The following is a 57671-nucleotide window of genomic DNA, read 5'->3' as shown; positions in this document are numbered from 1 at the left end:
GGCTCGATGTGCCTGCTCGACGAGGTCGTCGAGTGGGACGCCGAACGCATCCGCTGCACCGCGACGAGCCATCTCGACGTGCACAATCCGCTGCGTGCGCGCGGACGGCTCGCGGCGGTGTGCGGCGTCGAATACGCAGCCCAGGCGATGGCGGTGCATGGTGCGCTGCTAGGCGCGGGTGAGGAGCGTCCTCGCGCGGGGTTTCTTGCCAGCGTGCGGGATGTCGAGGCCCAGGTTGCCAGGCTGGATACGCTGGAGGGACCATTGAACATCGAAGCCGAGCGCGTGAGCGGCAATGGCAATCATATTCTGTACTGCTTTACATTACGCTGCGGCGCGCGCGTGCTGCTGACGGGCCGTGCCGCCGTCATGCTCGACGCCAGTGGCGCTACCCTAACAGCCGGCCTCGCGTTGAGCGCCGGCGCTACCTCAGGACCTGTCTTATGAAGAAGTTCAGACCATTGCTCATCGCGGTTACCGCACTCACCTTCGCTGCGCTCACGCCGCTGGCGCATGCCGACCTCTCCGAAGGCGCGCATCAGTTCAAGAGCGACGTGAAGACCGCCGGCAAGGAAACCGGACACGCAATCGGTCACGCCGGTCATGCGGTCGCAAATGGCGCGAAGACGGCCGGTCATGCGGTGGCGCATGGCGCGAAAAGCGCCGGCCACGCGGTTGCCCGCACCACCAAGCATGGGTACCACGCGACCAAGCAGTGGGTGAAGGACAAGACGTAACGAGCAGCGCTGCGCTCGCGCGGCGTCAAGCGGCGCGCCGCCCCCGCTCAATGCCTGACCAGCTCCTGCCCCACCGCATAGACCTCGCAGCGCGTTCCGCATCGCCGTGCGCGTCGCGCCCCTGGCTTGCCGCATCAGCGCATGTTGCCCGTATGGCCAAGCGAATAGCGTCCCGGCTGCGGCCACACCGTCAAGCCGTGCGGTTCCATGCCAACCGGAATCGACTGCACGTTGCCCGTCGTCGTATCGATCGCGTACACCACGTCGTCGAAGCGGCCGGAGAGCCACAGCATCTTGCCGTCGGCGCTGACATTGCCCATGTCGGGACTGCCGCCGCCGGGAATCGGCCACGTGACCAGCACCTTGCGGGTGGCGAAGTCGAGCACGGACACGCTGCCCTTGCCATGCTTCGGCCCGTGCACGAGGTTCGAGCCGCGGTTCGAGATATACAGCCGGGTGCCGTCGCGGCTCGGATACAGCCCGTGCGTGCCGACGCCGGTGTGAATGAAGCCGATTTTCGTGAAGCTGTCGCCGTCGACGAGGAACACGCCATCGGCCATCATGTCCGCGATATAGAACACCTTGCCGTCCGGCGAAATGCGGATGTCCTGCGGCATGCCCTTCGCCTCGAGTTGCAGATAGCCCACTACCTTGCGGTTCACCAGATCGATCTTGGCCAGCTTGCCGCCGAATTCGCAGGTGAACAGCGCATATTTGCCGTCAATCGAAAAATCCGCGTGGTTGATTCCCTTGCACTGCGGCACGTCGAGGCTCGACTTCAGCGCCATCGTGTGGGCGTCGCGAAAGTCGAGCCGGGCGCGCGCCTCGGCGACCACGATCGCTTCCTTGCCGTCCGGCGTGAAATACATGTTGTACGGATCGTCGACGCTCACCTCCTTGCCCGGCTTGCCGGTCTTCGGGTCGACCGGCGTCAGGCTGCCGTCGGGCCGACCCTCGGCGTTGTTCGCTACCCACAGCGTCTGCAAGTCCCAGGACGGCACCACGTGCTGCGGGCTGTAGCCGACCTTGAACTTGTCCACCACCTTGAGGGTGGCCGGGTCGATCACATACACGTCGTTCGAGCGCAGGTTGGGCACATAGACCCGCGGCAACGCTCCCGCGACCGCTGGGCTCAGACGATTGACGCCCGCCTCGCTGTACAGGTTGGCGGCATTGACCACCGGCGGCATGCCGGCGACGGTCGCCACGCTGGAAGCAGCCGCGGCGAGATTCGCCATCCATAGACCCGAAAGAACAATGCCGGCCGACGATGCAAGCCGCGCCCAGCGACTGGAACGAAAAACCATAGCGATCGACTCCACGAATGAACAAGGCGGAACGGATAACGAAAACGTGCAATGCGGAGAGCGCCTGCCGACGGTTGCTGAAAGTTGCCGAGGCACAACGCTACGTCCATCCTGTGCCGCGCGGGCAGCGCTTCGATGCGGCGCCCGCGCCGGCGTCACGGCAAGCTTCGGCCTTAGCGCCCGGCCGTCTCTCGCTTGATCGCCTCGACGGTGCGCGACACGATCGCGTCGACGCCTAGCTGACCCAGCTCGGCGCTCGCCCGGCGCGGATCGCCACCGTAGACGCCGTCGGCCGGGCCGAGTTTCGGCCCACTGCGCAACTGTTCGAGACGCACCATCTGCGGCGCGACCGCAAGCAGCAGCGAGGTGTCGGCGAGGCCCGCATGGGTGCCGATCTCGTCGTCGTGAAAGCCGTGCTCGCGCAGGATCGCGCTGTAGCCGTCCGAACTCGTGCCGTAGTACTCCGGCGGCACGAAAGCCCGCGCCGGCGTGCCGGCCCATGACTTGTTCAGTTGCGCGACAGCCCGCTTGATGTCGTTCTGGTAGCCGCCGTGGTCGCCGAGAAACACGATGTTCCTGAAGCCGTGCACGGCAAAGCTGTTGGCGGCGGACTCGAGCATCTTCTCGAAGACGTCGTCCGGAATCGTGATGGTGCCGGGAAAGCGCATGTGGGAAGTCGGCGGCGCATAGCCGCCCTCCGGCACATAGGCGATGATCGGCGCGACCAGCGCATTGCCGAGCCCCTGCGCGATACGCTGCGACAGTACCGCGACGCGCGCGTTGTGCTTGCCGAGCGCGACATCGGGCCCGCTTTGCTCGGTGCCGCCGATCGGAATGATGATGGTGGTTTTGCCCGCCTGAACTTCGTCGCGCACCTCGGTCCAGGTCAGATTTTCGAGGAACACGGTTTTCGGCGCCTGCGCGCCGGCGGTCTGTATAACGGCCTGTGAAGCGATCAGCAGAACAACCGACGCGAAGGTTCGCCGCAGTGACAAGCGCATGAGGAGTCCCATCCCGGAGATTTGACGACGCCTGTGAGTATATCCGCCGCTACTGCTCGCGCAGGGGCCCTTGCTGCGCGTTTGTCGGCAAATGTTGACGGGCGATAAGGCGTCGCGCCGCGGGTTATCCCTGATCTCTACTTAGCCACAAAACCTTTCTTTTTTCTTTCAATATTCTTTCTGTTGCTGTCAAATACGATCTTCGTTAAACGCCAGGAGACCTTTTCATGTCGCATTTCATGCAAGGCGCGGTGACGCTGGGCGGCTGTATCGGCGTGTTCACGCTGGTCGTCGCGGTGATCGAGATGTTCGGGGGATAAGCCGCACAAGAGCCGTGTGCACGGCTCTTGTGCCTTAAACCGGCGCCGGATTGCGTTCGGCAAACCCTTCCTGATGCCAGTACGGATATGCGGGCCGCACCGCGCTCGCGGCGTCGAGCTTCGCCATCTGCTCAGGGCTCAGGTTCCAGCCCACTGCGCCGAGGTTCTGCCGCAACTGTTCCTCGTTGCGCGCGCCGATCAGCACGGTCGACACCGTGGGCCGTTGCAACAGCCAGTTCAAGGCAATCTGCGGCACGGTCTTGCCGGTTTCGGCCGCCACTTCGCCGATCGCGTCGAGTACGCGGAACAGATAATCTTCCGGCACCGGCGGCCCCATGTCGGAGGTCTTATGCAGGCGGCTCGTTTCCGGCAGCGGCTGACCGCGTTTGAGCTTGCCGGTCAGCCTGCCCCAGCCGAGCGGACTCCACACCACCGCACCCACGCCCTGGTCGAGGCCAAGCGGCATCAGTTCCCACTCGTAGTCGCGTCCCACCAGCGAGTAATACGCCTGATTGGCGACGTAACGCGGATAGCCATAACGGTCCGCGACATCCTGCGATTTCATCAGGTGCCAGCCGGAGAAATTCGACACGCCGGTGTAGCGGATCTTGCCTGCGCGTACCAGATCGTCGAGTGTCGACAGGACTTCGGCGACCGGTGTTCTGGCGTCGAAACCGTGCAACTGGAACAGGTCGATATAGTCGGTTTGCAGCCGCTTCAAGGCGGCGTCGACGGCCTGAATCAGGTGAAAGCGCGATGAGCCGACGCTGTTCGGTGCATCATCGAAGCGGAAGGTCGCCTTGGTCGAGAGGATGACCTTGTCGCGCTTGCCCTTGATGGCTTCGCCGAGCACCGCTTCGGAGGCGCCGCTCGAATAGATGTCGGCGCTATCGAACATCGACACGCCCGCATCGAGACAGATATCGATCAGGCGACGTGCTTCGGCCACATCGGTTGCGCCCCACGCCTCGAAGAATTCGCCCTTGCCGCCAAACGTGCCGGTGCCGAAACTGAGTACCGGGACCTTGAAACCGGATGCGCCCAAATGTCTGTATTCCATCGAAGCCCTCTATCTGGTTGCCATGGGTTGCCATTGCGTGGCCAACGGGTTGCGCTCGGCCAACGGAGGGTTAGTCTACGCGTGTCGTACGAATCGCGCCGGTGAGCCGGCAACCGGCAGGGTTTGGAACGCGCTGGCCGCCCGTCGCTACGCGCAGGTCACCAGCGCATGCAGTTCGTCGATATTGAAGGGCTTGGCCAGAATCGCGACACCGATATGTTTGGCCCGTTCCAGCTCGTCGGCATAGCCCGTCATCAAGGCGATCTTCTGTGCCGGCCACTCGCTGCGCACCCGTTCGGCGAGGTCGACGCCGTTCAGCTTGCCGGGCATCTGGATGTCGGAGAGCACCAGTTCGAACCGTTCGCCGGCGCTGAGCACATCGAGCGCCCGGTCGGCGGTGACCTCGTGATGCACCGCGCAGCCGAACGTTTGCAGCACGGCAGCGATGCCCGCCGCCACGTCCTCGTTGTCTTCCACGAGCAGCACCATGCCTTGCGAGCCGGCGTGCTCGTCGAGCGATGCTTCGTGGGCCGCCGTCGCGGCCGCGCGGGCTTCGCGCAGCCGCGGCAAATACAGCCGCACGGTCGTGCCGCTGCCGACCACGCTGTCGATCTTCGCGGTGCCGCCCGACTGCTCGCACATGGCGAGGACCTGGACCAGCCCGAGGCCCGTGCCAGTCCCCGTCAGCTTGGTGGTGAACAACGGTTCGAAGGCGCGGTGCGCGACCGATTCGATCATGCCCTCGCCGTCGTCGGAGCAGGAAATCAGCACATACTCGCCGTCCGGCAACAGCGTGTCGCTCGAGACCAGCCGGACGTTCTGGCAGCGAATCACAAAACGCCCGCCGTGCGGCATCGCATCGCGCGAGTTGACCGCGAGATTCATGAGCGCGAATTCGAGTTCGGTCGGGTCGGCCAGCACCCGCCAGATACCCACCACCAGGCTGACGCTCACCTGGACCTTGTCGCCCACTGCCGAATCGATCAGCGGGGCGGCGCCCGGCAGCCATTTTGCCAGGTCGATCGGCTCCTGCTTGAGCGGCTGTTTGCGCGCCACGCTCAGGAGCCGTCGCGTTAGCGCCTCGGCCCTGGCGATGGCGCTCTCCACCGCCCCGACCTCGTTTTCCAGGTTCCTGAAGCCCTTGTAGCGCGCCATTTGCATGTTCGACGACACCACCATCAGCAGGTTGTTGAAGTCGTGTGCGACATTGGCGACCAGATTGCCGAGCGCACCCATGCGCTGCAACTGGCGAGTCGAGGCTTCGGCCGAAAGGCGCATGGCCACTTCGCCTTGCCAGCGCTCCCACGCCAGCCGCTCGGTGTCGAGCTGACGCAGCGAGAAGAACACCAGCAGCCAGATGGCGAGGCACGGCACCGCCGTGATGGCGCCGATCAGCAGGAAGTGCTGCCACCACTGCTGGAAAATCGCGGCCGTGGTGTAAGCGCTCATCACATACAGCGGATAGTCGCCGACCCGTCTGAAGGCCAGCAGCCGCTCGATGCCGTCGACGCTCGAAGTCATGCGCACGTGACCGAACAGCTCCTTGTCGCGCAGCGCATCGGTAAACGGCGTATGGGCCGATGGCGAAGCGCCCGGCGGCCAGCCGGGATAGCGCACCAGCAACTGGCCGTCCTGGCGGTACAGGCCGAGCGCGAGCGAAGGGTCGCCGCCCGTCAGGTCCTGGTAAAAACGCGAGAAGTAAGCGCTGCGCAAGGCGATCGACACCGCACCGAGAAACCGGCCGTCGGCCGACGAGCGCCCCAGCGTCATGATCAGCACACCGGTCTGCGAGACCGGGCCGTACATCGGCAGCGAGAAGTAAGGTTCGGGGCGAATCGCCCGCGCCGCAACGAAATCGTCGCGCGTGCCGATCGACAGTGCAGGCGCCGGATAGGTACGGCTATTGACCAGCAGCTTGCCGTCGGCACCGAAGATCGCAATCGTCGCCACCTGCGGGAAGCCGCCGCCAATCAGGCGCAGGCGCTGATGCAGCTCGCTTTCGTGGGCGCGAATCGCGGCATCGTCTTCATCGTCGAGCAGTTCGAGAATGCGGGCGCTGATCTGCTGGTTGAGGTCGAGCACCTTGACGGCCTGCTCTTCAGTTACACGCGCAAGGCGGTCAATCATGTTGTCCAGGTCGGCCACCCGGCGCTGATAATCGAGGTAGCCGTAACCCGCCAGACAGGCAAGCGGAAACACGATTGAGACGACGAGCACCACGAGCAGGACGCGCCGCGTCGCAGCAAAGTTGCGTAACGGCAGCGGTAAGTCCGCGACGGCGCGCTCCGCGTGTTGCACGTGACGATCTCCTGCGAAGGAAGATTGATCCAGTGTAGGCTGCACTGCCCGGTTCGGCTTGGCCTGACTGTACGACAGCCCGCGCGGCAATACAAACATCTGGCGTGATCGGCAGGTTCAATGGCGTCGGCTTGCGAGCCGTAGCGCTTGCGTGCTGTCTTGCGGGATCTTTTGTGGACTCGGCGCCGTGAAAGACGCGCAGGAGCGGCCCCTTTGATTGCGGCACCCAATACACACGTTTAGATCAGCCGTTTGGCTCACAACGCTTGAGGAATGCTTACCGTTCTTCGCAGCGGCGCTATTAGGGTTTTCCTTTTTCGTTGGCGTTGGTACGCGCCCCTGCTTCGATGCGCGCCAGCTTTCCCATAAGAGCCCGCTCATTTCGTTGTTCTGACAATATGCGTCGTCATTGCCCTGCTGGGTGCGGCCGAACTCGTCGCCGGTGAGGGTCATCGGCCTGCCTTGCTCTTTCCGGGGAACCTCAGCGCCGTGCCGTCGCCGCTTCGAGCACGCGCAGCAGACGCTGCGGCGAAAGCGGCTTCGCGCAATGCGCATCGAACCCCACGGCTTTCGCGCGGGCCCGGTCGTCCGCTGAAGAGAATGCCGTGCATGCCACCAGCAGCATATGCGAAGTAGAAGGATCGGCGCGCAGCCGTCTTGCCAGTTCGAAACCGTCGAGTCCCGGCATCTTGATGTCGAGCACTACCGCGAACGGTTGCCATTCGCCGGCCACGCCGCAGACCGTCAGCGGATCGTCCAGCGCGCGACACTCGAAGCCGTCCGCGGTAAGCAGCAGTTGCAATGCGTCGGCGGCCTCGCGATAGTCGTCGACCACCAGCACACGGCGATGCGACACGCTCGCGTGGGCGATCGAGCGCCACACCACCACATCATCGTTATCGTTCATCCCGTAGTTTGCGGTCACTGTTTTCTCCTCGGCACCAGGAGCAGGCACCTCGGATCATAGCTGCAAGATTCGCTCCTGATAGCGACGCGGCAGGCCTCACATCCAGGTGTTCTGCTCGAACACCGAGGCTGCATGGCCCTGGCCGATGCAGGTGGCATAACCGGCGGCGTCGATGGCTATGCGGCACACCGTAACGCCTGCGTCGAAGGTGCAAGAAGTATCAAAACGCCCCTGGCCTGACCACCCTCGGAAAACCCTTGTGGGCGCAACCACAGGCACCTGGTCACGGATTCTGCATAAGGATCAGGGAAAGTCCCGATTCGCCGTGTATCAGGCACAGCGCGTGCATCAAAAGAAAAAAGCATTCGGCCGGCTCGCCACGGCGAGGCCGGCCTGAATGCTTTCGCAGCGATCGTGCCTGAACTACTTGCGCTGCACGCTTGCAATCTGCTGCTTCGCGGCGTCGTAGACATGCTCCGGCGTAAAGCCGAACTTGCGCTTCAGATCGGCCAGCGGCGCGGACGCACCGAACGTATGCATCACCACTTTCGCCCCGAGACGTCCCACATAGCGGTCCCAGCCGAGTTCCGCCGCTTGCTCGACGCAGACCCGCGCTTCCACCTCCGGCGGCAGCACCGCATCCTTATACGCCGCATCCTGGGCCTCGAAGATGTCCCACGACGGCATCGACACCACCCGTGCGGCGATGCCCTCGCCCTTCAGCCTTTCGTAGACATCCACGCAAATCGACACCTCGCTGCCGGTTGCGAGCAGCAGCACTTGCGGCTTCGTGCCCGCCGCGGCATCGGCCAGCACGTAGGCGCCTTTGCGCACCCCTTCGGCCGACGCGTACTGGCTGCGATCGAAGGTGGGCAACGGCTGGCGCGTCAGCACGATGCACGACGGATGACGCGGTTTCGACAAGGCCACGCGCCAGGCTTGCGCAACCTCGTTGGCATCCGCGGGACGCAGCACAGTGAGCCCCGGCACGCCGCGCAGCGACGCCAGTTGTTCGATCGGCTGGTGAGTCGGACCGTCCTCGCCCACGCCGATCGAATCGTGTGTGAACACGTAGATCGCCGGTACTTCCATGATGGCCGACAAGCGGATCGGCGGCTTCATGTAGTCGCTGAAAATCAGGAACGTCGAACCATAGGCGCGCAGGTTCGAGAGCGCGAGGCCGTTGACGACCGCTCCCATGCCGTGCTCGCGAATCCCGAAGTGCAGATTGCGGCCGCCGTAGCTGTCATGTTCGAAGCTGCCCGCGCCTTCGAACTTCAGATTGGTCTTGGTGGACGGCGAGAGGTCGGCCGCGCCGCCGAGCAGCCACGGCACGCGTGCGGCGATCGCGTTGAGCACCTTGCCGGATGCATCGCGCGAGGCGACGCCTTTGGGGTCTGCATCGAAGGTAGGGATATCGGCGTCCCAGCCGTCCGGCAACTCATGCGCTTCGATCTGTGCGAACTCGCGCGCGAGGTCCGGATACTTTTGCCGGTAGGTGTCCAACTTCGCCAGCCACGCGTGGCGCGCTGCCTTGCCGCGTGCGCCGATGCCCTCGGCAAAGCGCGCCATGACGCCGTCCGGCACATAGAACTTCTTGTCCTCCGGCCAGCCGTAAAAGCGCTTGGCCGCAGCCACTTCTGCGTCGCCGAGCGGCTCGCCGTGCGCAGCCGAGGTGTCCTGCTTGTTGGGCGCGCCCCAGCCGATAATGCTGTTGACCACGATCAGCGTCGGCTTGCCGGTGACGCTTTTTGCTTCGGTAAACGCGGCTTCCAGGGCGGCGGCGTCGTTCGCGTCGCTGACGTGGATGGTATGCCAGCGGTAGCCGTGAAAGCGCGCCTCCACGTCGTCGCTGTAGGCGAGATCCGTGTGCCCTTCGATCGTCACGCGGTTGCTGTCGTAGATCCAGGTCAGGTTCGATAACTGCAGATGGCCCGCCAGCGAGGCTGCCTCGTGCGAGATGCCTTCCATCATGTCGCCGTCGCCACATAGCGCGTAGACGTGGTAATCGAACAGCGGCGCATCGCTGCGGTTAAAACGCGTTTCGTACCAGCGTGCCGCCATCGCCATGCCGACGCTATTGCCGAGGCCCTGGCCGAGCGGGCCGGTGGTGGTCTCGACACCGCTAGTCAGGCGGTATTCGGGGTGCCCCGGTGTGTTGCTGTCGAGCTGGCGAAACTGCTTGATGTCGTCCAGCGACACGGCGGGTGCGCCGGTCGGCTTGCCGTGTTCGTCAAGCGCCTTGACGCCCGCCAGATGCAACAGCGAATACAGCAGCATCGACGCATGCCCCACCGACAGCACGAAGCGGTCGCGATTGGGCCACAGCGGCTCGTCGGGGTCGTAGCGCAGATGGTTCTGCCACAGATGGTAGGCCACCGGCGCCAGCGCCATCGGCGTGCCGGGGTGGCCGGAATTCGCCTTTTGCACGGCATCCATCGAGAGCGTACGGATCGTATTGATGCATAGCTGATCGAGGGAAGGATCGTTTTGCATGGGAAGCTCCTGTTCGACGGGTAACGACGTCACGCTGCAGCGACAGGCGCCGCAGTGAAACGCGCTGCAATGAACATTCCTTGCGGGAACGGACCGCCAAAACAGCTCGTGTGGAACAACCCGTGCGGGACGGTACGCCGGCGGCCAACCGTCCGATCATGCGCCGATACGCGGCAATCGCCAACTGGATGGCGCGCAACGATTAGGGCCTGTTCACGCGAATAACGGGCTTGCGCCGGCCGCCAGAAGGGCCGAGCGCAAGGATTGCGACGAAGCGAATACCCAACGTATTCGCAAGGAGCATGACGCAGCAATCGGCCCTTCTGGCGGCCACCCACATTGCCGTCGCGCAGCTTTCAAAGCTTGCGGCGATGCGGGCACCTTTAGCCGAACGCGCCCACCACAATGCGCGCCGCCGCCGCGACCACGTCGTCGCGCGCCTTCGCATCCTGCTGCGCTTGCGTGTGATAGATGCCGAGAACGATCGGCGGACGGGACGGCGGCCAGATCAGTCCGAGATCGTCGGCGGTGCCGTAGTCGCCGGTGCCGGTCTTGTCGCCGCTGGTCCAGTCCGCGGGAAGCGCCGCGCCGATCCGTTTCGAACCCATCTTGTTGCCGCGCAGCCAGTCGAGCAATTGCGTGCGCTGCGCGAGCGGCAGCGCCTCGCCGAGCGTCAGCGCCTGCAGACTGCGAACCATCGCCGCGGGCGTGGCGGTGTCGCGCGGATCGCCGGGCACCGCATCGTTCAGCGAGGTCTCCAGCCGGTCCAGCCGGAACGAGGCATTGCCGATCGAGCGCGCATACCCGGTGACGGCATCCGGGCCGCCTAGCAACCCGATCAACAGATTGGCGGCCGTGTTGTCGCTGCGCTGGATCGCCGCGGCGCACAGTTCGGCCACCGTCATGCCGTCGCCGACGTGCTCGGCCGTCACGGCCGAGTAACGCACCACGTCGCTTTGCGCGTAGTGAATGCGTTGCTGCATGAACCCCGCCACTTGCGTGCTGCGCGCGAGAATCGCGCCGATCAGGATCACCTTGAAGGTGCTGCAGAACGGAAAGCGCTCGTCGGCGCGGTAGCCGATCTGCGCAGCGTTGGCGGTATTCAGCGCAAACACGCCCAGCCGTCCGCCGGCGGCCTGTTCGAGCTGGGCGAGCCGCGCTTCGGGCGAATCGGCATCGGCCGCGGGCGTTTGCGCCGCGCGGGCGCCGATCGCGAGCGTGAGCGTGAGCGGAACCGTAGCGGCAATGCGCAACCATGAACGGCGGTGTTGAAAGCAGGTCATCAGATCAGGATAGTCTCGTGGCGACGGGTCCCGGCAATTAATCCTGGTGACTAATCCGGGTAACCCATCGCGGCAATTGAAGGATGGACGCAAGCGCCCCATGAACACGCGACTATCGTCCCTTTGCGCGCCGCCCGCAAACGAGGATAATTTGGCTCAGGGTAAAGAAAATCTTTTGGCTGGTCTTCCATGCGTCCACATCTGCCGCTCAATGCGCTACGCGCCTTCGAATCGTCGGCGCGCCACCTGAGCTTTACGCGCGCCGCGCTCGAACTGAACGTGACGCAGGCGGCCGTCAGCCAGCAGGTTCGCATGCTCGAAGAGCGGCTCGGCGCCGCGCTGTTCAAGCGGCTGCCCCGCGGGCTGGGCATGACCGACGAAGGCCGTGCGCTGCTGCCGGTCCTGAGCGACGCGTTCGGCCGCATCGAGAGCGTGCTCAAGCAGTTCGAAGGGGGACATTTTCACGAGGTGCTGACGGTGGGCGTGGTCGGCACTTTCGCGGTCGGCTGGCTGATGCCGCGGCTCAAAGCGTTTCGCGAGGCGCATCCATTCGTGGAGTTGCGCCTCCTGACCCATAACAATCTCGTGGATCTCGCGGCGGAAGGACTGGACTTCGCGATCCGCTTCGGCAAAGGCATCTGGCCGGGTACTCACAACGAGTTGCTGCTCGACGCGCCGCTCAGCGTGCTATGTGCGCCGGAGATCGCGCGCAGGCTGGCGGCGCCGGGCGAGCTCGCGCGGGAAACCCTGCTGCGCTCGTATCGCGCCGACGAATGGAGCCTCTGGCTCGCCGCCGCCGGGCTCGAACCGTGGAGCGTCAACGGTCCGGTGTTCGATTCGTCGCGCCTGATGGTGGAGGCCGCGGTGCAAGGCGCCGGGGTCGCGCTGGCGCCGCCGCGCATGTTCGAGCGCGAGTTGCAAAGCGGCGCGCTGGTGTGCCCGTTCGAAACCGAAGTGAAAACCGGCAGCTACTGGCTGACGCGCCTGAAGTCGCGCCGCATGGCGCCCGCGATGGAGGTGTTTCGTAACTGGATACTGACGCAGGCCAACGCGATGGAGTTGGCCGATTGATTCGTGATTGATGCAGCCGTGCTTGACGCAGCGCATCGGCATAACATCGACAACCAGGCTTCCCGTCAAGCTACTCGCCGATCCACGACCCGCGCAGATCGCTGTCGTGCAGCAGTTGCAGCAAGGTGCCCGCCGGACGGCTGAGCCGTTTCGCGGCGAGCGCGATGAATTCGACCGCCGGCAAGACGGGCAGACTGGCATTGTTGACCGGCGGCGCGAGGCCGCGCGCGGCCAGATACTGCGGCCGCACGGTGATGCCCAGGCCGCCGCGCGCCGCGGCAATGCAGCCCGCGTGGCTGCTGCTCGTACACACCACCTGCCAGCTAAAGCCCGCTTCGGCGAGCGCATCCAGCACCACGGCACGCGTCACGCTCGGCTCGGCCACGAGGATCAGCGGTAGCGGCTGCGTCATATCCACCAGCGTGCCGGTGCGCGCCAGCCACTCGAGCCGCCCCGTGAAGAGCGGCACGCCGCGCCGGTCGCCCAGACGCCGTTTGCCGACCAGCAGGTCGATCGAGCCGGCATCCAGCAGTTCGTAAAGCTTGCCGGTCATGCCGATGGTGATCTCCAGCTCCACGTCCGGATGCGCGTTGCGAAACGCCGCGAGCACGGTGGGCAGCGGCCCGAGCGCGACGTCATCCGAGGATCCGAGGCGCACCCGGCCTCGCAGGCGCGGCGCGCGAAACTGCGATTCGGCGCGCCTGATGGCCTGCAGGATCACGCTGGCATGGGCGAGCATCGCCTCGCCGTCGGGTGTCATGGCGAGCGAATGGGTGTCGCGCACGAACACGCGCCGGCCGATCTCGTGTTCCAGACGGCGTATGTGCTCGCTCACGCTCGACTGCGTGAGGCCGAGCTGGCGCCCCGCCTCCGTGAAGCTATGGCACGCGGCGACGGTGGCGAACGTCTTGAGCCAGACTGGATTGAGCATGCGCCATTGTTATCGGCAAAGGCGATAACAGTCAACGCCCCTAGTGGGGTTCCCGATTGACCTGCATGTCAATATGATGTCGCCATACCCAACCACTGCCCTGCATATCCCCTGCCCCGCCACGCTGCGGTGCAAGACGCCTGAGGCGGCCCCGCTTGCCGAGAAGTTCACATGAGTAAGGATTCAAGCCAGACTGCGCTGCTCTGGATCGTCGCTGCCGGTTTTTTCATGCAGTCGCTCGATACCACGATCGTCAACACCGCGCTGCCTTCCATCGCCCATAGCCTGCACGAACGGCCGCTGGCGATGCAGCCGGTGATCGTCGCCTACACGCTCACCATGGCGATGCTCACGCCCGCCTCGGGCTGGCTCGCCGATCGCTTCGGCACGCGCCGGGTCTACTTCGCGGCGATCCTGATCTTCGTGCTCGGCTCGCTCTGCTGCTCGAGTGCTCACACGCTGGGGCAACTGGTGATCGCCCGGGTGCTGCAAGGCATCGGCGGTTCGATGCTGCTGCCCATCGGGCGCCTTGCCGTGCTGCGCAGCGTCTCCGGCGAGCAGTATGTGTCGGCGCTGGCGTTTATCTCGGTGGCCGGACAGGTTGGGCCGATCGTCGGGCCGACCCTCGGCGGCTGGTTCGTCGAAGCCATCTCCTGGCACTGGATTTTCCTGATCAACCTGCCGATCGGCGCCATCGGCCTGTTCGCCGTGCATCGCTATCTGCCGCGCAGCACCACGTCGGCCGCGCCGCCCTTCGATCTGGCCGGCTGCGCACTGCTCTCGCTGTGCATGATCGCCTTCTCGCTCGCCGTGGATACGCCGGTGCAGGCGCATCGCGCCGCCTGGGCCACGGGGCTGTTCGTCCTCGGCCTCGTCGCCGCCCTCGCCTATGTGCCCTACGCGAAGCGCCGCGCCAATCCGCTGTTCAAGCTCAAACTGTTTAGCGAACCTAACTTCAGTGTCGGGCTGATCGGCAATCTGGTGTGCCGGATCGGTTCAAGCGCGGTGCCGTTTCTGCTGCCTTTGCTGATGCAATTGCAGCTCGGGTATACGCCGCTGCACTCCGGCATGATGATGTTGCCGGCGGCGCTTGCCGGCACCGTCGCCAAGCGCTGGATCGCGCCGCTGATCCGGCGCTACGGCTACGACACGTTCCTGCTGGTCAACACGGTGGTGGTGGGCTCGGCGATCGTCGCGTTCGCGCTGATCTCGCGCGGCACGCCGCTGGTGGTCGAAATTGCCGTGCTCGTGGTGTTCGGCGCGGCCAATTCGATGCAGTTCGCGGCCATGAACAGCGTCACCCTGAAGGGGCTCTCGCACGAGGACGCCGGCAGCGGCAACAGCCTGTTCTCGATGGTGCAGATGCTGGCCATGGGGCTGGGCGTGTCGATCGGCGGTGGACTCGTCAACCTGTTCTCGGCGCAACTCGGCTCGGCGGCGCTCGGCTTCCGGTTCAGCTTTGTGTGCGTCGGCGTGATTACGCTGGTGTCCGCGCTGGTGTTTCGCCGCCTAGAAGAAACGCCGCCGGCGCCGGCTCGCGTGGGACGCGCAGCGCCTAGCGCGGGGCGCTGAGTCCGGTGTGACGACGACTCGGCTCGCGGCTGGACGCCGGGCGGCGTCCAGCGTCCACATGGCTTAACGGATGTGATCGCCGAACAGACCGAGCAAGCCAATCACGATCAGATACAGGGCCACGATGTAGTTGAGCAGGCGCGGCACTGCGAGGATCAGAATGCCGGCAATCAGCGCCGCGAGCGGGCCCACGTTTGTCACGATATGCATGGTTTTTTCTCCTGGGTCATCAACAGCGGAAAATGCTGTTCGTTCGGCTCAGCGGCCGGACAGCGGCGCACTATGCCGTAGATGCAGCGGGTTCGCTCGCACTGCAGCGAACCCGGCTTCGGCGGCTCGTGGAGCCGATAGCTGTGGAGTAGCAATCCGGGTGCCCGGCCCGCCAGGGCGGTCGCAATGCGGCGCAGCGCCTGGTAGCCGAGTGCTGCGTTCCGGATGAGCGCATTGAAGCGGCCGGGCCGATTGACCGCACCGGCCAAGGCCCGGACCGTCGCCTGATCGAGCGAGCGCAGTGCGCGAACGCCGCCTATCTGCTAACCTGATTGTCTCCGAACTACAGCGTCCTCAGGCGCGTTTCTCATGCCCATTCGGCCCACAACTGCTGCGCGCAAGCTTGCCACCGGTGCCACGCTTGCCGCACTACTCTCGCTTCCCTGCGTCGCCTTCTCTCAAGTGCAGGCGGTCACCAACGAACCTGTCAACCTGCTGGCCGGACCGGGCGACGATTATCCGGTGGTGGCCGGACTCGCGCCCAATCAGCCCGTCGAAGTGATGGGCTGCGTGAGCACCTACGAATGGTGCGACGTAGTGCTCGACGACCTGCGCGGCTGGGTCTACGGCGGCGCCCTCACGTATCCGTATCAAGGCAGCTATGTGCCGTTGCTCAGCTACGGCTCGGTAATCGGCTTGCCGGTGGTGGTGTTCTCGTTCGACACGTACTGGGACCGCTACTATCGGGGCCGGCCGTGGTACGGCGATCGTGACCGCTGGCGCCATGTCGGGCCACCCGGCAATCCTGGTCGTCCATATCAGCAGCCGCCGGGCCAGCCGCATCCGAACGGCGGCCCGCCGATGCAGGGGCAAGGCCAGCCGGTGTACCGCCCGAATGCCGGGCCGATACCGCACGGCGAACAGCCGCAGCCGCAAGGACAGCCACAGCAGTTTGGCCGTCCCCCGGCTCAGGTGCAGCAGCAACCTCGCCCGCAGATGCAGCAGCCACAGCAGCAGCCGCAACAGTTCGGCCACCCGCCGGCTCAAGTGCAGCAGCAGCCTCGCCCGCAGATGCAGCAGCCACAGCAACAGCCGCAACAGTTCGGCCGCCCGCCGGCTCAGGAGCGTCCGCAGCAGCAACCGCAGGGACGCGGACAGCAGAACGAGGGACACCGCGAGCCGCAGCAGTAGCCTCGATCGCGCGCTGCGGCCCAGACACCCGCGGCCGGGAGGCAATTCCGGCTTGCGGGCTGCTGTGAGCCCCGGCGCGCGCCGTGAAGATTCGGTATGCTCGCTGATGTAGCGTGGCTGACACGGCCATGCGCCTCATGCGTCTTACGCGACCGATCTCACTGCACGGAGTCCATCTTGTCCGACGAACCCAACCCCTCCCCGGCGCGCGCCCAGGCCGACATCGATCCGGACCTGCTCGAAGTCGCGCGCGAAGTCTTCGAAGTGGCCCGGCGCGGCGATTCGGCGACGCTCGCTGCGATCATCCAGAAAGGCGTGCCGCCTAACCTGCGCAACGAAAAAGGCGACAGCCTGCTGATGCTGGCGAGCTATCACGGTCACGCCGACGCGGTGCGCACACTGATCGAACACGGTGCGGACCCGGATCTGCGCAACGACAACGGTCAGAGCCCGATTGCCGGTGCCGCCTTCAAAGGCTTCAAGGAAGTCGTCGCAGCGCTGCTCGCGGCAGGCGCCGATGTCGAAGGGGCATCGCCCGATGGCCGCACTGCACTGATGATTGCGGCGATGTTCAATCGCACGGAGATCGTCGAGCTGCTGATCGCTCACGGCGCCGATCCGCAGGCGCGCGACGCGTCGGGTACCACGCCGCTCGATGCCGCGAGGCGGATGGGCGCGCCCGACACGCCGGCGCAGCTCACTCCCGGTCGAGGGCATTAGGGCAATGGCCGTCGTCATCGAGATCTGCGATCCTGGTGCGACGAAGCTGCGTGACGACCAGATCGCCACGGCGGCGCTCATGCGCCTTGCGTGGGATGCCTGGGTGCCGCGCGACGCGTTCGAGGTCACGGTGCACGAGGGGTGGCTGACGCTGGCGGGTCAGGTCGAGCGGGATCAGCAGAAAGTAGCCGCACTGGAGGATGTCAGGCGGCTGTTCGGGGTGGCAGGCGTATCCGACCGGACGACCGTCAAGCCTCAGCGCGCCTAAGACGTCGTCTGTTGCAGCAACGCCCGGCCGTGACGCGCAATCTGCCGCTCTTCCTCCGTGTGCAGGACGCGTACCTTGCCGCCAGGATCATCGGCGTTCAGGCCGAGAAACGCGAGGCCCGCGCAGACCCGCCGCCGCACCTCGGCGCTATGCTCGCCGATACCGCCGGCGAACACCAGCAGATCGATTCCGCCCAGCAACGCAGCATACGCACCCACATATTTGCGCACCGCCGTGGCGAACACGTCGATCGCCAGTTCGGCATCCTGATCGCCGGCCGCGCTGCGTCGCTCCAGTGCCTGCATATCGCCCTCGCCTGCCGTGAAACCGGCAAGGCCGCTCTCGCGGTTCAGCAGCGTTTCGAGCCGGTCGGCGTCGAGCTGTTCGGTGCGCATCAGATACAGCAGCACGCCGGGGTCGAGATCGCCGCAGCGCGTGCCCATCGGCATGCCGCCGGTCGGCGTCAGGCCCATCGAGGTATCGACGGAGACACCGTCGCGCAGCGCGCAGACGCTGGAGCCATTGCCCAGATGCGCAAACACCGCCCGTGGCGGCAAGCCGGAGCCGAGCCGCCGCACGAGCGATTCGTACGACAAGCCATGAAAACCGTAGCGAATCACGCCGGCCTGCGCATAGCGGCGCGGCAGCGCCAACTGCGACGCCGGCGCGGGCAGGCTGCGATGAAAAGCCGTATCGAAGCAGACGTAATGCCGCGCGTCGCCGAAAATCCGCGTGGCTTGATCGATCAACGCCAGCGCCGGCGGAATATGCAGCGGCGCGAAATGCACCGCGTCCTGCAACTGCTGCCTGAGCGCGGAAGTGAGAAGCTGATGCTCGCGCAGATGAGGACCGCCGTGCACCACCCGGTGACCCACCGCCACCGGGCGCGTATGGCCATGCTCCGTCAACGCGCCGGCGAGTTTCTGCAAGGCGTCGGTCTGCGACTGCAGCACATGCGTCGCTTGCAGCAGGACACTGCCGTCCGCAGCTTTCATAGTCAGACTGCCGTCGGCGCGGCCAATGCCCTCGGCGCTTCCCTCCAGCAGCAGTGCTTCGTCATCCTGAGCGGTGTCGAAGAGCCCGAACTTCAGCGACGACGAGCCGCTGTTGAGCACCAGAATAGCCGGCGGCGCACCCAGCGGGTCGATCCGGTTCTGCGCCATGGCCCTAACCCGTCCATGTCCAGTTGCGGATCTCTTCGCGGTCGATCCCTTCGGCATGCGCATACGCAATATGTCCGATGATCTGGCCGCGCAGCCATTCCTTGACGTGATCGCCGACGCCTCGCAGAGCCGGCACGCGATCGATCACGTCGATCGCCAGCGAGAAGCGGTCCACCTGGTTGATGATGGCCAGTTCGAGCGGCGTATTGATGTTGCCCTTCTCGTGATAGCCGTGCACGTGCAGGTTCTCGTGATTGGTGCGGCGGTAGGTGAGCTTGTGCACCAGCGACGAATACGAGTGGAAGTTGAAGATGACCGGTTTGCTGGTGGTGAACAGCGAGTCGAAATCGCGGTCCGGCAAGCCGTGTGGATGCTCGGTATCGGGCATCAGTCTGAACAGGTCGACCACGTTCACGAAGCGGATTTTCAGGGTGGGAAACTGCTCCTTCAGGATCTGTACGGCCGCGAGCGACTCCATGGTGGGGATGTCGCCCGCGCAGGCCATCACCACGTCCGGTTCGGCGCCCTGATCGGTCGACGCCCAGTCCCAGATGCCGATGCCTTTCGTGCAGTGCGTGACGGCGTCTGCCATATCGAGGTACTGCAGATGCGGCTGCTTGTCGGCGACGATCACGTTGACGTAGTCGCGCGAGCGCAGGCAATGGTCGGCCACGCTCAGCAGGCAATTGGCATCGGGCGGCAGATAGATGCGCACCACGTTCGGACTCTTGTTGGTGACGACGTCGAGAAAACCGGGATCCTGATGGGTGAAGCCGTTGTGGTCCTGACGCCAGACCAGCGACGTAATCAGCAGATTGATGGACGGCACCGGCCGCCGCCATCTGAGCTCTAGCTTCGATTTCTCGAGCCACTTGGCATGCTGGTTGAACATCGAATCGATCACGTGCACGAACGCTTCGTAGGTGGCGAAGAGTCCATGGCGGCCGGTCAGGACGTAACCCTCGAACCAGCCTTCGAGCGTGTGTTCGCTGAGCATCTCCATGACCCGGCCGTCGGCCGAAAGCTCGCCGCCATCGGCGTCGCTCGCCAGCGTATTGGCCAGCCAGGTTTTCGCGGAGGCCTCGTAGATCGCGGTCAACCGGTTGCTGGCGGTCTCGTCGGGGCCGAACACGCGGAAGTCGCTCATATTGCGGCGCATGACTTCGCAGAGAAACTTGCCGAGCACGTCGGTGGGTGGAACATAGCTCGCGGCCGGCGCCTTGACCTCGACGCCGTACTCGCGAAAGTCCGGCATCTCGAGCGCCTTGCATAGCAGACCGCCGTTCGCATGCGGATTGGCGCTGATGCGGCGCGCACCAGTGGGCGCGAGTTCGCGCAATTCCCCGACGAGCCGGCCCGTCTCATCGAACAGTTCTTCCGGGCGATAGCGTCGCATCCAGCTTTCGACGAGTTTCAGGCTCGCGTCGTTGGTGGCCGGATCGAGAATCGGCACCTGGTGCGCACGCCACGATCCTTCGACCTGATGCCCATCCACCTCCTTCGGTCCAGTCCAGCCCTTGGGCGAGCGCAGCACGATCATCGGCCAGCGTGGCCGCTCGGCACGGCCGCTCGCGCGCGCCTGCTGCTGGATCGAGCGGATTTCGCCGATGCAGTGCTCAAGCGTGGCGGCCATCTTCTGATGCATGGCCTCGGGCTCGTCGCCCTCGACGAAGTACGGCTTGTGTCCGTAGCCGGTCAGCAAGGCTTCCAGTTCTTCACGTGGAATGCGGGCGAGAATGGTCGGATTGGCGATCTTGTAGCCGTTCAGATGCAGCACCGGCAACACGGCGCCGTCGCGGACCGGATTGAGGAATTTGTTCGAATGCCATGAAGTGGCGAGCGGCCCGGTTTCCGCCTCGCCGTCGCCGACCATCACGGCGACGATCAGGTCCGGGTTGTCGAACGCAGCGCCATAGCCGTGCGACAGGCTGTAGCCGAGCTCACCGCCTTCGTGAATCGAACCTGGCGTTTCCGGGGTGCAATGCGAACCGATGCCGCCGGGAAACGAGAACTGCCGGAAAAAGCGCCGCATGCCGGCTTCGTCTTCGCTGCGATCCGGGTAGATCTCCGAGTAGTAGCCTTCGAGGTAGCTGCTCGCCAGCGTGGCCGGCGCGCCATGGCCGGGACCGGCGACGTAGATGACGTTCAGATCGAGCTTTTTGATGAGACGGTTCAGATGCACCAGCAGAAAGCTCTGCCCGGGATCGGAGCCCCAGTGGCCGAGCAGGCGCCGCTTGATGTGTTCGGGCTTGAGCGGCTCGCGCAGCAACGGATTGTCGCGCAGGTAGATCATCCCGGCTGCGAGGTAGTTGCACGCGCTCCAGTACCGGTCCATCTTGCGCAACGTTTCGGCATCAAGGACAGGGGGATTCGTGTTGATCTCGGCCATCGGGTTGCTCCATGAAGTGGTCCCGCAATTGGCGCTGCGGCGGGTCTCGCCGCAGTCGAACTCGAAGTCGAATGCGCGGCCCGGCGCGCGGCTTGTACCCGGTTAGCACCCAGTTAGCGCGCAACCGGCGTCGGTTGGCCGCTAGGCGCGCGCAGGACGCGCCTTCTCGAATACCGCAACCCACTTTCGGTACTGCCCGGCAATCTGCTGTGCGGCCTCCGCGCGGCTGACCTTGCCGGCTTCATAGGCGGCGACGGCGTCGAAAAAACTGGTCCGGCCGACTGCGAAGCCGATGAAACCGTCTATCTGTGCCGCCGTTTCGAGCCAGTCGATCACCTTCTGCTCATCCGCACCGCGCCCCAGCACAATGCAACTGACGTGCCCCCGGCCGCCGCGCCGTGTGGTCGCGACCACACGCTCGCAATCCTCGCGGCGATCGAGCCCCTCGATTTTCCACACCGCCGGTTCGACGCCGGCATCCTGCAGCGCGATGATGGCGTCGCACATCAACTGCGGACGCAATTGCAGGTCGTAGGCCGCGCCGTCGCCTTTGACGCTTTTCAGTTGCTCGTCGGTAGCAGGCACCAGTAACTCGAACATCAGCAGCCGCCCCTTGTCGAGGCAATAGTCCGACAAACGCTGCAGCCGCTCGGCCTGACGGCGGTTCATCTCCGAGTCGTCAGCCGGGTTGTAGCGGACCAGCACCTTGACGAAGGTCGCATCAACCGCCTCGATATGCGCGGCGAATGCTTCGCCGTATTCGAAGTGGAATTCGTGCGAACCGCTCTGCTCGACCGACGCCGCGGTGACGTAGCCGCGCTCGCGCGCGTCGCGCAAGATCCGTGCCCCGAACGCCTCATCCACCAGCACGCCGGCGCTTTGCTTCGGTATGCCTTGCGCCGCGGCGACGAGAAAGCCTTCGTAGATCAGTTGCTTGCTGTCTTCCACCTTGGCCTGTTGTTCGGCGTCGAGCGGGAACGTGAAGTGGAACATGCTGCTCACGTAGGAATTGCGATGATCGAACGGCAGCAGATAGAGTGGTTGATCGTAACCCGATGGCATGACGAGATCCTCCGTTGCGCGCTCACGCACTGGTTGCGTGGGCGCCAGAAAGCGGCTGAATCGGTCCGCATGACGATGCGGTGCTGCGGATGGCCGCCCCACCCCAATTCATCATAGTGCGCAGCGGTTGTGCCAGCTAGATGACAGTGGCCGCTGCCCCGTGCCAATCCGCCAGGCTCACATGCTGAACGCCGCCAGATCCATGCCGGCGAGCTCGCCGATATGCTCGATCGTCACGTCCGCCGGCGGGTAGGCCGCAATCGCGGCCGGGTCGTGCGCATAGTGCCCCTGGCGCGGAAAGACCGTCGTCAGACGCTCCTGCCAGATCTGCTTCATTGCAGCGAGAATGCGCAGCTTGTCGTCGATCATCACATAGCGCCGCGCCGGGTAGCGCTGCGCCACCTCGTCGAGCATCTGCTCCTTGTGAATGTAGATCAGCACGCGCCCCTCCACCGCGTCCCAGAGTCCAGCCTGTTTGATCTTGCGGGGCTGGAACACCACGTCGCCATCGGAAAGGATCACGGTGGGGCCGAGCGTGCGCAAACGCGTGAGCGCCTCGAGCGCGCCGGGATACAGGCGGGTGGCGAACGGATAGTCGATCAGGAACGACGACATCAGCATCAGCCGCGTGTCGCACTGCCGCTCCGCGCGGTAGCGTTGCAGCGCGCCGAGATAGTCGGCGTAGCCCAGTTCGCTGCGCAGTGTTTCGAAGATTTCCCAGTACCGGTTGCTGCTCGTGCTGCCGAATTGTGCGCTCAGATGGGCACGCAAATCGGTCACCACCTGATCGTTGTCCAATAACGTGTTGTCGCAGTCGAGCAGGAATACGACTTCTTCAGATGCGCTCATACGATGGGTTCCTCCGCAACAAAGGTGGCTTGCAGCCTTCAGCCGCTATCGATCATACTCGCGCTCACCTCACGGCGTCGTTCAGGTGGGCAATGGCGGGCGACCGGCTGCATGGTGAGACGCCGCGCCGGGCACTTGAAGCCTTAACCTATTGATAGGCAATGCGAATAAATCATCGAACGCAAGAAGACAGGCCGACGCAATTCCTGCACACAAGGCGTGCACGACTCGCACTCGACACACACGGGGAAGACGGCAAAAAGATGCGCGCTCCCGGGACCAAGCTAGGCGCGCGCATTGACTTGCTACACGGCGGCATCAAAAGGACCGGGGAATCCATGGTTCGACGCCTCCGCAACTCCAGATTACTCGTCTGCGCCGGATACCGAAAGAGGTAAAGCCAGCAACAGGAGAGCCGCCGCGGCAGCATGGAAGATCGGCGTTCTCGCCTTCGCTGAAGGTTGACAGCGAAGGCGTTCTCACAAAAAATCCGCGGAATCAATGCGCGTCTGATATCAAGCTAACGCTCGAACGAATTCCTGTCAGCAAATTGTAGGCTTGCATTTCGATCATATCGAAGTCGATATCGATAATTCCGGGTCGATACCGTTTCATCTTCGAGCCGTACGATCCAACGTTGGCCCAGGCCTGCCTCCGTATTCGCACGCATTGCGCCCTATCAGCCTGCCGTGCGAAATTGCCACGAGCCAATCACGCGCTCAGCCGTCAACCCAACAAAACTTTTAAAACAAGAGGCGCTCATGTCCACACAGAAGGCGGCGGAAATCGCCGCCCGGTTCGACCGGTTGCCCCCCTCGCGCACCGTCTGGACCATGGTGATCCTGATCTCACTAGGCGGCGTGTTCGAGTTCTACGATCTGTTCTTCACTGGGTACGTCGCGCCCGGCATGGTCGAATCGGGGCTGTTCAAGCCGGAATCGCTCGGTTTCTTCGCCGCGCTCCAGCCGCTCGCGGTAGCCGGTTTCGGCACCTTCGTGTTTGCCACCTTTGCGGGCCTGTGGATCGGCACGGTGGCGTTCGGCTTCGTGGCGGACCGCTTCGGGCGCCGCGTGGTGTTCACGTGGTCGCTGATCTGGTACATGGTCTGCACGATCATCATGGCGTTTCAGACCTCGGGCTTCGCGCTCGATATCTGGCGTCTGATTGCCGGCATCGGCATCGGCGTGGAACTGGTCACCATCGACACCTACATCTCCGAGCTGATCCCCGGCGGCGAGCGCGGCCGCGCCTATGCGGTCAACCAGTTCATTACCTTCTCGGTCGTGCCGGTGGTGGCGTTCCTCGCCTATATTCTGAAGGGCACCCAGCCGCTCGGCCTCGAATACTGGCGGGTGGTGATCCTGATCGGCTCGGTCGGCGCGGTGATCGTCTGGATCCTGCGCCGCAAGATTCCCGAAAGCCCGCGCTGGCTCGCCCGCCACGGACGGATCGAGGAAGCCGAGCGCATCGTCGCCGGGATCGAGCGCCGCGTCGAGGCCGAGAAAGGCGTGGTCCTGCCCGCACCCCAGCCGGTGGCGCCCGAGCAGGCCGGCACCGGTTCATACGGGGAAATTTTCGGGCCGGCCTACCGGACCCGCACGCTGATCCTGTCCATCTTCAACATGGCTCAGGTGATCGGCTTCTATGGTTTCGCCGCCTGGGTGCCGACGCTGCTGATGCATCGCGGCATTCATGTGACGGCAAGCCTCGGCTACGCTTTCGTGATCGCCATCGCCAATCCGTTCGGGCCGCTGCTGGGCGTGTGGTTTGCCGACAAGCTCGAGCGCAAGACGCAGATTTGCGGCGGGCTGATTACGATGGCGGTGGTAATCGCGGTGTTCTCGCAAGCCTCCGAGCCGTGGCTGTTGATCGTCCTCGGCGTGCTCTTCACGCTCGCGGCCAACATCATGTCCTATGCGTACCATGGCTACCAGGCCGAGCTGTTTCCGACGCGCGTTCGCGCCCGCGCGATCGGCTTCGTGTATTCGTGGAGCCGCATTTCCGCCGCGTTTGCGGGGCTGGCCATCGGCATCCTGTTGCATGGCTACGGGGTGCCGGGCGTGGCGGTATTCATCGGCGTTTCAATGCTGGTCGGGATCAGCATGATCCTGCTCGGACCGTCGACGCGCGGCCGCTCGCTGGAATCGATCAGTCACTGACGCTTGCGCTCTCGAGGAAACGCCGGGCCGCCTCAAGTTTCCCGCCCCGAAGGAAGTCCCCCGCCCTGAAAGAAGTCCCCTTGGGGGATTGGGGGATTGGCCTCCCTCGGGGGGCCTGACGCGTAAGCGGCAGATCTGGGGGCGCTCAAAAAAAAGAAAGGCCCGGCGATCTGCCGGGCCTGCAAAGGTCGCCCGCTGCGAGCGGCAAGGGGCAACTGGACGTGGCTGTTGAAGCAATCAGACCTCAATGTATTCACTTCAGCTTAAAGCTAGCTTAAGCGCACATAGCATCTAAGCGCCGCTTCGCTATTTCACCCGCGGCATCGCGTTCAGGTTCCATGTCGCCGGTTTAAGCGATGTTTAAGCCTGACTTCCTACGCTGCACATGTCCCGGCGCGGCACCGCGAGGCGCCACGCGAACAACGCGGCTTGAACCAGCGAGGCGCGCACGGGTTGGGTAAGGCGCCCTCGGCGCCTGCCCTGCTCTCATGAACTGTGCGAAGGAGATCATCATGAACAGAAACGCGATGTGGCGGCTCACGGCAGGCGCGCTGATAACGGCCTGCAGCCTGCAATTTGCCTGGGCCGCTCAGCCCGGCTTGCCGCCGGCCCAGCATGCCGGCCCAATTACGTATCTATCGGGCGGCATCGGCAGCGATCAGTCAGCGGCGATCAAGGATGCGATGCATAATTACCCGCTCGTGCTCGAGTTTGTCGGCACGACGCATGACGGCAATGAATACCTCGCGGACATCCCCGTGCGAATTGCCGACATGCACGGCAACGACGTCCTGAACGCCAGCGCGCACGGCCCCTTTATGCTGCTGTCGCTGCCGGATGGACGCTACACGATTACCGCCACTCACGATGGCAAGACCGAACGGCGCGCGGTGAACATTGCGTCGACGACGCATGCCCATGAGATGTTTGCATGGCCGATGTAGACGGGACCACTACGCGTCCCGGCCGTTGCCCACGGGCTCTCGCAGGCCGGCGCGGCAACGGCGTGAACCAGCGGACGCGCGAGTCATGACCGAACCTGAGAATTCCAGCACCATCGCCGCGGGCGAAACCCAGGCGTCCGCCACCGCCGCAGGCCGCGCGTCGGCGGCGCGGCGCCCCGCGGGATCGATGCGCATGCTGTGGGTCGTATTGCTGACCCTGCCCGTGACGATCGCGTGCCTCGCGATCGCCATCGAGCTGTTCGGACTTCTGCTGCGCCTCTCCGGCCACTGACGGATCTCGCGCCCCTGACGCGCCGCGGCGTGCCCCGAGGCGCCGCCCTCAGAAAATAAAGCCTGTATTAATGAATTTCGACGTGTGGTCCGAGACGATCGCATCGAGCAGCGCCTTGCTGCTGTCGGTCTGTTTGGCCGCAACCATCGAGCGGATCGAAAAGGCCCGCAGCGCATCGGTGACCGACAAGGTGCCCTCCGCCGAATCCTTGCGGCCGGCGAACGGAAACACATCGGGTCCGCGCTGGCACTGGCAATTGATGTTCACGCGGCACACCTGGTTGACGAGCGGGTCGACCAGTTCGCCGATCACGACCGGATCCGAGCCGAAGATGCTGACCTGCTGGCCGTGCTCGGAGGTGATCACATAGTCGAGCGCGGTTTCAAGGTCGTCGAACGGCATCACCGGAATGATCGGACCGAACTGCTCCTCGCGGTACAGCATCATGCCTTCCGTCACCGGATAGACCACCGCCGGGTAGAACAGCGTCTTGCAGAACACCCCGCCGTCCTCGTTGACGACGCGAGCGCCTTTCGCTTTCGCATCGTCGATCGCCTCGGTCATGTAAGCGGTGCGGTGCAAGCCCGGCAGCGGCGTGATCGACACGCCCGGCTCCCACGGCATGCCCACTTTCAGCTTCGCGAGTTCCGCCGAAAAGCGTTCGAGGAACGCATCGACGATCGAGCGGTGCACGATCAGCATCTTCAGTGCGGTACACCGTTGCCCGTTAAACGACAGCGCGCCCAGCAGACATTCCTTGACGGCGAGGTCGAGGTCCGCATCGGCCAGCACGATGGCCGCATTCTTCGCGTCGAGCCCGAGCACGGCGCGCAGCCGATGCGACTTCGGATGCTGCTTCTTCAGATGGTCGGCCACCTTGCTGGAGCCGATCAGCGCCAGCACGTTGATCTTGCCGGAGGCGAGCATATGCGGCACCACCACGGCGCCCGGGGCGTAGATCGTGTTGATCACGCCCTTCGGGAAGGCGTCGCGAAACGCTTCGAGCAGCGGATAGAACAGCAGCGTGCCGTACTGCGGCGGCTTGAACACCACGGTGTTGCCCATCAGCAGCGCCGGGATCAGCGTGGCAAAGGTCTCGTTGAGCGGGTAATTGTACGGCCCCATGCACAGCACGACGCCTAAGGGCGTGCGGCGAATCTGTCCGATGGTGCCCTCGGCGATCACAAAACGCGAATTGCCGTTGTCGAGTTCCTTGAGGGCGTCGATGGTGGCCAGCATGTAGGTGACCGTGCGGTCGAACTCCTTTTGCGAATCCGCCAGGCTCTTGCCGATCTCCCACATGATCAGGTTCACGATCAGACTGCGCTGCGCCACCATGCGCTTGATGAAATCGTGCATGCAGGCAATGCGCTGCGCGACCGTCATGGTCGGCCATTCGCCGCGGCCCGAATCGTAGGCGCGCACGGCCGCATCGAGGGCGGCGTCGCTCTCCACCTCGCCCATCACCGGGTAGCTGCCGATCTCCATCTGCGCGACGCCACCATCGGCCTGCTGCACGCATACCGGCGACAGCACGGTCTTGCAGGCGCCGTCCCAACTGCGCAGCTCGCCGCTTACGAGCGAGACGCGCTGGTGAATCGGCGCGGTGAGGCGCGCCGATTCGGGAATCGCGTCGGCGGCGGGAAACAGGTGCTGGAGGCTTTCAACAGAGATCGTCGACATGGGCTGGCCTTCGGTGGTTAAGCGTCACGGCATGACGGGATACATCGGATGGGGCATCGGGGCCGCAGCTTGAACGCCGCGGCCCTCTCAGTCTAGCCAAACACCAGGACATTTGTCGCGGCGCTGGAACCGGCGGCGCCGTGCTCTTGCCTGACGGCAACCGCTCATAGGCCGCTCATGGACCACTCGTAGGCCGCTCATAGGCCAGTCACGGGCCGGCCCCGAAACCGACACTGACGCGCCGCAGCGCTAGTCGAAAGCGAGTTCGGCGTCGACCTGCTGGCCAGGCGCCAGCGCCGAGCCGAAGCCCGCCACGACGATTGCATTCTGTCCGAAGGTCAACGCGCCGCCGACCCGCGCATCGGCACGGTAGGCGCTCATGGTGTCGAGCGGCTCGTTCGGCCACCCGGGATCGGGCCTGCCGCTCGCCTGGTCGAGCGTGGGAATCGGGCAGCGCGCGCACGGCTTGACGAGCTGAAGCTGCACCGTTTCGGCGCCGGCCCGGATCGTCAGATTCCCGACGTAGTCTTCCTCATAGGCTTCGAGCCCCGCCACCACCAGGTTGGGCCGGAAGCGGTTCATCGGCACCGGCGGCGCGCCCTTGGCGGTGAGGCGCCGGTTCAGGTCGGCAAGCGACGCCTCGCCGGTCACCAGCAGCGGAAAGCCGTCGGCGAACTGAGTAATGGCGGACGTGCGGCCGGTCCAGCTCGGGTCCACCACACGCCGCCCGGCCGGATCGAAGCGGACCAGCCGCGCGGGCTCGCCGAGGAAGGCGGAAAACCAGGCTGCGGTGTGCTCGCCCGTGTCCCAGGCCGCCATCGTGTCGTTCCAGACCGTGGCCATGAGCGGCGCCGGCTGTTCGAGCGCCGTCACGGCGAGCGGCGTGCGCAACTCGGCCATGCCGGGCGCCGCGATCACCAGCTCGTCCTCGCCCAGCGCCACGCGGATCAAGGCAAGCCGCCCGTGGCTGCGTTGCGTCAGCATCTGTCCGCCCGGGTCGGTCACCATCCAGTTGCGGTCGTACTCGAGGCCCGTGGGCGTGAGCCGGGCTTCGTTCAGCGCGATCCCGGCGCAGGATTTGATCGGATACACATAAAGGCTGCTGACGGCTGGCATGGTAGGGATGAGGATATCGTTGTACCCGACGATTGTAATGCGCGGGTCCGCACTGCGCTGCTGGCCAAACGGCTTATTGCACCGCGGCCGCTTTCCCTTCACGATGACCAGCACCGACCTTGAGCCCGGGCTTCGCAATATATTCCCCGGCTGAGGGCCGGGCGTTTGTTTCCGCCGTTTCGTCTGCCGGCGCTTGGACGTAAAATTCCCGGGCGCGGCCTCGCCGCGCAGCCACGGCGGGTACAGCGGCATGCCCGCGGGCTACTGATATCTGCTTGCACGGACCCGGCCACGCCCATAAGGCGCTGCGGGTCGGCGCATTGGCACGCGTTTCTGGCGGAAATCCTCGCTTCTGAATCACTCGACGCACTCGAAGCGCTGCCGGCCCATGCGGCACAGCGCCTCGCGCTTTGCGGTCCATGCACCTCACAGCATGCACGCAAGCACGGCGGGCGGTCGAGGGCGTGCGTCACTGGATAGCGCTTGTAGAAGAATCCTTACCATCACCCAGACAGGAAATTCATTATGCTGACGAAATCCGTATTGACCGTTGCCGAAACGACGCAGATTCTCGACGCCGCGCGCGCCGAGGCCGAGAAGAACAAATGGGCCGTCGCGATCGCGGTGGTCGACGACGGCGGGCATCTGCTCTCCTTGCTGCGTCTGGACGGCTGCGCGCCGATCGGCGCCTACATCGCCACCGAGAAAGCCCGCACCGCCGCGCTCGGCCGCCGCGAATCGAAGGTCTACGAAGACATGATCAACGGCGGGCGCACGGCATTCCTGAGCGCACCACTCGTGGGCACGCTTGAAGGCGGCGTGCCGGTGATCGTCGACGGCCAGGTGATCGGCGCAGTGGGCGTGTCCGGCGTGAAGGCGGACCAGGACGCGCAGGTGGCCAAGGCGGGCGCCACCGTGCTGAACGGCTAAGCCCCGGCCGCGCTGCACGAAGCAGGACCCCACAGCAAGACGCAGCACAACCACAGGATCAGCCGGCACAAGGCAGCACGAAGCATCACCCGCCAGCACAAAGCATCAGGCAGCACCCAGCATCAGCCAGGCAGGAACAGGCCGGTGGCCCCACACCGGCCCAGCCAATTCAGATGGAGCAGTCCATGACTCAAATGACCAAGCGAAGCGGACTGCAGGTAGCCGCGAATCTCGACCAGTTTGTCGAACAGGAAGCCCTGCCGGGCACCGGTGTCGACAGCGCCGCCTTCTGGGCGGGCTTCGATGCGCTGGTGCACAACCTCGCGCCGAAGAACCGCGCGCTGCTGGCCGAGCGCGATCGCCTGCAGGGCGAACTCGATCAGTGGCATCGCACCCATCCGGGTCCGGTGCGCGATCTGCGCGCCTATCGCAGCTTCCTCGAAAGTATCGGCTATATCGTGCCGGTGCCTGCCAGCGTCAGCGCCACGACCGACCACGTGGACCGCGAGATCGCCGAGCAGGCCGGCCCGCAACTCGTCGTGCCGCTGTCGAACCAGCGCTACGCCCTGAATGCCGCCAACGCGCGCTGGGGCAGCCTCTACGACGCGCTGTACGGCACCGATGCGATTCCCGAGACCGACGGCGCCGAGAAACAGGCCGCCTTCAACCCGGTGCGCGGCGCCCGGGTGATCGCCCGCGCCCGCGCCTTGCTCGACCAGGCCGCGCCGCTCGCGCAAGGCTCGCATGTGGACGCCACCGGTTATCGCGTCGAAAACGGCGCGCTCGTGGTCGCCCTGACGAGCGGCAGCACGGCGCTCGGCACACCCGCGCAGTTCATCGGCTATCAAGGCGACGCCGCAGCGCCCAGCGCCGTGCTGCTCAAGCACAACGGCCTGCACTTCGAAATCCAGATCGACGCCGACGACCCAATCGGCAAGACCGATGCGGCGCACGTCAAGGACGTGCTAATGGAAGCGGCGGTGAGCACGATCATCGACTGCGAAGATTCGGTGGCGGCCGTCGATGCCGACGACAAGGTCCAGCTCTACCGCAACTGGCTCGGCCTGATGAACGGTGACCTGGTCGAACAGGTGACCAAGAACGGCAAGACCTTCACGCGCCGCCTGAACGCCGATCGCGAATACACGGGCGCCGATGGGTCGAAGCTCACGCTGCATGGCCGCTCGCTGCTGTTCATCCGTAACGTCGGCCATCTGATGACCAATCCGGCCGTGCTCGATCGCAACGGCAACGAGATCCCCGAAGGCATTCTCGACGCGGTGGTCACCACGCTGTGCGCCCTGCACGACCGTCAGCACAAGCTCAATTCGCGCACCGGCTCGATCTATATCGTCAAGCCGAAAATGCATGGCCCGGCCGAAGTGGCGTTTGCGAGCGAACTGTTCGCACGCGTCGAGGACCTGCTCGGCCTCGCGCGCAACACGATCAAGATGGGCATCATGGACGAGGAGCGCCGCACCAGCGTCAACCTCGCCGCGTGTATCGCCGAAGCCTCGGCGCGAGTGGCGTTCATCAACACGGGCTTTCTCGATCGCACCGGCGACGAGATGCATACTGCGATGGAAGCCGGCCCGATGCTGCGCAAGGGCGAGATGAAATCGACCGCATGGATCGGTGCTTACGAGCGCAGCAACGTGCTGGTGGGTCTCGCTGCCGGCCTGCGTGGCCGCGCGCAGATCGGCAAGGGCATGTGGGCGATGCCGGATCTGATGCATGCGATGCTGGAACAGAAGATCGCGCATCCGAAGGCCGGCGCCAATACCGCGTGGGTGCCCTCGCCGACCGCCGCCACGCTGCACGCGCTGCACTATCACCAGGTGGATGTGCAGGCGGTGCAACAGGAACTCGAGAAGATCGACCTGGCCAGCGTGCGCGACGAGCTGCTGGATGGCCTGCTGACGATTCCGGTGGTCGAATCGGCAACGTGGAATGCCGACGAAATTCGCCAGGAAGTCGAGAACAACGCACAAGGCATCCTGGGCTACGTGGTGCGCTGGGTCGATCAGGGCGTCGGCTGTTCGAAGGTGCCGGACATCAACAACATCGGCCTGATGGAAGACCGCGCGACGCTGCGCATTTCCAGCCAGCATATCGCCAACTGGCTGTATCACGGCGTGGTGACGCGCGAGCTGGTGCAGGAGACGTTCGAGCGGATGGCCAAGGTGGTGGACCAGCAGAATGCCGGCGACCCGCATTACCAGCCGATGGCGCCGGATTTCGATCAGTCGCTCGCCTTCAAGGCAGCTTGCGCGCTGGTGTTCGAAGGACGCGCACAGCCGAGCGGCTACACCGAGCCCTTGCTGCACAAATTCCGGCTCGAGGTGAAGAAGGTTTGACTGCTGCGGCGGTTTGATTCGCCGCTGACGTAAGTAAGCTGGGCTGACGGGCGCCGCGCCGATGCGGCGCCCGTTTTTCATTGGGGCGCGCGCCTCCCGCCGCCTGCGCGTGGCACACTATCAGCGTCATCCGTGAGGTGGCCCATCATGGAACGCATCTTCCTCAACCGCGCGGCGGCCGGCCGCGCGCTCGCCCGGCATCTGCAAGCCTATGCGCGGCGGCACGACGTGATCGTGCTCGCGCTGCCCCGCGGCGGGGTGCCGGTCGGTTTTGAAGTCGCCGGCGCCCTGCAGGCGCCGCTCGACGTGCTGATGGTGCGCAAGCTCGGCGTGCCATGGCAAGCTGAACTGGCCATGGGCGCGATCGCCTCCGGCGGTGCATTGCATGTCGATCGCCAGCTCATGCGCGAAGCGGGCGTCACCGAGGCCCAATTCGAGCATGTACTGGCCGACGCCCAGCGTGAACTGGCACGGCGCGAGGCGTTGTACCGCGAGGACCGGCCGGCGGCCGGCGTGGCCGGCCAGACCGCGATTGTCGTCGACGACGGCATGGCGACCGGCGCCACCCTGCTCGCCGCGCTGCGCGCCTTGCGTGGCCTGGGTCCTGGCGCGCCGGCGAAGCTCGTCGCGGCGCTGCCGGTGGCGCCGGCCGATGCCGAACGCCGCCTCGGCGATGCCGCCGACGAGTTTGTCTGCGCGCTGACGCCGCCGGTCTTCTTCAGCGTCGGTCAGTTCTACCAGGATTTCGGCGAGACTACCGACGCCGACGTGCAAGCGCTGCTCAGCGCCGCTTTTACGCCGCCGCGGCTGTGAGGTGCAGCGGCAAATAGGCCTGCAGATATTCCTCGAACTCGGCCTGCACTTCCGGATGACGCAGCGCGAATTCGACCGTCGCCTTCAGATAGCCGAGCTTGCTGCCGCAATCGAAACGCGTGCCGAAGTAGCGGTATGCCAGTACCTGCTCTTCCGCAAGCAGAGACTGCACCGCGTCGGTCAACTGCAGCTCGCCGCCGGCACCCGGCTTCAGCGCGCGGATATGCTTGAAGATGGTCGGCATCAGCACGTAGCGGCCCACCACGCCAAGATTCGACGGCGCCTTGTCCGGCGCCGGCTTCTCGACGATGCCAGACAGCTTGATCACGTCTTCTTCCCACTCGCGGCCGTCGACCACACCGTACGAACGGCTGTCCTCGCGCGCGATGGTTTCCACGCCGATGACCGAGCTGTGATAGTGGTTGAACACGTCGACCAGTTGCTTCATCACCGGCTGGGTGCTGTGCAGCAGGTCGTCGGCAAGGATCACGGCGAACGGGCTGTCGCCCACCAGCTTCTCCGCGCACAAGACCGCGTGGCCGAGACCCAGCGCCGTTGCCTGGCGGACGTAGAAACAGTCGACATTGGCCGGCTTGATGCCGCGCACCAGTTCCAGCAACTGCTCCTTGCCGCGCGCCTCGAGCTCAGCCTCGATTTCGTACGACTTGTCGAAGTGGTCTTCAATGGCGCGCTTGCTGCGGCCCGTCACGAAGATCATCTCGGTGATGCCGGCCGCAATGGCTTCTTCCACGGCGTACTGGATCAGCGGCTTGTCGACGATGGGCAGCATTTCCTTGGGGCTGGCCTTGGTGGCCGGCAAGAACCGGGTCCCGAGACCTGCCACAGGAAACACGGCTTTGGTGACTTTCAGCATGGTATGCGTTCCCACATCAGTTGATGAATGTATGCGGTTCGCCGGATCGGCGCCGAATGGATTTCATCGAAAGCGTCGTTGAAATCTAATTCACGTTTCGACAAAATTAAAGTTATTCGTATGAAAAAATATTGACTGGACTGGATGAATAACGGCGCGTGGCGACACAGGAAACAATTACGTCAAAAAATGAGCCGGTTGCCGTAATTTTTACAGATTGGTCGCCGCTTGGCGTGCTATTCAGGATGCCGCATTACACGGCTCCTTCCTCGTTTTCGTCGGTCGGCGGCAACTTGCCTGGATTCATCCGGAAGCGGCCGATCGGTTCATTGCGGAGCGCCTCGCGGTATGCCGATGCGGCGACAAGGATCAGGAGCACGGCGATGCCGGCGAGCAGATGAAGGTTCATGACGCTACCTCTGGTCAGAAGAATCAGAGCTTCAAATTATCACGAAAAAATCGACAAATAATTCGTTCATAAAATCGCTCCGGCGCGAATTACAACTCGAAACATATTTAATTTGTTCATGACTTGAGCGGTGATTTTTTTATGCATTTTTTGCGCCTGCGCTGCTCTACGATGTGCATGCGGCGGCAGGCGCGCATGACCCTCATGGCGCGCTTGCAGCGGCACACCGACCCGTAAGGAAAAGGACCGCGCATGAGCGATTCAACATTCGATGCCACCGGCGCATCCCTGCCGTCTTCCCGGTCCGCTCAGGCCCGCCCCGAGCGCGAGGCGCGCGTGGACAGCGCCGGCAAGGAGCACGTGATCGATGCGATGCGCGGTTTCGCGGCCCTGCTGGTCGCCTATTTCCATTGCCGCCAGGTCGCCTGGGTCGGCATGCAGAGCTTTCACGAGAGCGTCGGCCATGCATTGAGCCTGAACGCGATCGCGGCTTACCTGACGTTTCCGATTGCCTGGGGCTCGGCTGGCGTGCCGATTTTCTTCGTCATCAGCGGCTATTGCATTCATCGTGGCGGCGCCCTGCGGCTCGCGCAAAATCCGCACTATCAGCTCGATACGCTCAATTTCTGGGCGCGCCGCTTCGCGCGCATCTATCCGGTGCTGCTGGCCGCCCTGCTGCTGACCTTCGCGCTCGACTGGCTCAGCTTCCAGTTGCCGCCGGTCAATCACAAGCTGCGTGAGATCGGCCTGCATGCGTTCCTCGTCAACCTGTTCTCGCTGCAAGGGGTGGCAGGCAAGACATATGGGTCGAACGGCGCGCTGTGGACCTTGTCGCTCGAAGTGCAGTTCTACGCGATCTATCCACTGCTGTTCGCACTGCGTCGCCGGCTCGGCATGACGCCGGTGCTGGCGCTGGTGGCGCTCGTCAATATCGTATCGGCGTATGTGCTGGAGCGGCACGATATCCAGTTCTTCACGTCGTACTGGCTCTCGTGGACGCTCGGCGCGTGGATCGCGGATGCACGGGCTCAGGCGGGCGCTGCCGGCCGCGCGCGGCCGGCCTCCGCCTCCAACTGGCTTTATCTCGCAGCGGCGGCTCTGATCGCGCTGGGCTGCGTGGCGTTTCATTTCGGCCAGTACGGCGCTTTCCAGTTCTGGGCGCTGGGTTTTGCTTGCTATCTCTATCGGGCGCTTGGAGGGCCGCGTTCAGTTCAGTCGTCCATTTCACCGGTCTCGCGCGTGTTGTCGCGGTTCGGCGATTTCAGCTTTTCGCTTTACCTGATCCATCTGCCGATTTTCGTGCTGCTGTCGTCGTTGCTGTATCGCTCGGCACTGCAGTTGTCGATCTGGCCGTCGTTTGGCTTCATGCTGGTGGCCGTGCCGATTGCCTACGTGTTCTACCGGCTGGTCGAGTTGCCGGCGATGAAGTGGTCCGCGAGCCTCAAGCCCAGGAGTCGCGCTGCGGCTCGTGCGGTGCCGGTGTAAGAGCGGCCGCGGCTTCACGCGCAAAAAGTAGCAACACGCCAGGACATCATCTTCTGCAAACGTCGGCTCCTGGCTCAAATCCCGGGCAGCCTGCCGATAAAAAAGCGCAAGGGTCGCAGTTGTTCGGACTGCAACCCTTTCGCTTATCACCCCTCCACGCAAAATCCTGCCATCTTCCAGACCCGATACAACCGCAGGGCATTCGGTGAAAACCCCGGTGTCAAAATTTGTCATGCCTGTGCCGGGTGTGTCTTTCGGGCGATAGGATTGAGCCTTTAACGCATCGGTTATCAAGACAGCCGGGGGCAACTGGCTGCCCGGAACCACTGCGGAAGGCTCATGCATGGCGACAGAACTCAAGACAGATTCGTGGCACCGGTACGTGCTGTACACCAGGGATGACTACATGTGGCGCGGCTTCACTTCGCGCGACGAAAAACAGCAGGCCGTCGAAGCAGGCAAGAAATTCACGCTGGCGGCCTATCCGGACATGTGGGCGAAGGATGCCGGGCTGGTTCAGCGTGTGCGCTAGTTCCTCGGGGAATACTTCCATTGGCACGACCGGCTGGCGAAATCCGGCGCGGACCTCGAAGTCGTGGAGACGCTGTTCGAGATGGTGCGCGGCGGCAGTATCGTGGTGATTCCCGAAGACCCGCCGCGCGGAGGATCGGTAGGCAGGGACACTCCCGGGGCCACTGCGACCGCGTCGCTCAGCTTCGTGGACCTGGCAATGGACCGCATGGGCCTGTCGCGCGAAGCGGCATTGCAGTACGCCGATGACTATAACGACCTCGTGGATCGTTATTACGCAACCATGGAACAGAGCGCGACGTCCCTTGGCGATGCGCAACCGTTCGATTACGGGTCGGGTTTGCCGGACAACGAGGGAGATGCGTTCGATCTCGCAAAAACCCCAAACACAGGCGAACCGGGCACTTGGTACACCAATCCAGGCAGCGGGCAGATGCGGCTATATGGGGGTAACGGCAATCCAGTTGTTGACTTCGACTTCGATCACGACCACGGTCAAGGAATCCCGCACGCGCATAATTGGAGCAATGGAGTGCGCGGCCCCGGTCTACCAATGTCTGTCTGGCCGTAATTTTTAAAGGAACTTGAGTGGATAACGGCAATTACATGGACATTCAGAACATCGAGAACCTTCCTAGTTTCCACGATGCTGAACTTGTTCGCGTCGAACATCGCCCTGAAGAGCAAACTCTTGAGCTTTGCTTCCGCCGCGTTGCTGGAAAAGTTGAGGCATTCCGCTTCTCCGGCGTCGTCGCGCAACGGATGATCGATTTTGCGGCTCAAAATGTGGCGTCAAGACTTCTGATTTCGCCGCGCTATTCCTTCTCATCCTCGGAGATCCAGACATGGATGCAGTGGATCAACAGCCGTGACGATTCAAAGGCGGCTGCCATCAGCACGGAAAAGGTTGAAGAATACGCCAACGATTTTGCAGCGAGGAGACGCGTACTTTTCGTTCTTGAGCCTTCGTGCGGAGCCGAACTGGCAGTGCTGTGCAGTTCTGTATCGCTCAAAACCTGAAAAGCCCTCGATACCAAGGATTTGGTTTATGAACGAACGCCCGCCCCGGTGCGTAGTCATCGCATATGACGAGCACGAACAATCGCTGAACGTCTGCACCATCAATCGGGCAGCGCTCGCCAAACAGATGGAGGCAGCGCTCGTTATCCCGTGGCCGTTACAGGACGAAAATTTCAAGCTGGATGATGAGTTTCCAAGGAAGGTAGGCGGGTCTGGTCTTCGGCTTGCTGGCAGATCACCAGCCTGAATTGAAGGCGTATATCAGCGTCACCCCTCATCCTGACGCGATTGGGCCAACTAACAGGACCACCAATGAGTGAGCATCAACTTGCACACGCAACGTTTCATGTGATGGGTGACTCAGTAACGCCTGCGTTCTGGACTGACTACTTTGGCGTTGAACCAGACACTGCGATTACCAAGGGCGAGAACTTCACTACGCCCTCCGGTCGGCCGAGCCGCACACCGGGTCGAGTCGGATTGTGGGGCGTTGAGAGCAAATCCTTTGTTCGGAGCGATCAACTCGAACCACATTTGCGTTATCTCGTAGAACGCCTGAATCTGACGCGCCCGGGCCTTCGTGAACTGCTGGCGCGCGAAGGCGTGAAAGTACGGTTTTTCTGTTACTGGGACAACGAGTTTGGCGACCGCGTACCTAGTGTGCCTGACGATATCCGGACGATGATGGAATCCCTAGGTGGCGTAATCGAAATTGACGAATACCGGTAGCCGCCTTCAGGATCTCGCTTCGAGACGAACTGAAGCCTCCCATGAAGCGGCTTTCTGATGGAGAAATCATCGGCAACATGCACGATGACTAACAAGGTCGATATGGACTCACATCAACTTGCACATGCGTCGTTCTCAATTGCAGGGGACCAGGTAGTACCTGAATTCTGGACTAGCTATTTCAGCGTTGAACCTGATACGGCGATTATCAAGGGCGAACCATTCATGACGCCATCAGGCCGAACCAGTAGCATGCCTGGACGGACCAGCGTATGGGGTGTGCACAGCAAATCCGCTGTGCAGAGCGATCGCCTGGAGCCCCATTTGCGGTATCTCGTCGAGTATCTTGGTCTGCCTCGCGCCGACCTTCGCGATCTACTCAATAAACAGGCCGCGCGAATGCGCTTCTTTTGCTACTGGGCCAATTACACGGGCGACCGTGTGCCCGATGTGCCTGACGACATACGGGCGATGATGGAGTCCATGGGCGGCATCATCGAGATTGACGAATACCGGTAATTGCTGAACGTCTGCACCATCAATCGCGCCGCACTTCACTAACGCCCCACGCTCCCACCCGCCACATCCTTCAGAATACGCTCCACACCTTCGACATACGCCTTCGTACCAAACCGGCCCAGCGCGTCCTGATAACCGTTCCTGACCAGCCGCTCACGCAGCGCGGAATTACTGCGCAGCTCCGCCAGCACGTCAGCAAGCGCATGCGCATCACCCGGCGTGCACAGCACACCGTTCACGCCATCCTCGACGATTTCCAGCACGCCGCCGGCCCGCGCCGCCACCACCGGACGCTGCGCCAGCATCCCTTCGACGATCACGCGGCCAAACGGCTCCGGCGTAATCGAGGTATGCGCGATGGCGTCGACCGCACACATGCAGGCGGCGATATCGTGCTGAAAACCCAGAAAATGCACCCGCCCGGCAAGGTCGTGGCTCGCGACGAACGCGCGCAATTCCGCTTCGTACGGCTCTTCGCCGAACAGCGGCGCGCCGACCAGCACCGCGTGCATATGCGGATTGAGGACCATCGCCTCGAGCAGCACATGCTGGCCTTTCCAGCGCGCAAGGCGACTGAACGAGCCGACGAGGAAAGCGTCCTGCGGCAGCCGCAGGCGGGCGCGCAGCGTCGCTGCCGGCGTCTCGCGCAGCGCATCGAACGGAGCCGCCGAAATACCGTTGAAGACCACATCGATGCGCTTCTCGTCGAAGCGGGTCAGTTCGGCAAAGGCACGCGCCGAGGCGGCCGAATTGGCGATCACATGAGCGAGGCCGAACTTCGCGCACCATTTGATGATCTTCAGTTGCTTGCCGCCGAAATGCTCAGGACTCACGATATCGCGCAGGTGCCACACCACCGGACGCCGCGCGAGACGCCCGGCGAGCGCGCCAATCACCATCGCGCGCTGGGTGTTGGCGTAGATCACATCGGCGTGCCGGGCACGCGCGACGGTAGCCCGCACGAGCGCGCTCACGCCCTTGAGCGCCCGGCCGAGCGGCGGCGTGCCGCCCTGCTTGCGTACCTCGCGCAGCGCGCCGGAGTCGAGCACGCGCACGTTCACGCCGGCCGTATCGAGCGCGGTGCGGAACGGACCGTCGTCGAACAGCACGACTTCGATACGTGAGCGCAGCGCCTTGACGATTTCAAGCAGCGACAGCTCCGCGCCGCCGAGCACGCCGCTCTGGTCGAGCGCCAGCACGCGCGGCGCCTGGGCACCTGGTTTGGCCGCGGCGGGCGGCGCCACATACGGTTCGTAGGCCGGCAGCGATGCTCCCTGCAAGGCCGGCACGGCGGCCCGCACATGCGCAAAGAAGCGCTCGCGGAAATGCGCGGCCGAGAAGCGCTCCGCGTTGGCGCGGCAATCGGCGGCGCGAAAGCGGCTCGCCTGGGCGTCGAAATCCTCGACCGCGGCGATGATCGACTCGGCGCGCTGTTCCTCGAAGAACATGCCGGTGGGACGCGGGCCCGACAGATCGCGTACCGTCTCGAGCGCCCCGCCCTTGCCGTAAGCGATCACGGGCGTACCGCAGGCCTGCGCCTCGACCACCGAGATACCGAAATCCTCTTCGGCCGCGAACACGAACGCCTTGGCCCGCTGCATCTTGTCCTGCAGCACCTTGAACGGCTGGTATCCCATGATCTCGACATTGGTCGCCGCCTTGGCGCGAATCTTCTGCATGTCGGGACCGTCGCCGATCACCACCAGGCGCCGCTCGGGCATGAGCGCAAACGCCTCGACGATCAGGTCGATTTTCTTGTACGGCACCATCCGCGACGCGGTCAGATAGAAATCTTCCTTCTGCTCGTGCAGCACGAAAGCCTCGACGTCCACCGGCGGGAAGATCACCTGCGCCTCGCGCTGATAAACCTTCCTGATGCGCCGGGCGATGAATTGCGAGTTGGCGACGAACGAGTCGACCGAGTTGGAGGTGCGGATATCCCAGTTGCGGATGTAGTGGAGGATCAGCCGCGCCAGCGCGGACTTCGGCCCGTTGGTCAGCTTCGACTGCTGCAGGTATTGATGCTGGAGATCCCATGCATAGCGGATCGGCGAATGCACATAGCTGATGTGCACCTGGTCGGGCCCGGTGAGTACACCCTTGGCGACCGCGTGACTGCTCGAAATCACCACGTCGTAAGCCGACACGTCGAGCTGTTCGATCGCAATCGGCATCAAGGGCAGATACGAGCGGTATTTGGTCTTGGCCTTGGGCAGCTTCTGGATGAACGAAGTCGTCACCGTCTTGCCGCGCAAGAAGCTGCGGTCGTCGAGAAAATCGACCACGCTGAACAGGTCCGCATCCGGAAAGCACGCGACGATCTGCTCGAGCACCTTCTCGGCGCCCGCATAGGTGACCAGCCAATCGTGCACGATCGCCACCCGCACGTTCCTGTCCACCCGCGGCGCACGCTTTGACGGCGCCTGGGGTGCGGGCGTAGTGAGTTCGGCCAGCGCGCTGCGCTGGCTCGGCCGCAAGACGGCTTCATCAAGGACATCCTGGTTCATGCGCTTTTCCTCTGATTCAGTCGCAACAGCAGCGAACGCGCAAGATCGCGCAAAGCGGGCGTCATCGTGATCGACCACGCCACATTGGCGGCCACCACCACCGCGCCGGCGGCGATCGCCAGCGAAAGACTGGGCAGGAAACCGGCGAGCCACAGGCTCGCCAGCAAAAACGCGAGATGCGCGAGCATGTCGAGCGCAATCGGCCGGGCGCGAATCGACGACAGCCACAGCAGCACGCCGTAGTCGAACAGCGCGCGGCCCGCGACGGCCACGGCTGCGCCGGTCAACCCGAAGTACTTGATGCCGAACCACAGCGCGACGGCAAACAGCGGCAGTTCGAACAGGCCGACGCGCGCGGCGACCGCCGGATTGACCTGCGACTGGATCATGATGCGGGTCACGTTGGCCTGCCCGACGAGCCACACGGAGACGATCAGGATGCGGCCCACGGGCGCGGCGACGGTGGCGATCTCATGGCCGACCCACAGGTGCAGGAACGGTCCGAGCACGAACATCGCCACCAGGGCGACCGGCGTGAAAGCGCCATTGAGAAATTCGAGCGACTGCTGCGTGATCAGGTCCGCATGATCGCGGCCGACCGCGGACAGACGCGGAAACAGCGTGCGCACGAGCGCGGTGGGCACGATATTCAGGCGCGTGACGAGGTTCTGCGGCACCGTGTAGAACGTCACGAAGCGTGCGCCGAGACCGGTGCCGAGAAACACCTTGTCGAGCGAATCGGCCACCATCGTCGTGATGCTGGCAATCAGCATCCAGCCGCCGAAGTTGAAGAGCCCCTTGGCGACGCCGAGCTGCGGCGGCAGGATGCGCCGCAGATTGAGCACCTTGAGCGCCGAGCGTCCCAGCAGCCCCGCTGCAATCAGTCGTGCGACCACCGCCGCGGCCAGCACATTCTGCAGGCTCGGTCCCATCAACCATGCCGCACCTAGCGGCAGCAACTGAAAGATGAAGGTGCCGATCGTCTGATTGGTGTTGTAGACGCCGAAGCGCTCGGCCCCGTTGATCGCCCCGGCGAACACCCACGACACGTTGGCGATCGGAATGGCGATCGCCAGCCACGGCAGCGCCATGTACACCTCGTGCTGCAGTTCAGGTGACACTTTGGTGAAATACGCGGTGTAAAGAAAAGCGCCAAAATAAATAATCAGGCCGCCGATCACGCCCGTCACCAGATTCAACCATGTCGCACTCCAGAACACGCGCGCGCTTTCGTCGGCATCGTTCGAGGCGAGCGCCTTCGAGATATGGTTCTGCGCGGCCATGCTCATGCCGAGATCGAGAATCGAGAAATAGCCGATCAGGGTCCAGACGAGGGCAATCACGCCATAGCGTTCGACGCCCAGCAGCCGGATATAGGATGGCACCGTGACGAGCGAAACGAAGGTCGGCAGCACCAATCCGAAGAAATTGATGGCTACGTTCTTGAGAATGCCTTTGTCCATCGGATGCCTTTTTGATTCAGAAGTGCGGGCTGCCGCGCCTGGCAGCGCACGGACAATCGATCACGCCGTACGCGGCGCCGTCGAGTCTGCTTCGAGTAAAGCACGTAAAAAATGCGCAGCGTCCGCCATAAATCGACAGAAAAATAATTCGTATGACGATGCATGCCTCAAGCGGGTTTCCAGCGGTACATCATCACCTTGCCGCGCGCATCCTCTTCCACGAACACGAGGTATTCGCCGTTGCTGCGGCGGTATGCGCTCACGCCGTTCGGCACGTCCACCCAGCCCGACGTCTTGCCGACTTCCGGCCCCGGCCGGATTACGCCGACTTCCTTGCCGCTGTCCTTGTCGAGCACATGCACGGCCCCAACCGGTTCGACCGCAAACACGTATTGACCTTCCACCGTGAGGCCGATGATGGTTTCGACCGGCTTGGCCTGGGGCTGCCACGGCAGCGTGATCGCATAGCGCTGCACCGGCTTGCCGCTCGACCAGTTGTCGTAGCGCACCAGCACCCGGCCCACCTCTTTCCAGAAGCCCCGGTCGACCGGCGCGTCAGCCGTATAACCGCTCACATAGAGCGAGTCGGTCTGCGGCACATAGATGGCGCGGCGCAGTTCCGTAAACGGCTGCGGCATCGGGTAGCTGGTCATGTCCTCGTACGAGTAGAGCGGATTGCCCTTCGCGTCGAGGCCGCCGAAATGCAGGCGGTGGATGCCCTTGGTGTCGCTCGTGCGCCAGATGTCGCCGGCGCTGTCGACCCACCAGCCCCAGCCGCCCGCGAGCCTGGTGCCGCTCGTGTTGGGCGTGAATTCGTCGCTCGTGAATTTGCCGTCGCCGCGCGTGTCGCGCCAGATCCAGTCGCCGCCCGGCGGTGCGTTGGGCACACCGGCGACCGGCCGCTCGCGGCCCGCAATGAGGCTCGAGGGGATCGCCGTTTCGCCGTCGTGAGCGGGATCGAAGCGATAGATCTTCAGATGGTCCGCGTACATGTCGGTCAGATAGAGAAACGTGTGCCCCTCCAGTTGGCGTGCAATCGGCAAGCCCGGCCATTGATCGGTGTGAAACACCGGGTCGTCGGGGTACTTGAAACGGTTCGACAGGAACCCTACGTATTTCCATTCTTGTCCGGGCGGTTTCGTCAGGTCCAGTTCGAAGCGCTTGTTACCGGTGTAGACGCTATCGGGACGCGCCGGGTCCACCCAGGCGCCGTCGACGAACAACAGCCCTTGCGCCTGCCATAGTTGCCGGCCGTCGGGCGCATAGCTTTCCAGCGTGGCCCCGAGTCCCGCGCCAAGCGGCGCATAACGCGGACCGATGCCGTTGGTGGAGACGTAGACGTTGCCGCGCGCATCGACGCCGACGCCGGTCAGTCCGTTAAAGCGCTGTGGCCCCGGCCGTCCCACCACGCCGGAGAAAATGCCGCCACGCTCGCCGAGCGTGCCCGTTTCGGTATAGCGCCCATCGTTCTTGCTGAAGAACAGCACCTGTTGACGCGGGCCGTTGTCGGCGACCAGCACGCGGCCGTGAGTGTCGACGGCGACATCGACCGGCACCGAATCTGCCGCCAGCGGCAGCGTGTCGGTTAGCAACTGGCCGCTCGCCGAGTAGTGCGCGACGCGCGGCGCCGGGTCCGTCAACGAGCCCGTGATCACCCACAGCGTGCCGTCGCCCGCGAGAGCGATGTGCCCCGGTTCATGTACGGTCCACGTAGCCTTTTTTTGCATCGATTCGGCGTCGTAGACCTCGATGCGGTTCTGCGTGCTGTTCGAGGCGTACAGCGTCGTATCGCTGGCGGCGAGACCGTCGATGTCGGCACGGGTGCCGGTGGCCACCTCGTTCACCATCAGAAAGCCGGCGGCAAGCTGCGCATGCGGATCGACCGCCGTATTTGCTGCGCCGCCGGCATTCGTCATACCGGCTGGATTGGCCGGCGGCTGGAACAGCGCACTGAGTTTCGGGTCCTCGATCTTGCGGCGCGAAACGCCGAACCACTGCTTGCCCTTTTGCGGCCAGATGCCCTGACCGACCAGATGGCCCTTCTCGTTGCCCACTGAAACGGCCATGTACACGTAGCGGTGGTTCAGCGCGATCGCGTTACCGCCGCCGGTACCCCAGCCGTGCGTGCCGCCGGCGAAGCCGAGCATCTTGCCGTTCTGCCAGGTGCTGGCTTCGGCGCCGCTCTCATCCCACGGCGCGTTGGTGTAGACCTTGCCATCCGGAGCCACCGCGATTGCGGTGATGTTGATCTGGGTCCACGTCCCGTCGCCGAAGCCGAAGGTGTTGCCGATCCATGAGGACTTCGCGTTCAGCACGGTTTCGGCCGACGCAGCGCAAGCTACGAGACAAAGTAGTGCGGCGAGCGGTTTCGCGAATCCAGAACGGACCAAGGTGTTCCTCCAGTCAAGGCCGTGCGGCGGCGCAAGCGCTGCGCACGAGCGGGCAAGGTTCAATGAAACAGGATGGCCGGAGCGGCACGGGCAATGCAAAGCGACGGCTCGCAGCGGGCGGCCACCGGGTGACATTAAGCGGGAAAACCGCCGTAACGAAAATCGAAAATAATTCAAAAATATTCATCGATAAAAGTGCTTGCTAATATTTAATTTAAAAATATCCAGAGCTGACCAACCGCCCTGTTGCGGTTCGCCCACACCTTGCCGCAATCCGTGCGCAGGGCTTTCTGCCGCGTCTGTGCTGGCCTGCAATATGTCGACAGCGTGACTTCCGGAATTAATTTTCCGGGGTTACCGGCGGGCTGTTCTATTTGTTCATTTCATTCGCGTTTTTTCATTAATTTATTTTCCCTAGAATGGATTCCACTGCCGTTGCGGCCATCACGCGAAACGGGCGTGGTCCGGCAACGCGCACCACGCCCGCGCCGCAAACGAGTTCCACTTGACGGCCCACCCGATGCTCACCATGGACGGTTCATGACAGCTAGTGCCTTGCCTGCCTCGCCTTCCCCTTCGCGCCGCATCGTGCAGCTCGACGGCCTGCGCGCGATCGCCGTGCTGGCGGTCTTCGCGCAACATGCGTTGAAGGCGCCGCTGTGGATGGGCGTCGATCTGTTCTTCGTGCTGAGCGGCTTTCTGATTACCGGCATCCTGCTGGAGCGCAAGGCGCGGCAGCAGTCGTACTTCGGCTACTTCTATGCGCGCCGGGCGCGCCGCATCCTGCCGCCGTATCTCCTGCTGATGGCGGTTTCCTCGCTGCTGTTCGGCTTCGGCTGGGCGAAGCACTGGGAGTGGTATGCGTTCTTCGCCACCAATATCGGCGACGCGCTCGGCCAGAGCGGCCACGACAGCCTGAACGTGCTGTGGTCGCTGGCCGTCGAGGAGCAGTTCTATATCGTCTGGCCGTTCGTGATCCTGCTGCTCCCTGAACGCGCACTGGCGTGGGCCGCCGCCGCGCTGATCGTCGCCGTGCCCGTGCTGCGCGCCGTGGCGACGCCGTGGTTCGATACGTATTGGCCGATCTATTACCTCACCCCGTTCCGCATGGATCTGCTGGCGGCAGGCGCACTGCTCGCCGTTGCCGTGCGGCGCAATCCGCAGGCGCTGCAACCGTTCAAGCCGCTCGCCGTGCTCGGTTTCTTTGCGGCGCTGGTTGCGCTGGCGTGGCTGCATCTTCACTATCCGCGCTTTCGGGCCGAGAACACGCCGCTCTCCAACGGCGGCCTGTACAGCATTTCGCTGGTGCTGTGCACCTCGATCGTGGTGATCGCCCTGCAAAGCAAGGGCATCGTCAAGCGGCTGCTCAGCAATCCGGTGCTGGTCTACATCGGCACCATCAGCTACACGATCTATCTGGTTCACCTTAGCGTGCTGTACACGCTGTGGCCGCTGCACATGAATCGCCTTGTGACCGCTGCGCTCGCGCTCGCGATCACGCTTGCCTATGCGAGCCTCACATGGTTCGCCTTCGAGCGGCGCCTGATTCACGGACCGACCACCACGCACGCAGGTCGCACGGGGGTGTCCGGTTCTGCCTCCGCTGGTGCCTCCGCCGCCTCCGCTGGTGCCCGGATCGGCGCCGCGTCGCGTGCACCGCAGTCTCGCGCATGAAGATCGGCCACGGACTTCGCGGCACCGCCGGTGCCCTCTTGCTGATGGCAGCGTGCGTGCCGGCCGGCGCCGATACGCCGCCCGCGCAAGCACTGCATGCGTTGCAAGCGAGGCCGGACACGCAGGTCGTCGTCGAAGCCTATGGCGATTCGACCACGCTCGGCATTTCCTGCAGCGACGGCCACTGCAGCCCGCGCCAGCAGAACGCGGTGGTCTATCTGCAGGACGCCCTGCATGGCGTCTTCGGCGAGCGCGTCAGCGTGGTCAATTTCGGCGTGGGCGGCACGATGGCCAGCCAGTTGCGCGACGGCACCGACCGCAGCCACGGCGTCCCGTGGGCACAGCGGCTTGCCGCATCGGACGCGCGGATCGTGACGATCAACTACGGCATCAACGAAGTGATGCACAACCAGACGCCGGAGCAGTTTTACGAAGCCGAAACAGCGCTGGTCAAAACCGCGCTCGCGCTAGGCAAGCAACCGGTGCTGCAGACCTCGAACCCGATGCCCGATGGCCGGCTCAACGCGCGCCTTGCCGCGATGGTGGCGATGACGCGCCGGGTCGCCGCCGAACAGCATGTGCCGCTCGTCGACCAGTACGCCTACATCGGCGCCCTGCCCGACTGGCAAGCCATGATGTCCGACGGCGCCCATCCGAAGCCTGAGCTGTATCGCCTGAAGGCGGCGCAGGACTTCCGGGTGGTCGACCCGCTGGTGCGGCGGCTGCTGGCGGGTTCGTCGTAGGCACAGCACGCTTTCCCTTTATTTCCTGAACGTCTTTCTTCTTACCGTTACCCAAGGCAACCTATGAGCAACTCACGCAAAGCGATCATCACCGGCGTATCGGGCCAGGACGGCGCGTATCTGGCGAAACTGCTGCTCGATAAGGGCTACCAGGTGACCGGCACGTATCGGCGCACCAGTTCCGTCAATTTCTGGCGCATGAACGAGCTCGGTATTGCCGGGCATCCGAGCCTGCGGCTTGTCGAGCATGATCTGACCGACTTTGGTTCTACCTTGCGATTGCTGGACGGGGCGCAGGCTGATGAGCTTTACAACCTTGCTGCGCAGAGCTTTGTGGGGGTGTCGTTCGATCAGCCTGTTACTACGGCTGAAGTGACCGGGATCGGGGCGTTGAATCTGCTCGAAGGGATTCGGATTCTGAGTCCCAAGACGCGGTATTACCAGGCTTCTACATCCGAGATGTTCGGGAAGGTGCAGGCTGTGCCGCAGCGTGAGGATACGGCGTTTTATCCGCGTAGTCCTTATGGCGTGGCCAAGCTGTTTGCTCACTGGACTACGATCAATTATCGCGAGTCGTATGGGATTTTTGCTAGCAGTGGGATTCTGTTCAATCATGAGTCGCCGTTGCGGGGGCGGGAGTTTGTTACGCGCAAGATTACTGACACCGTTGCCAAGATCAAGCTTGGGAAGCAGGATGCGCTCGAGCTTGGGAATCTGGATGCCAAGCGGGATTGGGGTTTTGCTCTCGAGTATGTGGAGGGCATGTGGCGGATGTTGCAGGTTGATGAGCCTGATACTTTCGTGCTCGCTACCAATCGTACTGAGACGGTTCGTGATTTTGTGAGGATGGCGTTTGCTGCTGCTGGGTATCAGCTTGAGTTCTCCGGGAAAGAGCAGCGGGAGATTGGGATCGATGTTGCTACTGGTAAAACCCTTGTGCGGGTTAATCCCAAGTTTTATCGGCCTGCTGAGGTGGATCTTTTGATTGGGTGTGCTGATAAGGCTAAAGCCAAGCTTGGGTGGGAGCCTTTGACTCGCCTGGAGCAGCTCTGCAAGATGATGGTGGCGGCGGATATTGCTCGGAATTCGGAGCATGAGACGTTTTGATTTGCCTGGTTGCCTGCGGCGCTTGGGGGTTTTTCTGGCGTCGCAGGAGTTTGTGTTTTGGCCTTTCCTTGCTGTCTTATCGGTCTATTAGTGTTGCCCCTGTGCGGGGCGGCACTTACTTTCTTTGCCGCCGCAAAGAAAGTAAGCAAAGAAAGCGGGCTGACAACCGCTAGCTTGTAGGTGTCCACCACTCAGACCACCTCGAAGTGGTCCGCACGAAGACCGGCCCTCGCACAATCCACGCTAGTGACACAGCGCTCATCCACCCCACTCCGCACTGCGTGCGTCGCGGATGGGTCTGCCAGGGAAAACCGGTGAGGCGCGCCGCACCTCTCGCCAGTTCCCCTCTTTGATAATTCGTCGAGGCTTTGACACTGCGTCGTGTATTTGCGTATCGCTTTGTCTGGCCGCCTCCGTCTGCACCGCCTCGTCGTGCTGCTTCGAAACTCCCTTCCTCTCAAGGCTGCTGGGCACCCTCTCGAGTGGCCAGCAGCCTCGCTTTCCTCAATGCATCTCGCCCGCCGCAATCGCTTCGCTGTAGACGGCCGCTACTCGCTTTGCGATCACCGAGTTGTCGAAGTTCTCCCGTGCATAGGCGCGACATGCGTCGGCGTCCGGGAGTTTAAGCGAGCCGTCTAGGGCCGCGCCAAGTCCCTCCGCTATCGCTGCCGCGCCCGTGGCCGGTAACACCAGGTCGGGCGAAAGTCCCGCCACTGCCTCCGGTAAGCCGCCCACCGGCGTCACCAGGACCGGTGTGCCCGAGGCCAGGGATTCCACCGTGATCAGGCCGAAGCCTTCCAGGGCTACCGTCGGCACCACGCTGATTGTCGCTGCGCGGTATAGCGCCGCCAAGTGGTTGTCGGGTACGAAGCCCAGCAGCTTGACGTTGTCGTCCAGTCCGGCTTCGTTGATGCGGGTCTGCAACTCTTCCTGCAAGCGGCCCTTGCCCGCGATCAGCAGCAATACGTCCGGTACGCGCTTCTTCAGCAGCTTCACCGCGTCGATCAGGTCCTCCAGACCCATGCGGCGCACCAGGCGCCGTACCGCCAGCACGATCGGGCGACCTTGCGGCAATTGCAGCTTCAGGCGCGCTTCCGCTACCGTGATCGGCAAGTTGAACTGGTCCACGTTCACACACCCGGGGACCACGCGCACCCGCTCCGGTGAAATGCCGTAGCGCGTCGTGAGGATCTTGCCGAATGCGTCCGATAGCACGATCAGGCGCGACGAGCGCGCGTAGACCGATTGTTCCAGATAACGCTTGGCGCGCTGGCCGAACGAATCGGCTCCCTCGACGTGGCTTTCGTCCGCCCACGGGCCCTGGAAGTGCGAGACCTGTGGAATGCCGCGTGTGACGTCCAGGCCCGGAAAAGTGTAGAGCGCGAAGTGCGAGGAAATTACGTCCGGCCGCTGCCGCGTAATTTCGCGGCGCAGCGCCCGGCGCGCCGCCATCAGGCGCAGCGGCAACGATTGCGCCGCCGGGCCGAAGCCCTGGATCGCGCCGCCCGTATCCTCCGCCACGCGCGGCGAACCGGCGACGACGCCGCGCACCGCGACCCCCGCCCCCGGCAACGCGCCCACCAGCGAGTAGTACATGCGGTCGAGGCCGCCCGCGCGCTCCGGGAACCAGTGCATGCCGATTTGCAGCGATTTGATCGAGCCGGTGTTCATGTCGGTACCCCTTGTGTGGCGTGTCAGTTCGTTTTCTGTGGCGAGTGCGTTCATTCAGTTCCCCTGAATTCGGTTGTGCTGTATTCGATTCCCTTATGGCCTGCCAGCACCTTTGCGCCGAGAGGTTCCGGGTCGGCCGAGGCCGCTGCGCCGGCGCGCCGGCGGTCTTCCTGCTGTCCCGCCAGTTGCCGGTACAGCGCAATGTATTGCGCCGCCATGCGCGCCCAGCCGAAGCCGGTCGCCAGTTCGTTGGCCGCCACGCCCATGGCGCGGCGCGTCTCGCCGGAGGACGCGAGCCGGTCTATCGCGCCGGCAAGCGCCTGCGGATCGTCCGGGTCGTCGAGGACGATGCCGCATTCCGGCGTAATGATCTCCGCGCCGCCGGCCGTGCGCGCGGTGACGACCGGCAAGCCCGCGGCCATCGCTTCGAGCAGCGACAGGCTCATCGCCTCGTAGCGCGACGGAAACACAAAGGCGTCGACCGAATGCATCAGCACCGGCATCTCTTTCACGAGGCCGAGGAAATGCACGCGATGGGCAATGCCGAGCGTGCGCGCCTGCTCCGGATAGGGGCTGCCCGGCAAGTAGCCCGCCACCGCGATGTGCACGTTCTCAGGCAAATGGCGCAACGCTTCGAGCACCGTGCCGAGATTCTTGCGCGGCGTGCGCAGGTCGCCCACGAACAGCAGCAGGAACGCGTCCTCGGGCAGCTTGAACTTCGCGCGGTCGCCCTGGGCCGCGGCGAAGCCCTGGGTATCCACGCCGTTATAGATCACGTCGACGCGGTTGCCGGGCGTGAGGCCGATCGCGCGGATCTCGTCGGCCACCTTCTGCGAGACCGCTGTAATCACGCGCGAGCGGCGGTAGGCCCAGCGCTCGAGCGAGGCGTTGGCCCGCGTGTAGACGAACTGATAGGCGGACCACAGGCCCTTGGTCAGCCCGAACGGGTAGTACTTGCTGCCGAACCAGCCGCTATGGACGAAGTGCGCGGTGTTGACGTCGGCGGGCACCCAGGTGATGAAGCCGTTCACATGCAGCACATCGTAGTCGCTCCGGTGCGCGCGCAGCCACAACGCGCTCTTGAGCGCGAAGACCTGCTGGCGCAGCAGGTTGGTCGGCCACCAGCGGCCGATTTTCATGGGCACCCAGCGCACGTTCGGATGCGCGAGGAGTTCGGGCGCGACGTGCGAGGCGACGAGCGTCACCGCAATATTCTCGTCGAGGGCCGCGCGCGCGATCTCGTGGTTGACGCGCCCCTGGCCGTCGTTATGGCGCACCACATGCGTGACAATGGCGACTCTCAATCAGGTGCCTCCGTGCAGAAAAAGCTCCCGGCGGCGCTGCTGCTTTTGCCAGTGCACCGCGGAGAGGATCGAAAAAAGACTCATGAAAAGCAGCAGCCCGCCCGTGCCCACCAGCGAATTGGTGAACACCAGCATCGTGAAGATCGCCAGTCCCAGGCTGATCGAGGCGGAGACGAATTTGTCGTCGCGCATCTTGAACGAGGCCAGCACCGCCCGCACCAGCAGCCACACGATGCCGGACAGATACAGCAGCGTGCCCGGCCAGCCGAGCACGAACGGAATGTTCATCACGCCGCTATCGAAGTTGCCGTACTGGCCGAGCTGGCCACCGTCGTTCGAGAGCTTGGTCGAGGTGCCGGTCGCGCCCATGCCTTCGCCGGAAACGTCGGTAAACGCGGTCTTCGCGAAGGTCGCGTAGAACTGGTTGCGCGCGGCGTAGCTCTGATCGTCCTTGAGGTTGACGATACTGTTCAGGCGCGTCTGCATCCGCTCGGCCACCGGCCCCACCGCCAGCAACGGCACGCACAGGCCCGCCAGCAGGATGGCGCTGGCGACGATGCGCAGCCGCACGCGATTGTTCGATTTGACGAGCTGGATCAGCAATGCGACGACCCAGCCGCCCCACGTCGAGCGCACCAGACTCAGACCGAATGAGAAGAAGCCCAGCACGGCGGCGATCCAGCGCACGCGGTGATTCGCCGCCATCACGTAGACCATCGCGCCCATCATCGCGAACGCAAACGGGCCCGACGAGTTCATCGTGCTGAAGACGCGCACGCCCATCGGCACCGGGTCGCCCTGCGAGTTCATCTGCGAGCCGAGCATCCACAGCGCGTCCCACGGCGGCATGATGGCGAACTGCACGAGACCGTAGGCGCCCATCACCAGCATGCCCCAGATAAAGGTGTTGACGATGGTGTCGCGATACGCCGGATAGTCGCGCGTATTCGCCATGATGTGAAAGCCGATCAGGATCGGGTAGAGCCAGTTGGCAAGGTCGTAGATGGCCGCGAGCGGCCCGCTCGACGCCACGCCGACCATGAACGCGTACCCCAGCCCCGCGAGGATCAGCAGCACCGGCAGGCCGCGCCGTTGTGCGAGCACCGGGTAATAACGAATCAGCGACAGGCCGCTGATCATCGTCACGGCGAGCGGTGCGATCTGGATCAGGCTGGTGGGCGTGAAGGCGCCCTTCGACCAGTCGGCAAGACGCCGCACTTCGGGACTCAGGAACCATAGCCACCACATGAAACCCACATAGCGCGCCGGGCTCTTGAAATACAGCCACAGGCCCGTCAGCGTAGCGAGCACCGGAAAGGCGAGCGTCAGCACCGAGCCCTGATGCGCCGCCACCAGCAAGGCGGTGACGAACCACAGGAACGCGGGCGGCCCCCACTCCTTCGGGTCGCTCTTGAGGCGGCGGACGGCGCCGCTCGCGGCGGCTTGCGCGATTGTCGACATCGTTCAGAGGCCTCCGCGGGTCTGGCTGTGACGGCTGACCTCGGCACGCACCTCCTTGCGCAACTCGGGGCGCACCTCAGCACGCGCTTCGGCCGGCGTCGCCGTGCGTCCTTGCGGCGCGCCGCGCCGGCGCAGCAGTTCCTCGGTGATCCGGACGTGCTGCAAGGCGAAGTGACGCGTCGTCAGGTCGCGCGACAGCAGTTGTTCGGCGGCCGCCTGGGCCTGGCGCAAAGCTTCGTCGGGCGCGGCGACCAGCCGGTCGACCGCCGCGCGCAAGGTTGGCGCATCGAACGGCGGCACATACGAGGCCGCCCGGTAAGAAAAATAGTCGGTGAGCGTGCCGACATCCGTCACGACCATCGGCTTGCCGAGCGCCGCCGCTTCGAGCATCACCGTGATGCCGGAAGCGTGCGAGTTCGGCCGCAGCGGCACCAGCACGAGGTCGGCCCAGTCGTATAGCTCACGCGCCTTCTTCAGTCCCGCTGCCGGCGCAATCTCGACATTCGGGGCGCGCAGCCTGGCCGGAATCCGCCGGCGCGTCGCGAGCCTGACCGTATAGCGCGGGTCGTTGCCGAACGCCTCGATGAGCGTCTCCCAGTCGCGATCGCGGTCGTTGCCGATGGCGGCGATCCGCACCGGCGTGTGCGGCTGCCACTCGTGCGGCGCCTGCACCGGGAAGTCGCCGGTGTTCAGCCCGTAGTAGACATGGGTCGCCTTGCGGCCCAGGTAGTGCTGGCACAGTTCGGCGTTTTCGCTCGCCAGCGTGGTCAGCACGTCGGCCCGCGCAATCAGCTTGCGATACAGCCAGCGCCGCAGCATTCCGTAGCCGGGCCACTTGTCGAGCAGCCACACGCTCTGCGCGAGCAACAGCGGCGGCGCCGTGCGCCGGCCGCTCAGCAACAGCACCAGCGCCACCGACAGATACTCGTGTTCGGTATGCGTCCAGATCACGTCCGAGCGCAAGATCTCGTCGCGGTTGCGCAGCGTATGGATCAGGTCGAAGCCGAGCAGCGCCTTCAGGCCGCGCCGCAGCAGGCGCACCGGGGCGCTTTCGCGGGCGTCCTGCGAATAGGTCAGCGCGAACTCGGCGGATTCCGCGTGGTGATAGCCGTACAGGCAGCCGATGTTCTCGCCTTGGCGGTAGAAGCGCGGATCAGCGCCGTAAAACAGGTGCACGTGGACTTTCGTACTCATTCAGGCGCTCCGGTCTGCGGGGTGACGCGGTTTATAAGGAGTGTTAAGGCTGCTGCGGCGCGGCCGGGTTACGCAGGCACGCGCGAGCGGCACGCCGTCATACCTCAAGAGGCCGCCGCGCGGCGCGCTTCGTGAGCGCCGGTACGCACCGCGCGCCAGCGCGAGAGCCGCACGCGGCCCTGCTTCGACAGCAGCGCGAGCAGCGCATGCGCGAAGCCGGGATAGGCGCGCGTGCCGACCAGCGTGTACCACCACCAGGCCGCTTCGCGCCGCAGCGGCGGCAGATGGTCGCGCAGGATCAGGTGCAGGTTGTAGGCGGCGTTGCGCACCGCCAGCATGGTTTGCGCGTCGCGCCGGTCCTCGTCGAAGCGCTCGGCCGGGTAATGATCGACGGCCACGCGCGGGTCGTAGACGAGCTTCCAGCCCGCGTTCTTCACGCTCATGCTGAACGCCATGTCGTTGTGAACCTGTGCACCGGCGCCGCGCAAGCGCGCATCGAAGCGAATCCTGCGGATCGCCTCGCGCCGGTAGCTCATGTTGGCGCCTTTGAGCAGATCGACCTCGCGGGCGCCGCCCACGCCGAGGTGGTGATTGCCGATGATCTTGCCCGACGGCCTCACCTTGCCGACCAGCGGCCGTTCGCCGTCGAGCACGCGGCCCTTCTCGTGCACCCAGTCACGGCCGCCGAGCGCGCCCAGACGCGGGTCGCTGCCGAACGCGGCGGCAATCCGTTCGACCCAGTCGGGCCGTGGTGCGGCATCGTCGTCGGTGATGGCGATCACGTCGCCGCTGGCGGCGTCGAGGCCGCGGTTGAGCGCGGCCACCTGCCCCGGCGTCTCGACCAGCGCCACGGTCAGCGGCAACGCGCCTTTCACCGCCGGATCGAACAGGCAGACGTGCGTCGCGGAGTCGTCCGGGCGGGCCACGACGACTACTTCATCGGGGGCGCGCGACTGCCCTTGCAAGGCGGCGAGGCAGCGCGCCAGATCGGCCGGGCGGCGAAAGGTGGGAACCAGTACCGTTACTTTCATCGCGTCATGCTCCTTGTCGGGTCGTCACTGCTTGCATCAGCACAGCAGGCTCGGGGTTAGGCACTCAGGTATTCCTGCACGGCGGCGTAGCCGTGGTTGTAGCCACCGCGCGCACGTTGCGGCATCGCATTGAAGATGCCGCCCTGCACGTGGACGCCGGCCGCCTTCAGGCGCTTCAGCGAGTCGGCGATTTCCGCTTCGCTATGCACACCTGAACGGATCACGAAGAAGGTCGAGCCGGCGTAGCCGCCGATAATCGACGCATCGGTCACGGCCAGCACCGGCGGCGTATCGATCAGGATCACGTCATAGCGCTTGGCGAGACCTTCGAGGTACTGCGGCAGGCGCGGCGACATCAGCAGTTCCGACGGATTCGGCGGGCGCTGGCCGCAGGAGATGAAGCTCAGGCCTTCGATGTCGGTGGCGCGGATCGCCTCTTCGAGCGAGATCTGTCCGCTCAGCAGTTCGGACAGGCCGTTGTCCTGGGCGCCGCCCACGTAGCGCTCGAGTGCGCCGCGCCGCATGTCGCCGTCGATCATCAGCACGCGCTTGCCCGAATGCGCGAGCAGGACCGCCAGATTGACCGTGAGGAAACTCTTGCCGATCCCGGGCATCGGCCCGGTCAGCATGACGATGCGGTTGCGCGCGTCCATCATCGTGAACTGCATCGAGGTGCGCAGACTGCGCAGGCTTTCGATGCAGACGTCCTTCGGCCGCGCATCGGCCAGCACCGAGCTCAGACGGTTGCCGCCGCGCTCGAAGGCGTTTTCGAGCAGCGCCTGTTCGGCCGAAAGCGGCACCAGTCCGTAGATCGGCAGATGGAACATGCGCTCGACGCGTTCCGGATCGTCGATGCCCTTGAACATATTGCGGCGCAGGAACACAAAGCCGGTGCCGGCGATCAGCCCGAGAATCACCGCCGCCGACAGGATCAGCACCTTCTTCGGCTTGACCGGCGTACCCGGGCGCAGCGCGTGGTCGACGATATGCACGTTGCCGCCCGTGCCGATCCGCTGCACCGACAGCTCCTGAATCCGGTTGAGCAGCAGCACGTAGATGTCTTCAGCCACCTTGGCGTCGCGCTGCAACTGCACGGCCTTCACTTCGGTCGCCGGCAGATCGCGGAAGCGGTCGCTGTACTTGTCGCGCTGCGCTTCGAGTTCGCCCATCTGCTCGCGAGCCGCCTTGATGAGCGGATGCTGGTCGCCGTAGCGCTCTTCGAGCGAGGCGATCTGCAGGCGCTGCGCCGAGATCTGCTGTTCGTACTGGACGCTGCCCTCCAGATAGACCTTCGCTTCGTCGCTCGCGTTGATCGAGCCGGACTGGCGCTGGTAGGCGGTCAGCGCGGCTTCCGCCCGTTCGAGGTCGCTCTTCAGGCGCGGCTCCTCGGTCTTGAGGAATTCGAGCATCTTGGTCGCGTCGGTCTGCTTGGCGGCCACATGCTGTTGCAGATACGACTCGGCCAGCGCGTTGGCGACCAGCGCCGCGTGCGCCGGGTCCTTGTCTTCCAGCGAGATTTCGATCACGCCGGTCTGCTTGCCCTGCTCCTCGACCTTGATGGCCGACTGGAATGCGGTGATGGCGTCGAGCTCGTTGGCGCGCATGACCGTGAATTGCGTGCCCGGCCGCGCCACCAGCTTGTTGACCAGAATCGTCACGCCGCCGCCCTGCTCGGTCTGGCCCGTCTCGCCGCGCAACAGCAGCGTGCCGTCCGGCGCGTGCAGCTCATAAGTCGTATCGGAGAGCGCGGTCAGCACCATCTTCTTGCCTTCGAGCGCCGGGCTCACCTCGACGGAATCGACGTCGGCTTCTTCGCCGCCCCATGCGTAGCTCTTGAGACCCAGCCACGGCCGCGCCGGCACGCCGGGCGTGGCGAGGCGCGCCGCGAGGCTGCCGAGCAGCGGGATGGTCTTCGGCTCGACGCTGAAGTCCAGCTTGCACTGCTTGATCACCGGCCCCACCACCCCGCGGCTCTTGATCATCTCGATCTCGGCGTCGGTCGGCAGCGAAGTCTGGCCGCTGGAAATCATCGCACCCGTCTGCGTCTGCGTGAGCGCCTGCGAGTTGTTGTCGGACTGCTCCACGCGCACGTACGCGTCGGCCGAATAGATCGGCTTGGCGATAAAGCAGTAGAGCCCGGCAATCGCGACGATCGTCACCGCGATGGCGATCAGCCACCAGATGTCGTCGAGAATGACCTGCAGCAGTTGACCGAGGACGACGTCCTCTTCTTCGGTCCTGGCCGTCATGGCCAGATGCGGATTCAGTTGAGTGCTCACAATTCGATCCCGGTTGGGTCGCCTCGGGCCCGGGGGGGGGGGGGGGGGGGGGGGGGGGGGGGGGGGGGGGGGGGGGGGGGGGGGGGGGGGGGGGGGGGGGGGGGGGGGGGAAGGGGGGGGGGGGGGGGGGGGGGGGGGGGGGGGGGGGGGG

General features: G+C 64.2%; 49 protein-coding genes (1 of these 49 running past the window's edge). 22 read left to right on the top strand and 27 right to left on the bottom strand.

Going from position 1 to position 57671, the window contains the following annotated elements; all coding sequences use genetic code 11:
* Positions 1-447 carry the 3' portion of a hotdog family protein gene (locus AC1ECK_RS33450; RefSeq protein ID WP_480327035.1) on the top strand. The gene continues 69 nt to the left of window position 1, outside the view, so the window shows 447 of its 516 coding nt (coding positions 70-516); its start codon lies beyond the left edge, outside the window; it ends in the stop codon at positions 445-447.
* On the top strand, positions 444-737 hold the full coding sequence (locus AC1ECK_RS33445) for a hypothetical protein (protein WP_480327033.1): 294 nt from the start codon (positions 444-446) through the stop codon (positions 735-737). The genes AC1ECK_RS33450 and AC1ECK_RS33445 overlap by 4 nt, the downstream gene beginning before the upstream one ends.
* A 134-nt stretch (positions 738-871) precedes the next feature.
* Here AC1ECK_RS33445 and AC1ECK_RS33440 read toward each other — a convergent pair whose 3' ends face one another.
* The 7 genes from AC1ECK_RS33440 to bla all read right to left on the bottom strand — a co-directional run bounded on the left by AC1ECK_RS33440 (position 872) and on the right by bla (position 11409).
* The gene (locus AC1ECK_RS33440; RefSeq protein WP_480327031.1) at positions 872-2044 is read right to left on the bottom strand and encodes a YncE family protein; all 1173 of its coding nucleotides are present in this window, start codon (positions 2042-2044) and stop codon (positions 872-874) included.
* Positions 2045-2217: 173 nt separating this feature from the next.
* Positions 2218-3045, bottom strand: coding sequence for a creatininase family protein (locus AC1ECK_RS33435; protein WP_480327029.1), 828 nt, complete (start codon positions 3043-3045; stop codon positions 2218-2220).
* A gap of 354 nt (positions 3046-3399) precedes the next feature.
* On the bottom strand, positions 3400-4425 hold the full coding sequence (locus tag AC1ECK_RS33430) for an aldo/keto reductase (protein WP_480327027.1): 1026 nt from the start codon (positions 4423-4425) through the stop codon (positions 3400-3402).
* Between the two features lie 147 nt (positions 4426-4572).
* A complete protein-coding gene (locus tag AC1ECK_RS33425) occupies positions 4573-6723 on the bottom strand; it encodes a hybrid sensor histidine kinase/response regulator (RefSeq protein ID WP_480327025.1) in 2151 nt (716 codons plus the stop codon).
* Positions 6724-7204: 481 nt separating this feature from the next.
* Positions 7205-7630, bottom strand: coding sequence for a response regulator (locus AC1ECK_RS33420; protein ID WP_480327099.1), 426 nt, complete (start codon positions 7628-7630; stop codon positions 7205-7207).
* A 423-nt stretch (positions 7631-8053) separates the two neighbouring features.
* The gene (gene tkt / locus AC1ECK_RS33415) at positions 8054-10126 is read right to left on the bottom strand and encodes a transketolase (protein ID WP_480327023.1); all 2073 of its coding nucleotides are present in this window, start codon (positions 10124-10126) and stop codon (positions 8054-8056) included.
* A 383-nt stretch (positions 10127-10509) separates the two neighbouring features.
* The gene (bla, locus tag AC1ECK_RS33410; protein ID WP_480327021.1) at positions 10510-11409 is read right to left on the bottom strand and encodes a class A beta-lactamase; all 900 of its coding nucleotides are present in this window, start codon (positions 11407-11409) and stop codon (positions 10510-10512) included.
* A gap of 189 nt (positions 11410-11598) precedes the next feature.
* Between bla and AC1ECK_RS33405 the strand changes: the two genes are divergently transcribed.
* On the top strand, positions 11599-12480 hold the full coding sequence (locus AC1ECK_RS33405; RefSeq protein WP_480327019.1) for a LysR substrate-binding domain-containing protein: 882 nt from the start codon (positions 11599-11601) through the stop codon (positions 12478-12480).
* A gap of 70 nt (positions 12481-12550) precedes the next feature.
* Here the strand turns inward: AC1ECK_RS33405 and AC1ECK_RS33400 are convergent, their stop codons facing one another.
* Complete coding sequence (locus AC1ECK_RS33400) at positions 12551-13411, bottom strand: LysR family transcriptional regulator (protein WP_480327017.1); 861 nt, start codon at positions 13409-13411, stop codon at positions 12551-12553.
* Positions 13412-13582: 171 nt separating this feature from the next.
* Between AC1ECK_RS33400 and mdtD the strand changes: the two genes are divergently transcribed.
* Positions 13583-14983, top strand: a complete 1401-nt coding sequence (gene mdtD / locus AC1ECK_RS33395) for a multidrug transporter subunit MdtD (RefSeq protein ID WP_480327015.1) — start codon at positions 13583-13585, stop codon at positions 14981-14983.
* A 63-nt stretch (positions 14984-15046) separates the two neighbouring features.
* On the opposite strand, the gene AC1ECK_RS33390 is transcribed toward mdtD, so the two are convergent.
* Entirely contained in the window at positions 15047-15193 is a 147-nt protein-coding gene (locus tag AC1ECK_RS33390) for a DUF3096 domain-containing protein (protein WP_480327013.1), read from the bottom strand.
* A complete protein-coding gene (locus AC1ECK_RS33385; RefSeq protein WP_480327011.1) occupies positions 15181-15462 on the bottom strand; it encodes a hypothetical protein in 282 nt (93 codons plus the stop codon). The genes AC1ECK_RS33390 and AC1ECK_RS33385 overlap by 13 nt, the downstream gene beginning before the upstream one ends.
* A gap of 100 nt (positions 15463-15562) precedes the next feature.
* On the opposite strand from AC1ECK_RS33385, the gene AC1ECK_RS33380 reads away from it, so the two are divergent.
* The 3 genes from AC1ECK_RS33380 to AC1ECK_RS33370 all read left to right on the top strand — a co-directional run bounded on the left by AC1ECK_RS33380 (position 15563) and on the right by AC1ECK_RS33370 (position 17372).
* Positions 15563-16384, top strand: coding sequence for an SH3 domain-containing protein (locus AC1ECK_RS33380; protein ID WP_480327009.1), 822 nt, complete (start codon positions 15563-15565; stop codon positions 16382-16384).
* Between the two features lie 177 nt (positions 16385-16561).
* Positions 16562-17104, top strand: coding sequence for an ankyrin repeat domain-containing protein (locus AC1ECK_RS33375; RefSeq protein ID WP_480327007.1), 543 nt, complete (start codon positions 16562-16564; stop codon positions 17102-17104).
* Between the two features lie 4 nt (positions 17105-17108).
* Positions 17109-17372, top strand: a complete 264-nt coding sequence (locus tag AC1ECK_RS33370) for a BON domain-containing protein (protein ID WP_480327005.1) — start codon at positions 17109-17111, stop codon at positions 17370-17372.
* On the opposite strand, the gene AC1ECK_RS33365 is transcribed toward AC1ECK_RS33370, so the two are convergent.
* The 4 genes from AC1ECK_RS33365 to AC1ECK_RS33350 form a co-directional block, all read right to left on the bottom strand.
* A complete protein-coding gene (locus AC1ECK_RS33365) occupies positions 17369-18535 on the bottom strand; it encodes an acetate/propionate family kinase (protein ID WP_480327003.1) in 1167 nt (388 codons plus the stop codon). The two genes, AC1ECK_RS33370 and AC1ECK_RS33365, sit on opposite strands and share 4 nt — an antisense overlap.
* A gap of 4 nt (positions 18536-18539) precedes the next feature.
* Entirely contained in the window at positions 18540-20924 is a 2385-nt protein-coding gene (locus tag AC1ECK_RS33360; protein ID WP_480327001.1) for a phosphoketolase family protein, read from the bottom strand.
* Between the two features lie 141 nt (positions 20925-21065).
* Positions 21066-21986, bottom strand: a complete 921-nt coding sequence (locus AC1ECK_RS33355; RefSeq protein WP_480326999.1) for a 2-deoxy-5-keto-D-gluconate 6-phosphate aldolase domain-containing protein — start codon at positions 21984-21986, stop codon at positions 21066-21068.
* 177 nt (positions 21987-22163) lie between these two features.
* Positions 22164-22835: an HAD family hydrolase gene (locus tag AC1ECK_RS33350; protein WP_480326997.1), complete on the bottom strand. Its 672-nt coding sequence runs from the start codon at positions 22833-22835 to the stop codon at positions 22164-22166.
* 761 nt (positions 22836-23596) lie between these two features.
* Between AC1ECK_RS33350 and AC1ECK_RS33345 the strand changes: the two genes are divergently transcribed.
* The 3 genes from AC1ECK_RS33345 to AC1ECK_RS33335 all read left to right on the top strand — a co-directional run bounded on the left by AC1ECK_RS33345 (position 23597) and on the right by AC1ECK_RS33335 (position 26230).
* Positions 23597-24994, top strand: coding sequence for an MFS transporter (locus tag AC1ECK_RS33345; protein WP_480326995.1), 1398 nt, complete (start codon positions 23597-23599; stop codon positions 24992-24994).
* 512 nt (positions 24995-25506) lie between these two features.
* A complete protein-coding gene (locus AC1ECK_RS33340) occupies positions 25507-25938 on the top strand; it encodes a carboxypeptidase regulatory-like domain-containing protein (RefSeq protein WP_480326993.1) in 432 nt (143 codons plus the stop codon).
* An 85-nt stretch (positions 25939-26023) separates the two neighbouring features.
* Positions 26024-26230 (top strand): hypothetical protein, encoded by a 207-nt coding sequence (locus AC1ECK_RS33335; protein ID WP_480326991.1) that lies wholly within the window; start codon positions 26024-26026, stop codon positions 26228-26230.
* A 48-nt stretch (positions 26231-26278) separates the two neighbouring features.
* On the opposite strand, the gene AC1ECK_RS33330 is transcribed toward AC1ECK_RS33335, so the two are convergent.
* Both AC1ECK_RS33330 and AC1ECK_RS33325 read right to left on the bottom strand, forming a co-directional pair.
* A complete protein-coding gene (locus AC1ECK_RS33330; RefSeq protein ID WP_480326989.1) occupies positions 26279-27913 on the bottom strand; it encodes an NADP-dependent glyceraldehyde-3-phosphate dehydrogenase in 1635 nt (544 codons plus the stop codon).
* 249 nt (positions 27914-28162) lie between these two features.
* Entirely contained in the window at positions 28163-29029 is an 867-nt protein-coding gene (locus tag AC1ECK_RS33325; RefSeq protein ID WP_480326987.1) for an MOSC domain-containing protein, read from the bottom strand.
* 525 nt (positions 29030-29554) lie between these two features.
* Here AC1ECK_RS33325 and AC1ECK_RS33320 point away from each other — a divergent pair.
* The 3 genes from AC1ECK_RS33320 to AC1ECK_RS33310 all read left to right on the top strand — a co-directional run bounded on the left by AC1ECK_RS33320 (position 29555) and on the right by AC1ECK_RS33310 (position 33129).
* The gene (locus AC1ECK_RS33320; protein ID WP_480326985.1) at positions 29555-29959 is read left to right on the top strand and encodes a heme-binding protein; all 405 of its coding nucleotides are present in this window, start codon (positions 29555-29557) and stop codon (positions 29957-29959) included.
* 185 nt (positions 29960-30144) lie between these two features.
* Positions 30145-32316, top strand: a complete 2172-nt coding sequence (locus AC1ECK_RS33315; protein ID WP_480326983.1) for a malate synthase G — start codon at positions 30145-30147, stop codon at positions 32314-32316.
* 147 nt (positions 32317-32463) lie between these two features.
* Positions 32464-33129, top strand: coding sequence for a phosphoribosyltransferase (locus AC1ECK_RS33310; protein WP_480326982.1), 666 nt, complete (start codon positions 32464-32466; stop codon positions 33127-33129).
* Here AC1ECK_RS33310 and galU read toward each other — a convergent pair.
* Both galU and AC1ECK_RS33300 read right to left on the bottom strand, forming a co-directional pair.
* The gene (galU, locus tag AC1ECK_RS33305) at positions 33110-34003 is read right to left on the bottom strand and encodes a UTP--glucose-1-phosphate uridylyltransferase GalU (RefSeq protein ID WP_090683643.1); all 894 of its coding nucleotides are present in this window, start codon (positions 34001-34003) and stop codon (positions 33110-33112) included. The two genes, AC1ECK_RS33310 and galU, sit on opposite strands and share 20 nt — an antisense overlap.
* Before the next feature lie 253 nt (positions 34004-34256).
* Positions 34257-34412 (bottom strand): hypothetical protein, encoded by a 156-nt coding sequence (locus tag AC1ECK_RS33300; RefSeq protein WP_480326980.1) that lies wholly within the window; start codon positions 34410-34412, stop codon positions 34257-34259.
* Between the two features lie 252 nt (positions 34413-34664).
* On the opposite strand from AC1ECK_RS33300, the gene AC1ECK_RS33295 reads away from it, so the two are divergent.
* From AC1ECK_RS33295 to AC1ECK_RS33270, 6 genes are all read left to right on the top strand, one after another.
* Positions 34665-35897: an acyltransferase family protein gene (locus tag AC1ECK_RS33295; RefSeq protein WP_480326978.1), complete on the top strand. Its 1233-nt coding sequence runs from the start codon at positions 34665-34667 to the stop codon at positions 35895-35897.
* A 343-nt stretch (positions 35898-36240) separates the two neighbouring features.
* A complete protein-coding gene (locus tag AC1ECK_RS33290) occupies positions 36241-36429 on the top strand; it encodes a hypothetical protein (protein WP_480326976.1) in 189 nt (62 codons plus the stop codon).
* Between the two features lie 63 nt (positions 36430-36492).
* Positions 36493-36999 (top strand): hypothetical protein, encoded by a 507-nt coding sequence (locus tag AC1ECK_RS33285; protein ID WP_480326974.1) that lies wholly within the window; start codon positions 36493-36495, stop codon positions 36997-36999.
* A gap of 17 nt (positions 37000-37016) precedes the next feature.
* Positions 37017-37448: a hypothetical protein gene (locus AC1ECK_RS33280; RefSeq protein WP_480326972.1), complete on the top strand. Its 432-nt coding sequence runs from the start codon at positions 37017-37019 to the stop codon at positions 37446-37448.
* A 312-nt stretch (positions 37449-37760) separates the two neighbouring features.
* Positions 37761-38177, top strand: a complete 417-nt coding sequence (locus AC1ECK_RS33275) for a DUF4279 domain-containing protein (protein WP_480326970.1) — start codon at positions 37761-37763, stop codon at positions 38175-38177.
* A gap of 84 nt (positions 38178-38261) precedes the next feature.
* Positions 38262-38696, top strand: a complete 435-nt coding sequence (locus AC1ECK_RS33270) for a DUF4279 domain-containing protein (protein WP_480326968.1) — start codon at positions 38262-38264, stop codon at positions 38694-38696.
* Positions 38697-38734: 38 nt separating this feature from the next.
* On the opposite strand, the gene AC1ECK_RS33265 is transcribed toward AC1ECK_RS33270, so the two are convergent.
* The 3 genes from AC1ECK_RS33265 to AC1ECK_RS33255 all read right to left on the bottom strand — a co-directional run bounded on the left by AC1ECK_RS33265 (position 38735) and on the right by AC1ECK_RS33255 (position 45056).
* A complete protein-coding gene (locus tag AC1ECK_RS33265) occupies positions 38735-41203 on the bottom strand; it encodes a glycosyltransferase family 4 protein (protein ID WP_480326966.1) in 2469 nt (822 codons plus the stop codon).
* Positions 41200-42666, bottom strand: coding sequence for an oligosaccharide flippase family protein (locus AC1ECK_RS33260; protein ID WP_480326964.1), 1467 nt, complete (start codon positions 42664-42666; stop codon positions 41200-41202). Before AC1ECK_RS33260 ends, AC1ECK_RS33265 begins: the two co-directional genes overlap by 4 nt.
* A 167-nt stretch (positions 42667-42833) precedes the next feature.
* Complete coding sequence (locus AC1ECK_RS33255; RefSeq protein WP_480326962.1) at positions 42834-45056, bottom strand: NHL repeat-containing protein; 2223 nt, start codon at positions 45054-45056, stop codon at positions 42834-42836.
* Between the two features lie 540 nt (positions 45057-45596).
* On the opposite strand from AC1ECK_RS33255, the gene AC1ECK_RS33250 reads away from it, so the two are divergent.
* The 3 genes from AC1ECK_RS33250 (at position 45597) to gmd (ending at position 48580) form a co-directional block, all read left to right on the top strand.
* Complete coding sequence (locus tag AC1ECK_RS33250; RefSeq protein WP_480326960.1) at positions 45597-46730, top strand: acyltransferase family protein; 1134 nt, start codon at positions 45597-45599, stop codon at positions 46728-46730.
* Complete coding sequence (locus tag AC1ECK_RS33245; RefSeq protein WP_480326958.1) at positions 46727-47473, top strand: SGNH/GDSL hydrolase family protein; 747 nt, start codon at positions 46727-46729, stop codon at positions 47471-47473. The genes AC1ECK_RS33250 and AC1ECK_RS33245 overlap by 4 nt, the downstream gene beginning before the upstream one ends.
* A 63-nt stretch (positions 47474-47536) precedes the next feature.
* Positions 47537-48580: a GDP-mannose 4,6-dehydratase gene (gene gmd, locus AC1ECK_RS33240; protein WP_480326956.1), complete on the top strand. Its 1044-nt coding sequence runs from the start codon at positions 47537-47539 to the stop codon at positions 48578-48580.
* A 504-nt stretch (positions 48581-49084) separates the two neighbouring features.
* Here gmd and AC1ECK_RS33235 read toward each other — a convergent pair.
* The 6 genes from AC1ECK_RS33235 to AC1ECK_RS33210 all read right to left on the bottom strand — a co-directional run bounded on the left by AC1ECK_RS33235 (position 49085) and on the right by AC1ECK_RS33210 (position 57523).
* On the bottom strand, positions 49085-50251 hold the full coding sequence (locus tag AC1ECK_RS33235; RefSeq protein ID WP_480327097.1) for a glycosyltransferase family 4 protein: 1167 nt from the start codon (positions 50249-50251) through the stop codon (positions 49085-49087).
* Between the two features lie 50 nt (positions 50252-50301).
* A complete protein-coding gene (locus AC1ECK_RS33230) occupies positions 50302-51555 on the bottom strand; it encodes a glycosyltransferase family 4 protein (protein ID WP_480326954.1) in 1254 nt (417 codons plus the stop codon).
* Positions 51556-53016 (bottom strand): glucose-6-phosphate isomerase, encoded by a 1461-nt coding sequence (locus AC1ECK_RS33225; protein ID WP_480326952.1) that lies wholly within the window; start codon positions 53014-53016, stop codon positions 51556-51558.
* Positions 53017-53019: 3 nt separating this feature from the next.
* Positions 53020-54210 carry a glycosyltransferase family 4 protein gene (locus tag AC1ECK_RS33220; RefSeq protein WP_480326950.1) on the bottom strand — a complete coding sequence of 397 codons (1191 nt, stop codon included), beginning with the start codon at positions 54208-54210 and terminating at the stop codon, positions 53020-53022.
* 104 nt (positions 54211-54314) lie between these two features.
* Entirely contained in the window at positions 54315-55241 is a 927-nt protein-coding gene (locus AC1ECK_RS33215; RefSeq protein WP_480326948.1) for a glycosyltransferase family 2 protein, read from the bottom strand.
* A 56-nt stretch (positions 55242-55297) separates the two neighbouring features.
* The gene (locus AC1ECK_RS33210) at positions 55298-57523 is read right to left on the bottom strand and encodes a polysaccharide biosynthesis tyrosine autokinase (protein WP_480327095.1); all 2226 of its coding nucleotides are present in this window, start codon (positions 57521-57523) and stop codon (positions 55298-55300) included.
* Positions 57524-57671: the final 148 nt, after the last annotated feature.

Source organism: Paraburkholderia sp. SSBN10T, from assembly GCF_056619545.1.
The sequence above is the reverse complement of the archived record's forward strand: the minus strand, read 5'-3'. Positions and strand labels throughout refer to the sequence as shown.

Excerpts from the sequence above, each read along its gene's own strand:
- bla (WP_480327021.1), bottom strand. The coding sequence starts at position 11,409 with ATGACCTGCTTTCAACACCGCCGTTCATGGTTGCGCATTGCCGCTACG.
- AC1ECK_RS33325 (WP_480326987.1), bottom strand. The coding sequence starts at position 29,029 with ATGCCAGCCGTCAGCAGCCTTTATGTGTATCCGATCAAATCCTGCGCC.
- AC1ECK_RS33215 (WP_480326948.1), bottom strand. The coding sequence starts at position 55,241 with ATGAAAGTAACGGTACTGGTTCCCACCTTTCGCCGCCCGGCCGATCTG.
- AC1ECK_RS33365 (WP_480327003.1), bottom strand. The coding sequence starts at position 18,535 with ATGGCGCAGAACCGGATCGACCCGCTGGGTGCGCCGCCGGCTATTCTG.
- AC1ECK_RS33430 (WP_480327027.1), bottom strand. The coding sequence starts at position 4,425 with ATGGAATACAGACATTTGGGCGCATCCGGTTTCAAGGTCCCGGTACTC.
- gmd (WP_480326956.1), top strand. The coding sequence starts at position 47,537 with ATGAGCAACTCACGCAAAGCGATCATCACCGGCGTATCGGGCCAGGAC.
- AC1ECK_RS33370 (WP_480327005.1), top strand. The coding sequence starts at position 17,109 with ATGGCCGTCGTCATCGAGATCTGCGATCCTGGTGCGACGAAGCTGCGT.
- AC1ECK_RS33295 (WP_480326978.1), top strand. The coding sequence starts at position 34,665 with ATGAGCGATTCAACATTCGATGCCACCGGCGCATCCCTGCCGTCTTCC.
- AC1ECK_RS33335 (WP_480326991.1), top strand. The coding sequence starts at position 26,024 with ATGACCGAACCTGAGAATTCCAGCACCATCGCCGCGGGCGAAACCCAG.
- AC1ECK_RS33265 (WP_480326966.1), bottom strand. The coding sequence starts at position 41,203 with ATGAACCAGGATGTCCTTGATGAAGCCGTCTTGCGGCCGAGCCAGCGC.
- AC1ECK_RS33250 (WP_480326960.1), top strand. The coding sequence starts at position 45,597 with ATGACAGCTAGTGCCTTGCCTGCCTCGCCTTCCCCTTCGCGCCGCATC.
- AC1ECK_RS33275 (WP_480326970.1), top strand. The coding sequence starts at position 37,761 with ATGAGTGAGCATCAACTTGCACACGCAACGTTTCATGTGATGGGTGAC.
- AC1ECK_RS33300 (WP_480326980.1), bottom strand. The coding sequence starts at position 34,412 with ATGAACCTTCATCTGCTCGCCGGCATCGCCGTGCTCCTGATCCTTGTC.
- AC1ECK_RS33315 (WP_480326983.1), top strand. The coding sequence starts at position 30,145 with ATGACTCAAATGACCAAGCGAAGCGGACTGCAGGTAGCCGCGAATCTC.
- AC1ECK_RS33345 (WP_480326995.1), top strand. The coding sequence starts at position 23,597 with ATGTCCACACAGAAGGCGGCGGAAATCGCCGCCCGGTTCGACCGGTTG.
- mdtD (WP_480327015.1), top strand. The coding sequence starts at position 13,583 with ATGAGTAAGGATTCAAGCCAGACTGCGCTGCTCTGGATCGTCGCTGCC.
- AC1ECK_RS33340 (WP_480326993.1), top strand. The coding sequence starts at position 25,507 with ATGAACAGAAACGCGATGTGGCGGCTCACGGCAGGCGCGCTGATAACG.
- AC1ECK_RS33390 (WP_480327013.1), bottom strand. The coding sequence starts at position 15,193 with ATGCATATCGTGACAAACGTGGGCCCGCTCGCGGCGCTGATTGCCGGC.
- AC1ECK_RS33290 (WP_480326976.1), top strand. The coding sequence starts at position 36,241 with ATGGCGACAGAACTCAAGACAGATTCGTGGCACCGGTACGTGCTGTAC.
- AC1ECK_RS33260 (WP_480326964.1), bottom strand. The coding sequence starts at position 42,666 with ATGGACAAAGGCATTCTCAAGAACGTAGCCATCAATTTCTTCGGATTG.
- AC1ECK_RS33355 (WP_480326999.1), bottom strand. The coding sequence starts at position 21,986 with ATGCCATCGGGTTACGATCAACCACTCTATCTGCTGCCGTTCGATCAT.
- AC1ECK_RS33350 (WP_480326997.1), bottom strand. The coding sequence starts at position 22,835 with ATGAGCGCATCTGAAGAAGTCGTATTCCTGCTCGACTGCGACAACACG.
- AC1ECK_RS33235 (WP_480327097.1), bottom strand. The coding sequence starts at position 50,251 with ATGAACACCGGCTCGATCAAATCGCTGCAAATCGGCATGCACTGGTTC.
- AC1ECK_RS33420 (WP_480327099.1), bottom strand. The coding sequence starts at position 7,630 with ATGAACGATAACGATGATGTGGTGGTGTGGCGCTCGATCGCCCACGCG.
- AC1ECK_RS33445 (WP_480327033.1), top strand. The coding sequence starts at position 444 with ATGAAGAAGTTCAGACCATTGCTCATCGCGGTTACCGCACTCACCTTC.
- AC1ECK_RS33225 (WP_480326952.1), bottom strand. The coding sequence starts at position 53,016 with ATGTCGACAATCGCGCAAGCCGCCGCGAGCGGCGCCGTCCGCCGCCTC.
- AC1ECK_RS33360 (WP_480327001.1), bottom strand. The coding sequence starts at position 20,924 with ATGGCCGAGATCAACACGAATCCCCCTGTCCTTGATGCCGAAACGTTG.
- AC1ECK_RS33310 (WP_480326982.1), top strand. The coding sequence starts at position 32,464 with ATGGAACGCATCTTCCTCAACCGCGCGGCGGCCGGCCGCGCGCTCGCC.
- AC1ECK_RS33405 (WP_480327019.1), top strand. The coding sequence starts at position 11,599 with ATGCGTCCACATCTGCCGCTCAATGCGCTACGCGCCTTCGAATCGTCG.
- tkt (WP_480327023.1), bottom strand. The coding sequence starts at position 10,126 with ATGCAAAACGATCCTTCCCTCGATCAGCTATGCATCAATACGATCCGT.
- AC1ECK_RS33330 (WP_480326989.1), bottom strand. The coding sequence starts at position 27,913 with ATGTCGACGATCTCTGTTGAAAGCCTCCAGCACCTGTTTCCCGCCGCC.
- AC1ECK_RS33245 (WP_480326958.1), top strand. The coding sequence starts at position 46,727 with ATGAAGATCGGCCACGGACTTCGCGGCACCGCCGGTGCCCTCTTGCTG.
- AC1ECK_RS33380 (WP_480327009.1), top strand. The coding sequence starts at position 15,563 with ATGCCCATTCGGCCCACAACTGCTGCGCGCAAGCTTGCCACCGGTGCC.
- galU (WP_090683643.1), bottom strand. The coding sequence starts at position 34,003 with ATGCTGAAAGTCACCAAAGCCGTGTTTCCTGTGGCAGGTCTCGGGACC.
- AC1ECK_RS33400 (WP_480327017.1), bottom strand. The coding sequence starts at position 13,411 with ATGCTCAATCCAGTCTGGCTCAAGACGTTCGCCACCGTCGCCGCGTGC.
- AC1ECK_RS33320 (WP_480326985.1), top strand. The coding sequence starts at position 29,555 with ATGCTGACGAAATCCGTATTGACCGTTGCCGAAACGACGCAGATTCTC.
- AC1ECK_RS33220 (WP_480326950.1), bottom strand. The coding sequence starts at position 54,210 with ATGAGTACGAAAGTCCACGTGCACCTGTTTTACGGCGCTGATCCGCGC.
- AC1ECK_RS33435 (WP_480327029.1), bottom strand. The coding sequence starts at position 3,045 with ATGCGCTTGTCACTGCGGCGAACCTTCGCGTCGGTTGTTCTGCTGATC.
- AC1ECK_RS33440 (WP_480327031.1), bottom strand. The coding sequence starts at position 2,044 with ATGGTTTTTCGTTCCAGTCGCTGGGCGCGGCTTGCATCGTCGGCCGGC.
- AC1ECK_RS33270 (WP_480326968.1), top strand. The coding sequence starts at position 38,262 with ATGACTAACAAGGTCGATATGGACTCACATCAACTTGCACATGCGTCG.